Source organism: Erythrobacter oryzae (assembly GCF_030271515.1).
Classification (GTDB): domain Bacteria; phylum Pseudomonadota; class Alphaproteobacteria; order Sphingomonadales; family Sphingomonadaceae; genus Erythrobacter; species Erythrobacter oryzae.
In genome coordinates this window covers 220663-276575 of the sequence record NZ_JASCXI010000001.1, presented here as the reverse complement: position 1 = coordinate 276575, position 55913 = coordinate 220663, and the positions used below count along the sequence as shown (strand labels likewise).

Sequence of the window (55913 nt, the reverse complement as noted above, 5' to 3'; positions counted from 1 at the left end):
TGAGGAACGTCGCGGCCGTGGCCGTGGTCGCCGCCGTCAGGGCAAGGGTGAAAAGGGCGGCGACGGCAAGGGCCGCAGCCGTGCCAAGCAGGTCGACGAAGTGCGCGCCAAGCGCATGGCGCTGCGCCGCCGCTACAAGATCCAGGACGTCATCCAGCGCCGCCAGGTGCTGCTGGTGCAAGTGGTCAAGGAAGAGCGCGGCAACAAGGGCGCGGCGCTGACCACCTACCTCAGCCTCGCGGGCCGCTACACCGTGCTGATGCCGAACTCGTCGCATGGCGGCGGGATCAGCCGCAAGATCAGCTCGACCAGCGATCGCAAGCGGCTGAAGGAGATGGTCTCGGACCTCAAGCTCCCCAAGACCATGGGCCTGATCGTCCGCACCGCCGGCATGAGCCGCACCAAGCCCGAGATCAAGCGCGACTTCGACTACCTCGCCCGCGTGTGGGACGAGATCCGCGAGAACACCCTCGCCTCGGTCGCACCCGCGCTGATCCACTCGGACAGCGACCTCATCAAGCGCGCGATCCGCGACATCTACAACAAGGAAATCGAGGAAGTCGTCGTCGAGGGCGAGGAAGGCTACAAGTCGGCCAAGGCCTTCATGAAGCTCCTCATGCCCAGCCACGCGCGGCGGGTGAAGGCCTATTCGGACCCCGTGCCCCTGTTCCAGCGCTATGGCGCCGAGGACCAGCTGCGCGCGATGTATGATCCGATGGTGCAGCTCAAGAGCGGCGGCTATCTCATCATCAACCCGACCGAGGCGCTGGTGTCGATCGACATCAACTCCGGCCGCTCCACCAAGGAGCACGGGATCGAGGCGACCGCGCTCCACACCAACCTCGAAGCCGCGCGCGAAATCGCCCGCCAGCTGCGCCTGCGCGACATGGCCGGCCTCGTCGTCATCGACTTCATCGACATGGAGTACCCCTCCAACGTCCGCAAGGTCGAAAAGGCGATGAAGGACGCGCTAAAGAACGACCGCGCGCGCATCCAGGTCGGCCGCATCAGCTCCTTCGGCCTGATGGAAATGAGCCGCCAGCGCCTGCGCACCGGGGTGCTCGAAGCGACCACCCGCGCCTGCCCGCATTGCGACGGCACGGGCCTTGTGCGCACCGCCTCGTCGGCGGGGCTCTCGGCGCTGCGCCTGATCGAGGACGAGGCGGCGCGCGGCAAGGGCACGCTGATCCGCCTGGGCGCCAGCACCGAGGCGGCGATCTACCTCCTCAACGAAAAGCGCGCCGACCTCGTCGAGATCGAGCAGCGCTACGGCGTCAGCGTCGAAGTCGTGCCCGAGGGTGAGCAGGAAGGCGCCAAGATGAGCGTCTCGAGCTCCGGCCCGCGCCCCTCGCAGGCGCCGAAGTTCGAACCGATCATCGACGATGACGACGACGATCTGCCCGAGGAAGAGGAAGATTTCGCCGAGGACGAGGCTGATGAGCGCGAAGAGCGCCCGGCCCGCCGCGAGCGCGCCGACAACGACGATGAAGGCGCGGGTCGCAAGAAGAAGCGCCGCCGTCGGCGCGGCGGCCGCAACCGCAACCGCGAGCGCGAGGACGGCGAAGCCGGTGACGAGCGTGACGAGCGTGACGAGGACGGTGGCGACGAGGCCGGTGATGACGCCGGTGACGCCGCCAATGAGACGGATCGCGGCGAAGGCTCGGTCGGCGAAGATGGCGAAGCGCGTCCCAAGAAGCGCCGCCGCCGCGGCGGTCGCGGTCGCAAGCGCCGCGAGGGCGATGCGCCCGAAGGTGGCGACGAGGCTCAGGGCGATGACGGCGATGCCGTGAGCGGCGATGAAGCCGAGGCCGAGGCTCCCGCCGAAGCCGAGGCTCCGGTCGCCGAAGCGGAAGCCGAAGCGCCCGCCGAGGAAGCCCCCGCCGAAAAGCCCAAGCGCGTCCGCGCGCCGCGCAAGAAGAAGGTGGAAGAGCCGGTCGCGGAAGAAGTCCCCGCCGAACTCGCACCCGAACTCGCCGCCGAGGCCTCCGATGCGGCTGCTGCCGAAGAGGAAGCCCCGGCCGAAAAGCCCAAGCGCAAGCGCGCTCCGCGCAAAGCCAAGGTGGCCGACGCCGAGCCCGCTGAAACCGCCGAGGTGAGCGAACCGGCTCCGGCTGAGGAAGCCCCCGCGGCCGATGCGTCGACCGAGGCCGAAACCAAGCCGCGCCGCGGCTGGTGGCAGCGGACCTTCGGCGAGTAAGGTTCGGAACGAACATGAAAGAAGGGCGGGACAGAGCGATCTGTCCCGCCCTTTTCTTTTTCTGTCAGCCCGGGCCCACCCCTAACCCCTCCCGCAAGCGGGAGGGGGACTGGTGGCGCCAACCTCGCCTCCCGCTTGCGGGAGGGGTCGGGGGTGGGCCTCCTCGGCCGCCCGACTAACCGACCTTCCGCGCCACACCCCACTCCATCCACCCGGCAAAGCGCGGGGCTTTGGGCGCGTAGCCCTCCCCCAGCGGCTCGACCGCGAAACCCGCGCCCGCCAGCGCCCCCGCGATCGGCCGGGTCAGGTGGCACCCGCCCGCAAGCCGCTTCCAGACCGGCTCGATCCGGCCCTGCCACGCGCGGACCCCGGGGTCGGGGGCAAGGCCGTGCTCGAGGAACAGCAGCTCGCCGCCCGGGCGCAGGATGCGGCGCATCTCGCGCATCACCTGCGCGGGGTTATCGACCGAGCACAGCGTGAAGGTGCACACCACGCAGTCGAAGCGCGCGTCCTCGAAAGGGATCGCCTCACCCCGCCCCGCGCGCAGGTCCGCCGCCCAGCCCTTCTCCCGCGCCGCCGCGCGCGCGCCGTCGAGCAGGCCTTCGTGCGGGTCGATCCCGGCGTAGGAGGTGATCGCGGCGGCTTCGTAGAATTCGTGGTTGATCCCGCCCCCGCAGCCCAGTTCGAACACGTCGCCCCGCGCCCGTGGCACCACCGCCGCGCGGCGCTTCATGATCTGGCCTTGCGAGCAGGCGCAGGTGATGAGGCGCGGCATGATCTTCGCCTCGTACCAGCTTGCCAGTCCCATTCCCGCTCTCCCCTCTTTCCCGCTGGCGCAATGCGTGGCACGTTGCGGCGCAATTGCCAAACCGGCTTTCTGGGAGGGATGCCGCCATGACCACGACCAACCCCGGGACCAACCCCGGCGCCGCCCCCTCGGGCACCCGCTTCCGCTTTCATCCGAGCCTGTGGCTGTGTGCGGCGATGCTGTTCGCCTTCCCGCTGCTCGGCATGGCGATGAGCAATGAGGTCAAGTGGGGCCTCGAGGATTTCGCCGCGATGGCGCTGCTGCTCGCGCTGCTGTGCGGCGCGATCGAGGCCGCGATCCACTTCCTCGACGCGCCGCGCTGGCGGATCGGCGGGATCATGCTGGCGGTGCTGCTGTTCCTGACGGTCTGGGCGCACCTTGCGGTCGGGATCTTCTAGGCGGGCACCTCGTCCCCGCGGAAATCGAACACGCGCCCCGATTGCGCGGGGCCGAGGCGTGACAGCACACCCAGCAGGTTCGCCGCCGCCACCTCGGGCGCGGTCAACTGCCCCTCGGCCAGCCCCGACTGGAACGGGGCTGACAGCGCGGAATCGACCGTGCCGGGATGCAGGCCGACGATCACGCTCTCGGGATGGGTGCGCGCCATCTCCAGCGCGAAGTTGCGGATCAGCATATTCAGCGCCGCCTTGGACGCCCGATAGGAATGCCACCCGCCGAGCCGGTTGTCGCTGATCGAGCCCACACGGGCCGACAATGCGGCAAAGGTGAAGGCCTGCCCGCGCGGCATCAGCGGCAGCATGTGCTTGGCAATCATCGCGGGGCCGATGGTGTTGAGCGCGAAGACCTGCGCCATCGTGCCGGCCTCGAGCCGCTTGTAGGATCGCTCGGGCCCCGTGCCGTCGGCAAGCGTCAGCACACCGGTCGCGACGATCACCCATTCGGGCGGCTGAGCGCGCATCATCGCGGCGGCAGCGGCAATGCTCGCCTCGTCCTCCAGATCGAAGGAAAAGCCATGGAAGGCAGCACCTTGCGGCGCGCTGCCACTCCGCGATCCGGCATAGATCCGCTCGCACCCCGCCGCCGCGAGTCCCTCGCACAGCGCCCGCCCGATCCCCCCGCTCGCGCCGAAAACGCAGGCCGTGGCGGGCACATGAATTGGGGTCTGTCCTACATCGTCCATGGGGCATAAAGTGCGCCCATGGCCTTGTGGTTCCGCCCTTTTTCGCAGCCCTCTCGCGCCCCTGCGGCGGGCCCTGCGGGGCGGGAGAGATTTTCGCCCCTGGACAGTGTCTCATGTGTCTCCAACACCGCGGTGCTGAGCCGCGCTCAACCCCTGTGCGAAAGCCTGCAACAACTGACAGTCACCCCCCGCTTGCGCAGCGCCGGGATGGCGTTAAGTAGGGGGCGCAAAGCGTAACCGGGATCACGTAATGGCGACCTTCACTCTCCCCAAGAACTCCAAAGTCAACGGCCCTGGCAAGGTGCACAAGGCCACCGGCGGCTCCCGCGTGAAGTCGTTCAAGATCTACCGCTACGATCCCGACAGCGGCCAGAACCCGCGTTACGACAAGTTCGAGATCAACCTCGACGAATGCGGCCCGATGGTCCTCGACGCCCTGTTCAAGATCAAGAACGAGATCGACCCGACGCTGACCTTCCGCCGCTCGTGCCGCGAGGGGATCTGCGGGTCGTGCTCGATGAACATGAACGGCAAGAACGGCCTCGCCTGCACCACCGCGATCGAAGACCTGAAGGGCGAGATCCGCATCACCCCGCTGCCGCACATGGACGTGATCAAGGACCTGGTGCCGGACTTCACCCATTTCTACGCCCAGTATGCGAGCATCCGCCCCTGGCTCCAGACCGTCTCGCCCACGCCGAGCGGCAAGGAGCGCCTCCAGTCGCCCGAACAGCGCGAGAAGCTCGACGGGCTCTACGAGTGCATCCTGTGCGCCTGCTGCTCGACCTCGTGCCCGTCCTATTGGTGGAACAGCGACAAGTTCCTCGGCCCCGCGATCCTCTTGCAGGCCTATCGCTGGCTCGCCGACAGCCGCGACGAGATGACGGGCGAGCGGCTCGATGACCTCGAGGACCCGTTCCGTCTCTACCGCTGCCACACCATCATGAACTGCGCGAACGTGTGCCCCAAGGGCCTCAGCCCCGCCAAGGCGATCGCGGAGACCAAGAAGATGATGGCAGAGCGCGCGATCTGATCGTGAGCTTCAAGGACGACGTCTTCGAGCACGGGCCGGACCCGGACAATCCCGGCTGGCACCACTGGAACCTCAAGGACGAAACGCTGTTCAACGGCGCGGTGATGGGCAAGCTCATCACCCGCGTCGACGATGACGGGAAGGCGCGCCTGCGCATGTTCCCCGAGCGCAAGCACCTGAACCTTCAGGGAATCATCCACGGCGCGGTGACGCTGGCGCTGATCGACATCGCGCTCTTCGTGACGATGCACCGGATCGGCACCGGCAATGCGGGCCCCTCGGTGACGCTCGAGCTCTCGAGCCAGTTCGTCGGCGGCGGCGATGGCAGCCGCCCGCTCGATGCCGTGACCGAGATCGTGCGCGAGACCGGCAAGCTGGTCTTCATCCGCGGGATGGTGGTGCAGGACGATGATGTGGTCGCGAGCTTCTCGGGGATAGTGCGCAAGATGCAGCCGCGGGGCTGACGCTATGCCCGGCCTCCTCGCCCGCTATGACGCGCTGATCGCCAGCGGCGAATTGCGCGCCGACTCCGACCAGCGCGTCGCGGCCGAGCGGCTAGCGCGGTTGCAGGACGAACTGGAGGCGCCGCCGCCCCCGCCCGGCCTGTTCGGCAAGCTGTTTGGAAAGCCGCCCGCGCCCGAGCCGCGCGGGGTCTATCTGTGGGGCGGCGTCGGGCGCGGCAAGTCGATGCTGATGGACCTCTTCGTCGAGACCCTCGGCATCGAGCGCAAGCGGCGCGTCCACTTCCACGCCTTCATGCTCGAGCTCGACCGGCACCTCACCGAAGCGCGCAAGGCCGAGCAGCGTGACCCGCTGCTGCACGTCGCGCAGGCGATGGCGCAGGAGGTGCGCTGCCTCGCCTTCGACGAGATGGTGGTGAACAACACCGCCGATGCGGCCATCATGGGCCGCTTCTTCACCGCGCTCATGGAGGCCGGAACGGTGGTCGTCACCACCTCCAACCGGCCCCCGCGCGATCTTTACAAGGACGGCCTCAACCGCTCGCTGTTCCTGCCCTTCATCGACCTTGTAACGCGCGAGATGGACGTCCTCAGCCTCAACGGGCCGGTCGACTACCGCCTCGACCGCATCGGCGGGCTCGCCATGTGGCATTCCCCGATCGGCGAGGCTGCGACCGAACAGGTGCGCGAGGCCTTCTTCCGCCTCACCGACTTTGCGCCAGAGGACGCCGCCAATGTGCCGACCGGCGCGCTCGACCTCGGCGGCGGGCGGACGCTGCACGTGCCCAAGAGCCTCAAGGGCGTCGGCGTGTTCAGCTTCAAGAAGCTGTGCGCCGAGAACCGCGGCGCGGCGGACTACCTCGCAATTGCGCGGGCGTTCCACACCGTGATCCTCGTCGGCATCCCGAGGATGGGGCCGGAGAACCGCAACGAGGCGATCCGCTTCACCAAGCTGATCGACGCGCTCTACGAGCACCGCGTGAAGCTGTTCGTCACCGCCGCCGCGCTGCCTGAGGAGCTCTATCAGGCGGGCGACGGCGCCTTCGAATTCGAGCGCACAGTGAGCCGCCTCAACGAAATGCAGAGCGAGGACTACATGGCGTTAGGCCACGGGGTGGAAGATTAGAGCGTTTTCCTACACGCTCCGGCGGCGCTATGATCGGCGGCGTTCTTTGGCATTGTGAGGGCTGCAGGCAGCGGGTGGGAGCGCATGAAACGCGCCGTACAGTGTGAACTTCGCTTTTGCCGCGCAAGATTATGATAATGCGCGGCAATTCCTGTAGGATTGCGCAATTTGCAATGTGAACTTTGTGAACTTCGAATATCGTAATTCGATAAAGATCGGCGCGCAGCGCTCTAACCGCTCACCCCCAGCTGGTTCAGCGACTTCTCCAGCATCAGGAGCTGCCACAGGGTCCGCGAATGGTCGGCGCGGGCTGCGATATGCGCCTCGGCCAGCGCGGAGATGGCTTCGGGGCGGAAGAACCCCGTCTGGGCGAGGCTGCCGCGCGCGATCCCCCGCGAAGCGTCAGCGAGCGGCCCCCTCAGCCACTCGGCGATGGGCGTCACAAAACCCTGCTTGGGGCGGTAAAGGATATCGTGCGGCAGGTAGCGCTCGAGGCTCTTCTTGAGCAGGTGCTTGCCGGTCGATCCCCGCACCCGCAGCCCCTCGGGCAGACGCGCGGCGAATTCGACGAGGCGGTGGTCGAGCAAAGGCTCGCGCGCTTCAAGGCTCACCGCCATGCTGGTGCGGTCGACCTTGGTGAGGATGTCGCCGGGCATCCAGAACATGAGGTCGGCATATTGCGCCCGGTCGAGGCCCGAGCGGCCCGGCGCGCTGCGCATCAGCGCAATCAGCTCGTCCTCGGCACGGAAGCCGTCGAGGCTGGCGGCGAAGGCGTCGGAATAGAGCGCCCGGCGCGCCTCGGGCAGGGTCACCGAGAGGCCGCGGGCATAGCCCTCCTCCCCGCTCTCGGCGAGCGCGAGCAGGGTTGCCTTGGCGCGCAAGGGGCGCGGTGCCCAGTCGGCCTTGGGCCAGGCGCGGCCGAGGGCTCCAAAGAGCGGGGCACGCAGGCCCGCAGGCAGAATGCCGCGGGCGCGTTCCTCGTGATGGTGGAACACCTGACGGCGGTATCCCGCGAAGGCCTCGTCCGCCCCGTCGCCCGAGAGCGCCACCGTCACCCGCTCCCGCGCCAGCTGGCACACGCGCCATGTGGGGAGCGCCGAGGCGTCGGCGAAGGGCTCGTCGAACATCGCGGCAAGGGCATCGATGGCGGCGAAATCATCGGTGGCGACGATCCGTTCGGCATGGTCCGCGCCGAGTTTGGCCGCGACCTGACGGGCGTAGGAGGTCTCGTCATAGGCCGCGACATCGAAGCCGATCGAGCAGGTCTGCACCGGCTGGCTGCTCGCCTCGGCCATCAGCGCCACCACGCCCGAGCTGTCGACCCCGCCCGAGAGGAAGGCGCCCAGCGGCACGTCGGCGACCATGCGCGAGCGCACGCCCTCGCGCAGCAGGTGGACGAGCTGGGCGGAGAGATCGGCTTCGCTTCCGCGCTCGCGCTCGGTGAAGGATATGTCCCACCAGCGCTGCGGACGACCGGGGGCCTTGCCCTGCTCCAGCAGCCAGAAGTGGCCGGCGGGCAGCTTCTCGACGCCTGCCAGCAGGGAGTGCGTGTCGGGCACATAGCCCCAGGCCATATAGGCCTCGATGGCTTGCGGGTTGACGCGGCGGCGCAGCAGCGGATGAGCGAGGAGCCCCTTCAGCTCCGAGGCGAAGGCGATGCTCCCGTCCGAAAGGTGGGCGAGGAACAGCGGCTTCACCCCGAACCGGTCGCGGGCGAGGAACAGGCGGCGGGTGGCAAGGTCGAAGATCGCGAAGGCGAACATCCCGTCGAGGCGTTGGAGGCAATCGGGGCCCCACTTCTGCCACGCCGCAAGGATCACCTCGGTGTCGCCATTGGTGCGGAAGGCGAAGCCGGCCTGCTCCAGCTCGCGGCGCAGTTCGCGGAAGTTGTAGATCTCGCCGTTGAAGACGATCACCGCCCGGCCATCGGCGGCGTGCATCGGCTGGGGGGAGCCCGCGACGTCGATGATCGAGAGGCGGCGGTGGCCGAGGCCGACGCCGTGGTCGGTCCACACCCCCGCTCCGTCTGGGCCCCGATGCGCGAGCGCGTCGCACATCCGCACGACCCGCGCGGGGTCGACCGGCTTGGGCGTCTCGGCATGGAAGATCCCGGCAATCCCGCACATCGTCTTGGGGGCCTAGAGCAGGAGCGAGAGCGCGGCAACGCCCGCCAGCGCGATGATCGCGGCAGCAGCGCTTCCCGGCGCAAAGCTGTGGGCTTCGAGGCGGCGGACCCAGCCCCAGTTCTCGATCGCGGCGAGCGGCCAGCCATAGTCCTCCGGCTCGCGCTCGACGAAGCGCCACGCCGCACCGAGCAGGACCGCAATGATGATGGCGAAGAACACCCAGCCATAGACGATGTGGTCGAACCCGGTCGCCTTCTCGGCCCCGACATATTGCGCGACGTAGATGGTCGCAAAGGCCCGCACTCCGTTGGCGAGCACGGGCACGATGACGCAGGCGGCCATGAAGGCCGCACGGGTGCGCCAGCGGGTGAAGCGGGTCGCGCACACCAGCACGCCCAGCGTCACCATCGCGATCAGGAATTTGACGCCCGAACATGCCTCGGCGACCACGAACAGCCCGGCGGGGGTGTCGATATAGATGCCCTCGATCCGCGCCGGAATACCGCTCGCATGGGTGAGCGCGATGGCGATCTCGGCGGTGATGCTCTGGAGCGGCGGGATGATCTCGTCGCCGAAGGGCACGAGGAAGGCGGCAAAGGCGATGGGGAGCGCGAGGACGATTGCCACGCGCAGGCCGAGGATGGTGATCGCGGCGGCTTGCAAGGCGCCCACCGCACCGGCCTGCGCGACAAGGTTGATCCCCAGCCCTTCGCCCGCCCGCCACAGGGTGAGGCCTGCGGCGACGCCGATAAGTCCGGGCAGGAAAGGCTGCGGGGCGAGGCGCGCCAGCGCCTCCTCCTTCAGCGCCACCAGCCAGGCGATGATGAGGGGCACGAGCAGCAGGTGATTATAGGTGTCGATGTTCCACCACTGGTGCGCCATCGCGCTCCAAGCGCCGAGGCAGGCGAGCACCAGCGCGAGCGCCGCGGCCGCCAGTGTGGCGAGCGGCGCGCGCCACGCGGCGGGCAGGCGCTTTGGTTCGCGCGGGACGGGGAATGCGGCGGCCTCAGGCGGCATGGCGGCGGCCCTCCCCGCGCCCGCCGATGAGCTCGCCAAGCGGAGCGAGCATCGCCTCCCATCCGTGGTGGAGCAGCACGAAGTCGCGCGCGGCGGCGCCGATGCGGCTCGCCGCGGCAGGATTGGCGAGAAGGTCGGTGATATGCGCGGCCATGACCTCGGGGTCGGGCGGCGCAATCAGCCAGTGTTCGCCGTTCTCCGCCGCGATCCCGGTCGCGGCCTCGGTGGTGAGCACCACCGGCCGCGCCATTGCCATTGCCTCGAGCACCTTGTTCTGCACCCCGCGCGCGATCAGCAGCGGGGCGAGCACGGCGTCGGCGGCGGCGATGAAGGGGCGCACGTCGGGCACCGCGCCCCACACCCGCACCCCCGGCGCGCCGTCCTCGGCCATCAACGCACGGGTGGGATTGCGCCCGACGACATGAAAGCTCGCCCCCGGATGGCGCGCGCGCAGACGCGGCAGCAGCGCCTCGATCACCCACAGCGCAGCCTGCTCGTTGGGGCGATAGTCCATCTGGCCGGTGAAGACGAAATGGGGCCCCGCCGTCGCGGCGAGTTCGGGGTGGGGGCTAGCGAGCGCCGGGTCGAAGAAGGCCGCGTCGATGCCGTTGCCGATCACCCGCACGTTGACCGCATCGGGCGCGTCGAGGCGGCTGCGGTAGAGCGCCACTTCGGCCTCGGAGATCAGGATGGCCGCGTCCGCCTGCCGCCCGAGCCGCTCTTCTTCGCGCGCCAGCAACCGCGCCTCACGCGCGTAGAGCCACTTGCGCTCGCCCGCCGCCGCGTAGGCTTCGAACTTCGCGCTGTCGACATCGCACAGGTCGATCACCACTGGCCCGGCGAAGTCATCGGGCACATATTGCCCCATCTGTCCCGAGAAGACGACGATCGCCTCGATCCCCTCGCGCACGATGGTCTCGCGCACCCAGCGGGCGAGCTTGGCGGAATGGAAGGCAGTAAGGCTCACCGGCTTGCCCGAAAGCACCGCCTCCACCCCGGCGAGCGGCAGCGGCTTGGTGCGCGGAGCCACACACCGCGAAGCCGCGACAGCGGCGAGCGCCCCCTCGGCCGCATCATCGCCCTCGCCGAAGCAGCCGACATGGACGGGCCCCAGCCTCGCCAGCGCCTTCAGCAGATGGTGCGAGCGGATGCGGTCGCCGCGGTCGGGCGGGAACGGCACGCGGTGGGCGAGGAACAGGATGCCGGGCATCGGAGCCTCTAGGCCAACCCGCGCGCGATCCACGGCCCCAGGGTGTTGGCGACGGGCAGCGGCAGCTTCTTCCACAGCTCGATCTTGCGGCTGTAGCTCGCGTCGGTGGGGTCGATGTTGCGCGGCGGAGAGCCCGGCGCGGTCCACGCGGTATAGGTCAGCCGCTGCGGCTCGAAGCCCCAATTCTTCTTGAAGGCGAAGGGCCCGCTGCCGGTCTTGGAGCGCCCGAAATCGAAGCGGGTCATGCCCTGCCGGCGGGCATGGAGCATCAGCTCGTAATACATTACCTCGTTGGCCCGCGCCGCGCGGGCTTCGAACACGCCGCCGCCCCAGAAAGGCAGCACCGCGCCGTCGTGATAGAAGCTGAGCACGCTCGCCAGTGGCTTATCGCCCTGCCACACAGTGAGGACGTCGCTGCTCGCCGGAAAGGCCTCGAGCATCGCCGCAAACAACCGCTTCGGAAAGACCGGCGTGCCGAGATTGCGCACGCTCGCGCTGTAGCAGGCGTAGTGCGCGGCGAGATCGCCCGACCCCCGCCCCACGCTGATGCGGTGCCCGAAACCCAGACCCTTGCGCACCTCGGCGCGGGCCTTGCGCGGGATGGCGAGGAGTTCGGCCTCGTCATCGGCGGCAAGGGCGCGCTCGAAGCAGCAATGCTTGTCGGACCAGCTGTCCCAGCCCTCGGGCACCGGACCGCCGCGCAGTTCTATCCCTGCAAACCCGGCGCGAAGGGCGTAGCTCTGAGCGCCCTCGGCCAGCGCCTGCGTGGCCTCTTCGCCGCAGGCGAGGATGCCGCCCGCCACGCCGAAGCCGCTCGATACCAGCGCCTTGCCGAACAGCGCCGAGCGCACCTCGGTGAGTGGCAGCCAGCCCGTGACGGTGCCCATCCGCTCGGCCACCAGCCCGGCGGCGCGCTGGCCTGTGCCAGCCTCCACAGCCTTGAGCCACGCCGGGCGGTGGAACAGGGTGCCGCCGTTCTCGGCGACGAAGGCCTCGATCCTCCGCACCTCACCCGGGTCGCGGAAGTCGAGCGCATGCACGCTGGTCGCGGCCCTCACCGGCGCGTTCACTCGGCCGCCTCCACCTCGGCCTCGGTCCCGAGTTCGAGCACCGGCGGCAGCATTTCCAGATCGATCGCCCGCGCCGCCTCGCGGTGGGCGATCATGTCCATCCGGCCCCAGCGGAATTCGTGCACGAGCCCGCGCAGCTTGCCCGCCATCTGCGCAAGGCCGGTGTAATGCCGGAAGCGCGAGCGCAGCGGCGCATGGCCTACGCGCGGCTGGTCGGGATCGACCTCCCACGGGTGGAAATAGAACACCGCCGGACGCTGGTCGCGGCGGTTGACCTGGCGGATCGCCCAGCGCGAGAAGGCATAGGGCAGCACCCGGAAGAAGCCCCCTCCGCCTGCCGCGACGCGCCGCCCGCCGAGGATGGCGGTGGTCACCGGGATCTCGATCATCGAAGACCACGGCAGCGGGCGGAATGCGAAGCGCGGCGCCTCGGGCCAGCCATAGTGATCGTGCGTGATCGGCGCGACGCTGGAGGAATAGGCGTAGCCCTGCTCGGACAGTTCGGCGAAAGCCCAGGGGGTGCGGTGGTCGATCGAGAAACTCGGCGCGCGGTAGCCGGTCACCGGCACCCCGCCCGCGTCCTCGAGGATGGCGCGCGCCTTGCGGATGTCCTCGGCGAATTCCTTGCGGGTGAAGGTGAACACCCGCGCATGATCATAGCCGTGGCTGGCGATCTCGTGCCCGGCCTCGACGATGCGGCGGATCATCGCCGGGTGCCGCTTGGCGACCCAGCCCAGCGTGAAGAAGGTCGCGCGCACATCGGCCTCGGCGAAGAGGTCGATCACGCGGTAGACATTGTCCTCGACGCGGGTCTTGAGCGAATCCCACTCGCCGCGCGCGATCACGTTCTCGAAGGCGCCGACCTGGAACCAGTCCTCGACATCGACCGACAGGCCGTTGACGACCGAAGGGCCGGAGGGAGGGGGAAAAGGGGCGTTCATGGGCTTACGCAGCCCTGCGCGACGGATCTTCCTCAAGCCATTCGATCAGCATCGTGAGCACATGGCGGAAGGATTGCTCCTGCTCCTCGAGCCGCGCCTCGATCCGGTCGAGCGCGGCGGCAAGACGCGCCTCGGCAGCGCGGGCTTCCTCGGGCGGGAGCGCGAGGCCCTCGCCGCCCCCGACGCCGGAATGCGCCATGCCGGCGGCCTGCAATTCGCTGATCGCCGCTTCGAGCTCGGCGGTGCGCGCGTCGCGCTCGGCAAGCAGGGCCGCGACTTCGGTCGCCGGGAGGCTGCCCGCTGCGGGCGTGACGGGGGCTGCGACGGGAGCGGCAGCGGCGGGCTCGGCCACCGGCGCGCTGCGCAGATCGCTTGCCCCGCGTGCCCCGCGGCTCTGGTCCGCGGCCATCTCGGCGATCACGTCGCCCAGCATCGCGAGGCTGAGCGTGTCACGCTCCTCGATCGCGCCGAGCAGCAGCAGGCGGTTCATCACCTGGTTGACGCGGCGCGGAATCCCGCCGGTCTCGCGGTAGAGCGCATCGAGCAGCCCCGCCTCGAAATCGGGGCGCCCCTGCCATCCGACATGGCCCAAGCGGTGGCGCACGTAATGCTCGACCTCGCCCGCATCGAGCGCCTCGAGGTGGTGCGAGGCGATGATCCGCTGGCGCAGCTGTTCGAGCCCCGGATGCTGCGCGAGCGTCGCGCGGAATTCGGGCTGGCCGAGCAGCAGCGATTGCAGCAGCGGGTGCGAGCCCAGCTGGAAGTTGGAGAGCATGCGCAGCTCCTCCAGCGCGGTCAGCTCGAGGTTCTGGCATTCGTCGACCACCAGCAGGCACCGCCGCCCGGCGCGGGCCTCGTCCTGCAGGAAGCGCTCGATCGTGCCCAATGCGGTTGCCTTGTCATGGCCCTCGACCGCGAGGCCGAAGGCCTGCGCGATGACGTGGACGATCTCGGCCCCGTCGAGCGCCGAGGTGACGACCTGCGCCACCGTCAGCGCGGCCGGATCGATCCGCTCCATCAGGTGTGCGACCAGCGTCGACTTGCCCGCGCCGACCTCGCCGGTGATGACGATAAAGCCCTCGCCCTGGCTAAGGCCGTAGCCCAAGTAGCTCATCGCCTTCTTGTGGCTGACGCTCTCGAAGTAGAACTGCGGGTCGGGGGTCAGCTGGAAAGGACGTCCGCTGAAGCCATAGAAATTCTCGTACATGGGCTAAGCGAGCTCCCTCAGAAATCGTAGCGCAGGCCGACCAGCGCGGTGGCGAAGGCGAAGTCCTGCGCGGTGAATTCGCTGTCGACATAATCCACCGCGATCGCCGCGCGGCCCGTCAGGCGCTGCGTGATCGACTGGTTGTAGGCGGCCGAAATGCCCGCCGCGGTGGCATCATTGCCGCCCGCGCCGTCGAACCAGTTGGCATAGGCGTTGGTGGCGATGTTGGCGTTCTCGCCGATCTGGCGGGTGAGGCCGCCGATGACGTAGTAGCTCTCGTCCCTCAGGCCGTTGACCGGCGCGAGTGCGGTTCCGGCTGCGGCGATGAAGGTGCGCCGGTCGTAGCCTGCGCCGAGCGAGGCGGTGGTGCGGCCCATCTGGCGCTGGTAGGACGCCGCGACCCCGCGCCCGCGGAAGGCGGCCGAGCGCACCGAGCCCAAGGAGCCGACGATCGCCTGTCCCTGCGTGCCGCTCACCAGCCCGCCGAAGTCGCCGGTGACGGGATTGCGGATCGCCTCGAAGTCGCTGTCGAGCCGGGCAAGACCGTTGTTGATCACCCCGCCAAAGCCGCTCACCCCGTCATAGGCCGCGAGCGCGAAGACGCTGCGCTCGTTGGGGGTATAGGTGAAGGTGCCGTAATAGGTCGTCGAATCGTAGCGGCGGCCGACCGCGGCTTGCAACGAGGTGCGCGAGGACGGGCGCCACAGCACGCCGACGTCCCACAGCAGGCCATCGACATCGAAGGCAATGCGGCGCGGGCTGGTCGGATCGGTGATGAAGCGGCCGTTTGCGTCGCGCTGGGCAACGCCATTGGCATCGCGCACCGCGTCGCGGCTGGAGATTTCGACATCCTCGTAACCCGCGCCCGCAACAATCGCGAGGCTCTGGGTCACCGGCACGGTGACGTCGCCGCGCACGTAGAGATCGCGCACGCGCTGGTCGAGATTGCCGATGTCTTCCTGAAAGCCCCCCGCGGTGACCGCGAGGCCCACCGGCAGCGGCTCGCCCGGGCGCGTCGCGGCGCGCAGCTGGCCCATGTAGGTGATCGAATCGTCGAAGGTGTCGACGACGTTGCCGCCTTGCGTCACCAGCGCATTGTCGACCTCGAAGCGGTTGTAGCCGACCCGCGCCACGCCCTCGACCCCGACATCGCCGACACGGGTGCGCAGGCTCGGCCCGGCATAGGCGGAGTAGATCCGGCTCTCGGCATCCTCGCGCACGAGCGGGTTGGCGGTGACCGCCCCGCCGCCATCGGCGCGCGTGCGCGAGGCGAGCGCGCCTGCTTCGAGACTGAGCCTGCCGGGGATCACCCCGAGCGTGCCGCGCGCGATACCGCTGATCGTGTCGGTATCGACCGCATCGTCGCCATAGGCGATGTTGCGCTCGTAACGCAACGAGACCGCAGCGCCGCTGTTGCGGCCTTGCACATTGATGTCGACCCCGGCGGCGACCTGGGTGAAGGTCACCACGTCATTGCCGGGGCTGAGTTCGGCCGAGACGACCTGGCTGACTTCGATATAGGGCTGGACCACGCGGCTGCTGCGCTGCTGCGCGCCGCCGCCCTGTCCTTGCCCCTGCCCTGCGCCCTGCCCTTGGGCCTGAGCGAAAGCGGGTGCGGCGGCAGCGGCGACAAGGCCGGCGGACAGCAGGAACTTGGTGAGGGTGCGGGCACGCATGGTCATTTCCCCTTCGCGCCATAGTAGGAGCCGAAGCGCCGCCCCGAGGGGCTGTAGCGCGCGGCGTTGAGCAGGAGCTTGATGTCGCCGCAGGCCGAAAGCAGCTGCTGCGCATCCTCGAGCGCGGCGCGGCTGGTCTCGTCGGCACGCACCACCAGCAGCGCCTGCCCGACATGCTTGGCGAGTTCGGCAGCGGGCGAGGCAGCGAGCGCGGGCGGCGTGTCGAAGATCAGGATGCGGTCGGGCGCGCCCTCGGTCAGCCGGTTCAGCACCTCGGCGGTGCGATTGCTGGCGAGATATTCGGCATCGCGCGCACTCGCCTGACCCGCGGGCAGCACGAACAGGCCCTCGATATCGGTGCGGATCACGAGGCTTTCGGGCAGGATCGCCGGATCGGCGAGCGCGTCCATGAGCCCTTCCTCGGCGTCGATCCTGAGGCGCTCGGTGATGCTGGGCTTGACCACGTCGGCATCGACCAGCAGCACCTCGAGGCCGCGCTCGGCGGCGAGCGCGATGGCGAGGTTGGTGGCGCAATAGGTCTTGCCCTCGCCGGTGTGCGGCGAGCAGACGAGGATGCGGCGCGCGCGCGGCCCATTGCCATTGGAACCGCCGGTGCGGGCATCGGCGAGCAGCTCGCGCTTGACGATCCGGAACTCCTCGAGGAGGCCCGTCACCGGGTCCTCGGGCACGATCAGCCCGCCGTCACGCAGATGCTCGCGGTCGATCCGCGCAATCGGGCCGTTGAAGGCAACTGCGCGCAGCGGCGGGGGGGGAGCGGCGGGTTCGGGTGCCGGAGCGGGAGCGGGCGCCGGAGCGGGCACGGCTTGGCGGGGCTCAGCTTGCGGCGCAGGCGCGGGTTCGGGAGCGCGCGCGGGCGCGGGTGCCGGACGACGCAGCGCCTGCGGCAACGGCGGCACCGGCGCGACCGGCGGCAGCTTCAGCCCGCCTTCACGCGGATCGAGCCCGAAGGCCGCGTCCGCGCGTTCGAACAGCGATGCCGGCCTTGCGCCCTCGCGGTTGATCTTGCCCTGATCGGTCATCTCTTCGGTCCCGTCCTCAGGCCACGCCGCCGACCGAGACGAACTCGATCGCGAGCAAAATCACGAAGATCGCGCCAAGGCCTGCGCTGGCCCCGGCAAATTGCTTCAACCGCTTGGCCTCGATCGCGCGCGCGGCTTCCGAGACCGTCAGCGAGATTGAACCGATCACGGGCAGATCGAAGGACCGTTCCAGCTTCTGCGGGGTGGCAAAGCTCGATTTGAGCTGGCCCAGCGCATAGGCCGCAGCCACGCCCGCGCCGATCCCGGCGACCAGCACGCCCAGCAGCAGCAGCGGGCGGTTGGGCGCGGCGGGGCCTTGCGGCACGCCGGGCTGCTGGATGATGTCGAAGCGGAACTGGCTCGCCTTGTCCTCGACCTTACCGCGCGTCTTCAGCGCCTCGCGGTCCTGGAGGAGCTTCTCGTAGTTCTGGCGCAGCACGTCGTAGTCACGGCTGATGCGGTTGGCTTCGGCCGCGACCGCGGGCTCGCTCGCCTGGCTCGCCATGAGTGCGGCGGCATTGCTCTGGAGCGCGGCGCGGCGGGCCTGAAGCGCTTCCACGCTCGCCTGCCGTTCGCTCTTCAAGGCGACCAGCGAGGCGTAGGCCGGATTGGGCGCGCCGCCCGCGTCGTCGCCTGCTGCCGCCGCCTGCCGCGCAAGGATCGCCACCTGTTTGGTGGTGGAAACGACATCGGGGTGACTATCGGTCAGCCCGCGCGCGCGCAGTTCGGCGAGCTGGGTCTGGGCGACTTGCAGCGCGGCACGCGGCCCCGTCGCATCGCGCCCGCCCGCAATGGTGCGCGGGGTGGAGGAAATCTGGCCCGAGATCGCCGCCAGCCCGCTCTGCGCGGCAGCCAGATCGGCCTCGACATTGCGCAGTTCGGCGCGCGCGTCCTGCACCTTCTTCGACAGGCTGTCCGAGCCGCCGACGAGATCGGGATATTGCGATTCGAACGCCAGACGGCGCTGTTCGGCCTGTTCGAGCTCGGCCTTGCGTTCCTGCAGCTGGCGATCGAGATCGCCGATCGCGGTGCTGATCCCGGTGCGGCTGCCGATGACATATTCCTCGCGCAGGATGTCGAGCAGCTTCTGCACCACATCGCGCGCCAGCACCGCGTTCTCGGCGTCGGAGAATTCGCTGCGGCCGATTTCGGCGGTGATCTGGAACAGGTTGTCCTGCTCGGAGGTCACCTTGACCTTCTTCTCGAGCGCCGCGACCGCCCCGTCGAGCGCCCCGCGCTCGGTGATGCCCTCGCCCAGACGCGTGGTGGTGATGACCTTCTCGAGGTTCTTGGCGCTCGAGAGGGTCTGGCGCACCCGCATGATCTCTTCCTTGCCGTCACCGGCAATGCCGAGCTGCTTGGAGAGCACGTCCTCGACATCGACATAGACGCGCGCTTTGCTCTCGTAGGCATTGGGGATCATGCTCACCACCAACCACCCGAGCAGGCACACGGCCCACGCCACGCCCAGCGCGATCCAGCGCCGGTGCCAGACCGACCAGAGCGCCGCGCGCAGTTCGTCGAAGATCTCGCTCATCCTCCCAAGCGCCCCTTAGAACCGGCTCTCGGGGATGATGATGGTGTCGCCGGGCTTGAGCATGACGTTGGCGCTCGAGTCGCCCTTGCGGATGAGGTCCGCGAGGCGCAGGCGGTATTCGACCTGGGTGCCGCGGGCGCGGTCGAGGCGGATCAGCTTGGCGCGGTTGCCCGCAGCAAATTCGTTGAGCCCGCCGACCGCGATCATCGCGTCGAGGGCGGTCATGTTGGCGCGGTAGGGCAGCGAAGCGGGCTGCGGCGTCGCACCGATGATCCGCACCTGCTGGGTGAAGTTGCCCTCGGGGGTGTTGACGATCACCGAGACGATCGGCTGCTCGATATATTTCGACAGCTCGCCGGCGATGTAGTCCTGCAGCTGGGTGGCGGTCTTGCCCACGGCCGGGATATCCTGCACCAGCGGGATGGTCAGACGCCCGTCGGGACGCACGCGCACCTTGTCGGCGCTGAGTTCGGGGTTGCGCCAGACGTGGATCGTGATCTCGTCGAGCGGGCCGATGGTGTATTCCTCGCTCGGCACCACGCTGCCATCGCCATAGGAGGCGGGCGGAAGCTCGCGACCGGTGCTCGCGCAGGCGGCGAGCAGGCTTGCCAGGAAGCCGAGAGCCAGAAGGCGCTTGAGGTCGGAGAACTGGAACATGCGTCGTGGATCCTTGGGCCTTGCCCGGACGCATCGCCGCTGTGCAGGAGCGACCTGCGACACGACACGCCCGGATTACGGGGGTTCTTGTCGCCGGAAATGGTGAAGATAAGATTAGTTATACAGCGCCGAAAAGGCCCCCATCCCGGATCGGGACAGCGCCCCGGCGAGGCTTAACGCGGAGGGTTAACGGCGTGTCTGACGGCCTCAGACGAGCATCTCGGCGGCGGGGCCATGGCCGAGAAAAGCGCTCGGCGAAGCGGTCGCGCCATAGGCTCCGGCGCAGAACACCGCGACCAGATCGCCGACCTCGGCGCGCGGCATCATGGCGTTGTCGGCGAGCCGGTCGAGCGGGGTGCACAGGCAGCCGACGATGTTGACTTCCTCTTCGGCTGGCGCGTCGTAACGCGTTGCAATCGCTGACGGATAGTTGCGGCGCACGACCGTCCCGAAATTGCCCGAGGCGGCCAGCTGGTGGTGCAGGCCCCCGTCGGTGACGAGGAAGGTCACGCCGTGGCTTTCCTTACGGTCGACGATACGGGTGAGATAGACCCCCGCCTCGCCGACGAGGTAGCGGCCCAGTTCCATGCACAGCTCTGTCTCGGCGAGCACCGGCGGCAGGTCCGCGAGCCTTTCGGCCAGCGCGGCGCCGACCTTGGGCAGGTCCACGGGCGTGTCGCCGGGGAAGTAGGGGATGCCGAGCCCGCCGCCCATGTTGAGCTTGGGCAAGGGAGTGCCGATGGCTTCGGCCAGCTCTGTCGCCAGCGCGAGGACATTGGTCTGCGCCTCGATGATCGCCTCGGCGCCAAGGGTCTGGCTGCCGGTGAAGATGTGCAAGCCCCGCCACTCGGCCCCTTCGGCGATCAGATGCCGGGCCAGTGCGGGCACCCGCTCGGCATCGACCCCGAACTGCTTGGCCCCGCCGCCCATCTTCATGCCCGATCCGGTCATCACGAAAGAGGGGTTCACGCGCACCGCCAAGCGCGGCGCGACGCCGAGGCGCTGGCCGATGGCAAGCGCGCGGGCGACCTCGCCCTCGCTCTCGCAATTGAGCGTGACGCCTGCGGTGATGGCGGCCTCGAGTTCCTCGTCGCGCTTGCCGGGGCCGGCAAAGCTGATGCGGCGCGGGTCGATCCCCGCCGCGACGCACAGCTGCAATTCGCCCGCTGAGGCGATGTCGAAACCGTCCACCAAAGGCGCCATGTGAGCGATCACGGCAGGGTGTGGGTTGGCCTTGACTGCGAAATTGACGCCCACCCGCGCAGGTAGCGCGGCGCGCACTTCGGCCATTCGCCGGTCGAGCAGCGCCTTGGAGTAAACAAAAAGCGGCGTGCGCCCCGCCTCGGCCACCCACTCGCTCGCGCGGTGTCCGGCGATGGCGAGTTCGCCGTCGAGGCAATCGAAGCCGGGAGGGATCGGGCCGACGGGCTTCATTCTGCGAATTCCTTATTGAGCTCGGCCTGAAGCGCGGTGCGGTCGATCTTGCCATTGGGATTGAGCGGCATAGCCTCGCGCCAGTGGATCATCTGTGGCTGCATGAAATTGGGCAAGTCACGCTGGAGGCGCTTCACCAGCTCCTCGCGCGCAGCTTCGTCGCCGCGGACCACCAGATGCACCGCTTGCCCGAGGCGCGCATGGGGCACGCCCAGCGCCACCGCCTCGACCGCGAAGCCGGAGGCGAGCGCCGCCTCCTCGATCTCCTGCGGGGAGATGCGGTTGCCCGCGCTCTTGATCATCGCATCGCGCCGCCCGGCGAAATAGAGCAACCCGTCCGCGTCGCGCCTCACGCGGTCGCCCGACCAGACCGCCATCCCGCCATAGGTCGACGCGGCGGGCGCGGGCCTGAAGCGCTCGGCCGTGCGCTCCGGGTCTTGCCAGTAGCCCTGCGCCACCAGCGGGCCGCAATGGACGAGCTCGCCCTCTTCGCCATCGGCAGCAACCTCGCCCGCGTCGTTCACCACTAGGATCTCGGCGAACGGGATCGCCTTGCCCATCGAGGTAGGGTGGGTGTCGACCAGCGCCGGGTCGAGATAGGTCGAGCGGAAGGCTTCGGTGAGGCCGTACATCGGGAACAGCCGTGCCTGCGGGAACATCCCCCGAAGCGATCGCACCAGTTCCACCGTCAGCGCCCCGCCGCTGTTGGTCAGCCGCCGCAAGGGCGCACGGGCTTCCTCGGGCCAATCGGCCTCGGTCAGCTGCACCCACAGGGGCGGCACCGCGGCGAGCGTCGTCACGCCATGCTTCGCGCAGGCTTTCGCCACGTCCTTGGGGAAGAGGAAATCGAGCGGCACCACGCTCCCGCCCGCAAACCATGTCGAGAGAAGCTGGTTCTGCCCGTAATCGAAGGACAGCGGCAGGACAGCCAGCGTCACGTCGTCGATGCCGAGGCCGAGATAATGCGCCACGCTCACCGCGCCGAGCCACATATTGGCATGGCTCAGCATCACCCCCTTGGGGCGCCCGGTGGAACCGCTAGTGTAGAGGATCGCGGCCAGTTCATCCCGATCGGCCTCGGAAGCTCCCAGTTCCAGCCCCGCCGCCTCCGCGGCCGCCAGCGCCTCGACCTCGCCCAGCGCCGTGCAGCCCCCGGGCAGATCGCCCTGCTCCAGCGAAGCAAGCCGCGAGGGCGTTCCCATCAGCAGCACAGCGCCGCTGTCGGCAAGGATATGCGCGACCTGCGCACGCTTGAGCAGCGGGTTGATCGGCACGTGCACCAATCCGGCGCGCGCCGCCGCCAGCGGCAGCAGGCAAGTGAGCTCGCCTTTTGCCGCCCAGCTCGCCACCCGCGCGCCCCTCGCGGGCACCTCACGCGCCAGCCATCCGGCGAGCATCGCAACACGCTGTCTTAACTCCTCGTGGTTAAGGGTGCGGTCCCGAAGCACCAGCGCCGGGCTCTCCCCGCGACCCGCCGCCCCCGCCAGTTCGGCGAGGTGGTCGAGCGGACGCGGGACAGGATCGGGCGGGCACGGCATGAAGGATACGGACTTTCAGTGATCGAAGCGCGGTATCACGATAGCGTTAACGTCTTGCAAGCGCTGTCTGGCGTGCAGGCTGCTGCGCCCTTCGACCGCGCCGAATGGTTCGCGTTGCTGGCCGACACGGGGCTCGTCCCGCTGGTCGCCATCGCGAGCGACGCAGGGAGCAGCGCCGCCCTCGCCCTGACCGAAAGCGGCGGGCGAATCACACCCCTGCGCAACTGGTACTCTTTCACCTGGCGCGAATTGGCTCCGGCGGGCGAAGCGGGTGATCGCCTGCTCGGAGCCATCGCGCGTCAGCTCAAAAGCAGGAGCTGGCGCGTCACGCTCGAGCCCGTGCCCGAGGAAGACGGCTCGGCGACCCGGCTTGCGCGCGCCTTCCGCGCCGCGGGGTGGCAGGTCGCGGTCGAGCCCTGCGACATCAACCACGTGCTCCCCGTACGCGGCCGCAGCTTCGCCGAATACTGGGAGACCCGCCCCGGCCCCTTGCGCACGACGCTCAAGCGCAAGGCGAAGAAGGTCGAGGTCGAAGTGCTCACCCGCTTCGACCCACAGGTCTGGGCCGACTACGAGGCGATCTACGCCGCCAGCTGGAAGCCCGCCGAGGATCAGCCCGCCATGCTGCGCGCCTTTGCCGAAGCGGAAGGCGCGGCGGGCCGCCTCAGGCTCGGCATCGCGCGCGCTGATGGCGTCGCGGTCGCAGCGCAGGCCTGGACGGTCGAGAACGGCACGGCCTACATCCACAAGCTCGCCCATCTCGAAAGCCACAAGCACCTCTCGGCCGGCACCACGCTCACCGCCGAGCTGTTTGCCCACGTGATCGACATCGACCGCGTGGCGCTGGTCGATTTCGGCACCGGCGACCAGAGCTACAAGGCCGACTGGATGGAGGAGGTGCGCCAGCGCTACCGCATCGATTGCCTCGATCCGCGTGTCCCCCGGGCATGGCCCCCGCTCGCCAAGCGACTGCTGCGCCGCGCGGCGTGAACCTGCAAAACTTGCACCAGTGGCCCCGCATGGCTAAGCCCCGCCGCCAAGGCCCCGAGGACAGGGGCCGCGCAGGGACTTTTGCATAGCCGATGACCGTTTCGCACAACCTCGATGGCGCCGCGCTCGACCTTGAACTCAAGGGATTGATCGCCGATGTGCTGGGCCTCGATCCTGACCAGGCGCAGGCCTTCGGGCCCGATTCCGGCCTGTTCGGCCACCTCCCCGAACTGGATTCGATGGCGGTCGCCGGGCTCCTGACCGAGATGGAAGACCGGCTCGGCATCGTCATCGAAGATGATGACGTGGACGGCGAGATGCTCGAGACCTACGGGGCCTTGCGCGCCTTTGCCGAGGCCAAGCTCGGCGGCCGCTGAGCCCTCCGCCTTCGCGTGTTCACCTGGACCCCGCCCGCCACTGACGGCACCCCGGCGCGGGAAGAACTGCTGGTCGCCTTCGACCGCGGGCGCGATTTGCGCCTGCTGGTGTGCCCCGCATGGTTCGACGAGGCGAACAAGCTGCGGCGCTTCACCATCGAAGTGATGCGGCGGCTCGACCGCGCAGGCGTGGACTGCCTGCTGCCCGACCTGCCGGGGTGCAACGAGAGCCTCGCCCCGCTCACCGACCAGACGCTCGAAGGCTGGCGCGCGGCCATGACCGCCGCTGCCGAGGCCCTGCGCGCGACCCATGTGCTGGCGATCCGCGCCGGGGCGCTGATCGCGCCCCCCGCCCTGCCCGGCTGGCACTATGCCGCGCTGTCCGGGCCCAAACTGCTGCGCGGCATGATCCGCGCCCGCACCATTGCCGCGCGCGAGGCGGGGATCACCGAGACCACCGACGCGCTGATGGCCGAAGGCCGCGCGGCGGGCCTCACGCTCGGCGGCTGGGCGATCGGCCCGGCGCTGTTCGCCGCGCTCGAGACCGCCGAACCCGTGCTCGCCCCGGGCCAGTCCGACCTCGCCCAGAGCGCCATCGGCGGCCCCGGCCTGTGGCTGCGCGCCGAGCCGGACGAGGACGCGAGCCAAGCCGACCGCCTCGCAGCGCGCATCGTTCAGAGCCTTGCCGGAGCCCCCGCATGAGCCGGCTGCCGGGCACCTTCGTCTGCGACGGCGCGATGCTCGCCTGCACGCTCGACGACGCGCCCGGCACCACCGGGCTGCTGATCGTGAGCGGGGGCAACGAGATCCGCTCGGGCGCATTCGGCGGGCAGGCCGACATGGCCGCACGCATCGCCGCGGCAGGCTTCCCGGTCTTCCGCTTCGACCGCCGCGGGGTGGGCGACAGCGAGGGCGAGAACCGCGGTTTCCGCCACTCCGCCGAGGATATTGCAGCCGCCCTCGCCGCCTTCCGGGGACAAGCCGCCGCAGTCACCCGCGTGATCGCTTTCGGCAACTGCGACGCGGCCTCGGCGCTGATGCTGGCGGGCGGCGCGGGTTGCGCGGGGCTGGTGCTCTCCAACCCCTGGACCATCGAGGACAGCGACGTGGTCGACAGCACTCCGCCCCCCGAAGCGGTGCGGGCGCGCTATCTCGAGAAATTGAAGAACCCGCGCGAGATCATGCGCTTGGCGACGGGAGGCGTGAACCTCGCCAAACTCGCGCGCGGGGTGGTCCATGCGCTGAAGCCGCCCCCGCCGCCGTCGGGCCTTGCAGCAGAAATGGCCGCAGGCCTTGCGGGCTTCGCCGGCGATGTCCGCATCCTCCTCGCCACCGCCGACCGCACCGCGCAGGTCTTCGAAGCCGCGTGGGACAGCAGCGACCCCCGCATCCGCCGCTGCGAGGGCGCGGGCCACGCCTATGTCGAGCCCGAACACCGCGGCTGGCTGGAAGCGGAACTATTGGAAGCGCTGCGGGCGGCCTAACGCTCGAACAGGCTCACCAGTTCGACATGGGTCGACCAGCGGAACTGGCCGACCGGGCGCAGCTTCGAGAGGCCGAACCCCGCCCCCGCCAGCACCGCCGCATCGCGCGCCCAGCTCGAAGGGTTGCAGCTGACATAGACGACGCGCGACAGCGTGCTCGCCGCGATCTCGGCGATCTGCGCGCGGGCACCGGCACGCGGCGGATCGAGCAGCACGGCGTCGAAGCGGTTCAATTCAGCCGGCTGGAGCGGATTGCGGAACAGGTCGCGGTGGAGCGCCAGCACCTGTCCGCCCGCCCGCGCGCCCGCCGCCTTGCAGGCAAGATGCGCGGCCTGCTCGGCCTCGACGGCGAGCACCTTGCGGCCCTCACGGAGTGCGAATGCGAAGGTGCCGAGCCCCGCGAACAGGTCCGCCACTATCAGCGAACCTTTGAGCCACACGGCGGCATCGGCGGCCATGCGATGTTCGGCATCGTGCGTGGCCTGAAGGAAGGCCCCTGCCGGCAGGCCGACCGGCACCCCACCGAGCGTCACCGTCACCGGCTCGGGCTCCCATACCGTCTCGGGGCCGTAGCCTTGATCGAAGGAGAGCCGCGCAAGTCCCTGATCGCGCGCGAAATCGAGCGCCGCCTCGGTCGGGCCGAGACCCTCCAAGGGAAAGTTCGAGAAGCTCGCCTCGACCCCCTGATCGGCGAGCGTCAGGTCGATCCCGACCATCGCCTTGGGGCCATGCGCGGCGACGAATTTGCGTAGCGGCCCGATCAGCGCGGCCAACGCGGGATGCAGGACAGGGCACTCGGCGAGATCGACCACGCGGTGCGATCCGCCCTCACGATAGCCCAGCACCGCGCCGCGCGCGACGCGAAGCCCGTGCAGCCCCGCGCGGCGGCGGGTGTGCGGGGGCGAGAGGTGGACGGGGAGAATGTCGGCAGGCTCCAGCCCCTGCCCGCGCGCGGCATTGACCACGCGCTCGGTGACGAAAGCGGCGAGCGCCGCATCGTCCGCGTGCTGCAACTGGCACCCGCCGCAGGTCTCGAAGTGGCGGCAAGGCGGGGTCTGATGGTGCGGGCCCGGAGTGATCGCCCTGCCCTCGTCCACCAGGTCCCCCGGCACCGCGCCCGCGACATGGCGCCCGGAGGCGGTGACGCCGTCGCCCTTGGCGGCGAGGCGGATGATCTCTTCGGAGGTGCTCACAAGGCCGCCGCTAGCGCCTCGGAGACCCTTTCGGCAAGCTGCGATGGTGTGAAAGCCGCGCCTGCCCGCCGCGCCGCCTCGCCGTGGAGCCACACGGCCTCGCAGGCGGCGATGAAGGGATCGCGCCCGGTCGCCATCCGGCTCGCCGCGATCCCGGCGAGGACGTCGCCCGTCCCCGCCACCGAAAGCCAGCTCGAGGCCGGGAGCGCGAGCGCGAGCCTGCCATCGGGCGCGGCGACGCAGGTGTCGGGGCCCTTGGCGAGCACCACCATGCCGCTGACCTTGGCGAGCGCCAAAGCGCGGTCGCGGCGGCTTTCGGCGATGATGCCGAATTTGCGGCACAGGGTTTCGAGTTCGCCGTCGTGAGGGGTGGCGAGGATCGGCCGCTCCTGGATCAACATGGTGGGGGTGAGGAGCATCAGCGCGTCGGCGTCGATGACCAGCCCACACGATCCCTGCAAGGCTGCCGCCAGCGCCTCCTCTGCCGCCTCGCCGCGCCCGAGGCCGGGCCCGACCAATACGGCGGCGATGCGAGGGTCGGCGAGCGCGTCGGGCAAGGGCGCGGTGTCGGTCACCACCTCGGGCGGGGTGCGCAGGTCGGCGGCGGGGGCAAGGAGCTTCACATAGCCCGCCCCCGCCCGCTGCGCCGCACTCGCAGCGAGCAGGCTCGCCCCCGGCATGGCGCCCGCGATGATGGCGAGGAGACCGCGGCGATACTTGTGGCTGTCGCCGGCGGGAGCGGCGAGGCGCGGCCTCCCGACCAGCTGCGCGGCCCCCTCGACCCGCCCGATCCCGATCGGCACAAGCCGCATCTGACCCATCAGAGCGCGGCCCGGCAGGCTCCAGTGCGCGAATTTCCATGCTCCGAGCGCCAGCGTCAGGTCGTAGGCCGGAAGCTTTTCGCCGAGCACCGCGCCCGTATCGCTTGCCACCCCCGAGGGCATATCCACCGCCACCTTGATGCGCGCCTGAGCGGCAAGGTCGCGCAGCAGCAGCGCGTGCGCGGGCACGAGCGGGCGGCCGAGGCCCGATCCGAACAGGCAGTCGACGAAGATATCGCCCCCTGAGCCGCCCGATGTGCCGACCGGCCCGTCCCATCGCGCCTTCGCCGCGCGCGCGGCGTCGGTGGCGGGGGCGAGCGGGGCGATGACGCTCACCGCATTGCCCGCCTCGCGCAGCCGCCGGGCGATGACATAGCCGTCCCCGCCGTTGTTCCCGGGGCCGCACAGCACGGTGACCGAGCGCCGCGCGGCGATCCGGCGGATCCACTCGGCCGCGCCCCCTGCTGCGGTCTCCATCAGGTCGCCGACCGAAGTCCCCGCGTCAAACAGCGCCTGCTCGGCAGAGCGCATCTGTGCGGTGGTGAGGACCTGTGCGAGGGTCACGAGGTGGGCGCCGGGCCGGGCTCGCGGGGCAAGCGGTAGCGGTCCGACCCGATGGCGAATTGCCACACGCCCGAGCCCTGTTCGAGCACCACCGGATCGGCCCCGTCGAGCGCGTCGGGCGCGCCGTTCGCGGGATCGATCATCAGCCGCCGGAACCCGCCATCGGGATGGTGGAGGATGATCTGCGGGCTGCCCGCGACCCGCTCGAGCGTGCAGACATCGGCAAAGTCCGCGCCCTTGCCGATGGCACAGGCGATGGTCTGGCCCTGAGGCCCGGGGCTTTGCGCCCCGCACCCGGCCAGCATCGCAAATGCCAGCGCCGCGCTAGATGTCCGCGAAGACATGGGTCTCCGACTTCGCGCCCGGGTGGGTGAGCGCCCCGTAGCGCGCCTTGCCGACGACCTGACTGTAACGCCACAGCGCGCCCGATTGGTAGTCGTTGCTGCGCGGCTGCCACTTCGCGCGGCGCTCGGCGAGCACCTCTTCGGCGACCTCGAGATCGATCGTGCCAGCGACCGCGTCGATGCTGATGATGTCGCCATCCTCGACGAGCGCGATGGGGCCGCAATCAGCCGCTTCGGGGCCGACATGGCCGATGCAGAAGCCGCGCGTCGCGCCGGAGAAACGCCCGTCGGTGATGAGCGCGACCTTCTCGCCCATGCCCTGCCCGTAGAGCGCGGCGGTGGTCGAGAGCATCTCGCGCATGCCCGGCCCGCCGCGCGGGCCTTCGTAGCGGATGACGATCACGCAGCCCTCGGCAATGTCGCGGCTTTCGACCGCGGCGAAGGCGTCTTCCTCGCAATCGAACACCCGCGCGGGGCCGGAGAATTGCAGGCGCGCCATCCCGGCAACCTTCACGATCGCGCCATCGGGAGCGAGCGAACCTTTAAGCCCCACAACACCGCCCGTGGGGGTGATCGGGGTCTTCACGTCATAGAAAATCTTCTGGTCGGGGTTCCAGGTGATCTCTTCAAGGTTCTCGCCGATGGTCTTGCCGGTGACGGTGACCGGATTGGGATCGATGAACCCGCCGTCGAGCAGGGTCTTCATCGCCATGTAGACGCCGCCCGCCTCGTGCATGTCCTTGGCGACATACTTCCCGCCGGGCTTCAGGTCCGCGATGTAAGGCGTTGATTTGAAGACCTCGGCAACATCGAACAGGTCGAAGTCGATTCCCGCCTCGCTTGCCATTGCGGGGAGGTGGAGCGCGGCGTTGGTCGAGCCGCCGGTGGCTGCCACGACGCGCGCGGCGTTCATAAAGGCCTCGCGGGTGCAGATGTCGCGCGGGCGCAGGTTGCGGGCGACGAGCTCCATCACCTGCCGGCCCGCTGCGACCGCGATATCGTCACGCGATCTGTAAGGAGCGGGCGCCATGTTGCTGTTCGGCAGGGACAATCCGATCGCCTCGCCGACGCAGGCCATGGTGTTGGCGGTGAACTGCCCGCCGCAGGCGCCGTGGCCGGGGCACGCGACCTTTTCCAATGCGATCAGCTCGGTCAGCGGGCAATTGCCGGCGGCGAACTGGCCGACCGCCTCGAACACGTCGACCACTGTCACGTCATTGCCGCGGTGGGTGCCGGGGAGGATCGAGCCGCCATAGACGAAGATGCTCGGCACGTTGAGCCGCAGCATCGCCATCATCATGCCCGGCAGGCTCTTGTCGCAGCCAGCGAACCCGACAAGCGCGTCATAACAATGCCCTCGGACCGATACTTCAATCGAATCCGCAATGATCTCGCGGCTGATGAGCGAGGATTTCATCCCCTGGTGGCCCATCGCGATGCCGTCGGTGACGGTGATGGTGTTGAACCGCCGGGGGGTGCCGCCGCCCGCGATCACGCCCTCGCGGCAGATATCGGCCTGGGCGTTGAGGGTGGTGTTGCAGGGGGCCGAATCGTTCCCGGCGCTCACCACGCCGACGAAGGGCGCAGCGATCTCTTCCTCGGTCATGCCCATCGCGTAGTAGTACGAGCGATGCGGCGCGCGCTCGGGCCCGACCGAGACGTGACGGCTGGGGAGCTTCGACTTGTCAAACTTCTGCGACATAAGATTTCCCGCTTGCGGCGATTTGCGACACGCCCCCTGCCTCTAGCGAAGCGCGGACGCAACCCTTTGCGCAATTTTAGCCAAGAGCGCGGCCCAGCGGGCGTGGGCCTCGGGGGTATTCGTGAGGTCTTGCCGCAGTTCGATGCCGAGGTAAGGCCGGCCCGGCGCTTCCGCGTGGCGGTTCATGGTGTAATTGAGATCGCGCCCCGAATAGGGGAGGTTGTCGCCGACATTCAGCCCCTCGGCGGCCAGCAGCGGGATAGCGATGCGCGCGGCGCGATCGTCGGCGTTGTAGAGCACCCCCACCTCCCACGGCCGCGCGGCCTCGGAGGTGGCGAGGCGCGGGGTGAAGGAGTGGAGCGAGAGGATCAGGCGCGGTCGGGCCGCCTCCAGCCACTGCTCCAGCGCGGTGTGGTAGGGGCGGTGGAAACGGGCGAGCCTTGCCTCGCGGTCCGCGCCGAAATTGCCGGGGATCGGATGCCCGTCGCTCTCCGGCGGGACGAGGCCGGGGGCGGTCTCCTCGCGGTTGAGATCGCACACCAGACGGCTGACGGCGGCGATGTGGGCGGGGATGGTGTATTCGCGGGCGAGGAATTCGGCGATCGCCTCGGTGCCGATGTCGAGGGCGATGTGTTCGTGGAGCAGGTGTTCCGGGATGCCGAGGTCGATGTCGGCGGGGACGGCGTTGGAGGCGTGGTCGGCCACCAGCACGATCCCGCCGGGGGTGGGGGTGCCGAGTTGGCGGAAGACCTCGCTCACCGCAGCCGCCCTGCCATGGTCCACCACGCGGCGGGCATGGCCGCCGCCGCCGCATCGCGGGCCTCGGACGTATCATAGAGCGCAAAGCAGGTCGCGCCCGATCCGGACATGCGGGCGAGCCATGGGTTGGTATTGCGGAGGGCCGCCAGCACCTCCGCTATGACGGGGCAGAGCGAAATGGCGGGAGCTTCCAGGTCGTTGCGCCCTTCCCTTGCGATCTTGGATGCGGGTCCTTGCGGCAGGGCACCCCTGTCCTCGCCATCCCACGCCTTGAACACCGGGCCGGTGGAGAGCGGCACGCGCGGGTTGACCAGCAGCACGGGGGTTCCGGCGAGGTCGTCCTCGACGTCAAGCTGCTCGGTTCCTGTGCCGAGGCCGATATGGGTGCGGCTGAGCACGCAGGCGGGCACATCCGCGCCGAGCTTAGCCGCGCGCGCCTGCCAGTCCTCGGGCAGCCCGTGGAGCGCCTCGACGATCCGGAACACCGCCCCCGCATCCGCCGACCCTCCGCCAAGACCAGCCGCTACCGGCAAGTTCTTCTCAAGCGTCACCGCGAGGCCTTGCGGGCGCGGGAGGGCGTTCAGCGCACGGGCGACGAGGTTGTCGAAGGGATTGTCGAGCACCCCTGCAAACTCGCCCAGCGTGGCGACGCTGTCCTGCGCGGCCGGTGTGGCCGTCAGCACATCGCCCGCATCGACGAAGGCGAACAGGGTCTCGAGCGCGTGATACCCGTCCTCCCGCCGCCTGCGGACATGCAGCGCGAGGTTGATCTTGGCGTAGGCGGTTTCGCGCATCACGTGTCCCGGTCGATCCGTGGGCCGATCTGCCAATCGGCGGCGACTATTTCGTGCACCGCGCCGGTCGCTTCCTCGACCGCATACCAGCCAAGCAACACGCTGCCGCAACCTTGCGGCTCGCGGCAGTAGGCATTGACGCGCAGGACATAGTAGCCGGGATTGTTGTCATCCTTGCCGCCATCGCAGCTTGCCATCTGCTCTGCGCGGTAGGTCTTGTTGGCGGCGAGAACCGCCATGACGCGCTCGCACGCCTGATCGTCGGACGCGACCGCTTGCTGCGCCTCTGTGTGAGAGCAACCTCCCGGCAGGTTCGCTCCGAGGAGCAGGAATACCACTCTCGCGGCGGAGGCTGGCGGCAATCTCAATCCTCAATCCTTCGTCATTGCGAGGAGCCGCAGGCGACGCGGCAATCCAGTTTCAGGTGCTGCGCCAAGTCGAGACGCCCGATGCTGGATTGCTTCGCTGCGCTCGCAATGACGAAGAAAGTGAGAGCAGGTCACATATTCGGATAGTTCGGCCCGCCGCCACCCTCTGGCGTCACCCAATTGATGTTCTGGTTGGGGTCCTTGATGTCGCAGGTCTTGCAGTGGACGCAGTTCTGCGAGTTGATCTGGAACTTGGGCTCGCCGGTCTTCTCGTCGGTCAGCCATTCGTAGACCCCCGCCGGGCAATAGCGCGCCGAGGGGCCGCCGAAGACGCCGAGTTCGCTCACCTTCTGCAGCTCGAGGTCCTTCACCTGCAGGTGGCAGGGCTGGTCCTCGGCGTGGTTGGTGTAGCTGTAGGCGACGTTGGTCAGGCGGTCGAAGGTGATCACGCCGTCGGGCTTGGGGTAGGCGATCTTGGGATAGAGATCGGCGCGGCCGGTGTAGGTGTAGTCCGGCTTGTGCTTCATGCTGATCGGCAGACCGATCTTCAATGTGCGCATCCACATGTCGATCCCCGCGAGCGCGGTGCCGATATCGCCGCCGTACTTGGCGACCGCGGGCTGAGCGTTCTGGACGAGCTTCAGCTCGGTCGCGATCCAGCTGGAGCGGACCGCCGCGTCGTAGTCCGATAGTTCGGTGTTGGCGTTACCCGCCGCAATCGCCGCCGCGATGCTCTCGGCCGCCAGCATCCCGCTCTTCATCGCGGTGTGGCTGCCCTTGATGCGCGGCACATTGACGAAGCCCGCCGCGCAGCCGATCAGCGCCCCGCCCGGGAAGGCGAGCTTGGGGACCGACTGCCAGCCGCCCTCGTTGATCGCGCGCGCGCCGTAGGACACCCGCTTGCCGCCTTCGAGATATTCGCGGATCGCCGGGTGGTTCTTCCAGCGCTGGAATTCCTGATAGGGCGACACCCAGGGGTTCTTGTAATCGAGCGCAGTCACGAAGCCCAAGGCCACCTGACCATTGGCCTGGTGGTAGAGGAAGCCCCCGCCCCAGCTGTCGCTCTCGGTGAGAGGCCAGCCCTGCGTATGGATCACGCGGCCCGGCTTGTGTTTCTTGGGATCGATGTCCCACAGCTCCTTGATGCCGAGGCCGTAGACCTGCGGCTGGCAGTTCGCCTCGAGGTCGAACTTCGCCTTCATGCGCTTGGTCAGGTTCCCGCGCGCGCCTTCGGCGAACAGGGTGTACTTGGCGTGGATCTCCATGCCGGGCTGGTAATCGCCCTTGTGCGAGCCATCCGCCGCCACGCCCATGTCCTGCGTGATCACGCCCGCGACCGCGCCGCTTTCATCGAACATCACCTCGGCGGCGGGGAAGCCCGGGAACACCATGACTCCCAGCCCCTCGGCCTGTTCGGCGAGCCAGCGGGTCATGTTGCCGAGGCTACCGGTATAGCAGCCGTGGTTGCTCATCAGCGGCGGCATGATCGCGTGGGGGAGCGAGGTCTTGCCGGTCTTCGAGAGAACCCAGTGCCAGTTGTCGGTCACCGGGGTTTCCGCCATCGGACAGCCCATCTCGCGCCACTCGGGGAAGAGCTCGCTCAGCGCCTTGGGATCGACCACCGCGCCTGACAGGATATGCGCGCCGATTTCCGAACCCTTCTCGAGCACGATCACTTCGAGCTCGGCGTTGATCTGCTTCAGCCTGATCGCCGCGGAGAGCCCCGCCGGGCCGCCGCCGACGATCACCACGTCGCAGGGCATTGATTCACGTTCGCTCATCGCGGTTTCCTGATCCTTGTTGGTTTTGACCGCGCGGCGGCCACAGTCTGGCGATATGCCTTGTCCGTCCACTTGCTAAGCGCTCGGCAGACAGTCAAGAGCCGCATTGGATAGCATGACCCCCCGATGAGCCCGCCCGCCCCTTCGCTTGCGCAAGAATTCGAGAGCGCACTGGCCTGGTGGCAGCTGGCCGGGGTCGACTGCAACTTTGCCGATGACGCTACGACGTGGCTGGCCGATCCGCAGGCGGCCGCTGCAGCTGGTGCGGCGCAGCGCGCTCCTGCCAAGCCTGCCAGTGCCAAGGCCCCGGTTTCCGAGCGCCAAGATATTGTTGCGCACCCCGAAGCACCCGCACGCGTGACCTCCCCGCGCCGCGACTGGCTGGGCGAATCGCCCCCTGCCGACCTTGCCGCCTTCCGCCAATGGTGGATGGAGACTCCGGGACTCTCGCCCTCGCACGGCTTCCCCCGCGTGCCGCCGCGCGGAGAGCAGGCCGCGGCGCTGATGGTGCTTGTGTCCCAGCCCGAGGCCGACGACCGCGAGCGGCTGCTCGATGGCCCGCAAGGCCGCCTGCTCGCCAATATCCTCGCCGCGATGGGCCTCGATGAAAGCGCGGTCTACATCGCCGCCGCGCTCCCCGCCCATGCGCCGATGGCCGATCTCCCGATGCTGGCAGCGGGCGGCATGGATGCGGTGACGGCGCACCATGTGAAGCTGGTCGCGCCCGCGCGCCTCATCGCCTTCGGCAGCGCGCTGGGGCCGATGCTCGGCGCGCGCCCGGAACAGGCTTTACGTGAAATCAACTATATCGCGGGCAATGTCCCGGTTCTGTCGAGCGAAGCGCTCGATGCCCTGATGGACATGCCCCGGCTCAAGGCCCGGTTCTGGCGGAGATGGATGGAATGGTCGGCAGCACACTGAAGCGCTCGGGAGCAGCGCTGGCGGCGATGGTGCTGGCGACGGCCGGCATCCACGCCCCGGCCGCCGCGCAGGCGGGCGATCTGGTGGCGCGCTGGAATGGCGCGACTCCGGAAGACCGCGCGCTGACGCCAGTGCTCTCTGCCGAGGAACGCGGCATCTATCGCCAGATCTTCGCCGCGATCGATGCCGAGCAATGGACCGAGGTCGAAAGCCTCGTTGCCCGGCTGCCCGGCGGCGTGCTGACCCAGGCAGCGCTTGCCGAGTACTACACCCACGCCAAGAGCCCCAAGGTCTCGGCCGAACAGATCGCGCAGTGGTTTGCCGCGGGCACCGATCTGCCGCAGGCCGAACAGCTCGCCAAGATGGGCGCCAAGCGCGGGCTGACCGTGCTGCCCGCGCTGCCCGGCGCGCAAGGGTTCCAGCGCCAGCCCTATGCGCCCAAGCGCATGCTTCCGCGCCCGGTGAGCGACGGCACCATGCCCGCCGTGACCGCGAGCGCGATCATGGCGGCGATCAAGGCTGACAACCCCGCCGAGGCCCAGCGCCTGCTCGCCGAAGCCGACCCTATGCTCTCGGGCGATGCACGCGCCGAGTGGCGCCAGCGCGTGGCCTGGAGCTACTACATCGAGAACCAGGACAGCGCCGCGCTCGAACTCGCGCGCACCGTGGTCGAAGGCACGGGAGAATGGGTGCCCGAAGGCGCGTGGGTCGAGGGGCTCGCCGCCTGGCGCATGGGCTATTGCCAGCTGGCGGGCGAGGCCTTTGCGCGCGTCTCCGAACGCGCTTCCAATGTCGAACTCGCCGCCGCGGGGCACTACTGGGCGAGCCGCGCTGCCGTCCGCTGCCGCGAGCCGGCGCAGGCGCAGGCGCATCTCAGCGCCGCCGCGCAGATGGACGAGACACTCTACGGCATGCTCGCCGCCGACCAGCTCGGGGTGGAACTGCCGCAGCACGCCCCGCCGGCCCCGCTCAGCCGCGAAGACTGGAGCGAGCTCAGGCAGCGCCCCAATGTCCGCGTCGCCGCCGCGCTGGTCGAGATCGGCCGCCCCGCGCTCGCCGACGAAGTGCTGCGTTACGAGGCGAAGATCGGACCGGCCTACCAGTATGACGCCCTCGCCCGCCTTGCGCGCGAGCTTGGCCTGCCCTCGACCCAGCTGTTCATGGCGCAGAACGCGCCCTACGGGATGAGCAGCGAACCGAGCTTGCGCTTCCCGGTCGCCTATTGGCAGCCGGTGGGCGGCTGGCAGGTCGATCCGGCACTGGCCTTTGCCCATGCCTTGCAGGAATCGAATTTTCGGGCCGCCGCCGTCAGCCCCGCCAATGCCCGCGGCCTCATGCAGATCATGCCCGGCACCGCGCGCGACCATTCGGGCCGCCTCAGCCTTGGCGCCTCCTACGAGGACTTGAACGACCCGCAGGTCAACCTCGCCTATGGCCAGCGCCATCTCGAAATGCTGCGCGACAGCCCGGCCACAGGCGGCGCACTCCCCAAGATCATGGCCGCCTACAACGCCGGCCTCACCCCGGTCGGGCGCTGGAATTCCGAGATCAACGACCAGAACGATCCGCTGCTGTGGATGGAATCGATCCCCTATTGGGAGACCCGCAGCTATGTCGCGATCGTGATGCGCAATTACTGGATGTACGAGCGCGCCGCGGGCGTGCAGTCGGCCAGTCGCCGCGCGCTGGCGCAAGGACGCTGGCCCGAGTTTCCGCAAGCTGCTACCACCCGCTCCGCAAGCCGGGAGCGGTAGAGGAGCAAGCAGCGCGTGGCGATTGACGAAACAAGGCTTTTCAAGCCGATAAATATCGCTGTTCTCACGGTTTCTGACACGCGCACGCCGGAGACGGATACCTCGGGCGATATTCTCGCAGCCCGCGTGACGGGTGCGGGGCACAACATCGCCGCGCGGCTGATCGTCAAGGACGACGCTGCATTACTGGCTGCGCAATTCGAGGCCTGGATCGACGATCCCGCGATCGACGCGGTGGTCTCCACCGGCGGCACGGGCCTGACGGGCCGCGACGTGACCCCCGAGGCACTGGCCATGGTCAAGGGCGCGCGCGAGATCCCGGGCTTTGGCGAGCTGTTCCGCTGGCTCAGTTTCAAGACCATCGGCACCAGCACCGTGCAGTCGCGCGCGCTCGCGGTGGTGGCGCGAGGGACCTATATCTTCGCCCTCCCCGGATCGAACGGCGCGGTCAAGGACGGGTGGGACGGCATCCTCGCCGAGCAGCTCGACAGCCGCAACCGCCCCTGCAATTTTGTGGAACTGATGCCGCGCCTCAAAGAGGTCTGACGGCCTCGTGCGGACTTGCGGAACACTCAGATGTTCCGTAAATGTTCCACGTGAAACATTCGGCAGTCAGAGGGCGCGGGGCGCAATCGGGGCAGGTTCCCACCCGCTTCGGGCTTGCCGAGCGTGAAGTCGATGGCGACTGGCGCGACTATGTCGCCACGCTCGATGGCCCGCCCGTCAAACTGCGCACCACCGTCACCGAGGAGCGCCCCAAGTCGATCCTCACCTTCAACCAATCGCCCGACGTCCCCTTCGACCGCTCGATCAACGCCTATCGCGGGTGCGAGCATGGCTGCGTCTATTGCTTCGCCCGCCCGACCCACGCCTATCACGACCTCTCGCCCGGGCTCGATTTCGAGACGAAGCTCTTCGCCAAGCCCGATGCGGCCGCCTTGCTGCGCGCGACGCTGGCCAAGAAGGGCTATGCCCCCAAGCCGATCGCGCTCGGCACCAACACCGACCCCTATCAGCCGATCGAGCGCGATTACCGCATCACCCGCCAGATCCTCGAGGTCTGTCTCGAGACGCGCCACCCCGTCACCATCACCACCAAGTCGGACCGGGTGCTGCAAGACGCCGACCTGCTGCAAGCGATGGCGCGCGAAAAGCTGGTGGCGGTGTCGGTCTCGGTGACGACGCTCGATCCGGCGCTTTCCGCAAAACTCGAGCCGCGTTGCGCTGCACCGTCCAAACGATTGATCGCACTTGGAAAGCTTGTTGAACTGGGGGTGCCCGTGCACTGCTCGCTCTCGCCCGTGATCCCGGCGATCACCGACGAGTTCATGGAGGGCATCATCGCCCGCGCGGGCGAGCTTGGGGTGCGCAGCGTCGGCTGGATCCCCCTGCGTCTCCCCCACGAAGTCGCCCCGCTGTTCCGCGAATGGCTGGCCGTCCACTATCCCGAGCGCGCGGGCAAAGTCATGAGCATTGTCAGACAAATGCGCGGCGGACGTGACAATGATCCGAACTTCCACAGCCGCATGAACCCGCAAGGCGTGTGGGCCGACCTGTTCCGTGCGCGCTTCCGGCTCGCGTGCCGCAAGGCGGGGATCGGGAAGGCCCGCTTCGAACTCGATTGCACCCGCTTCCGCCCGCCACAAAGGGATGGCCAATTGTCCCTGCTGTGATACGACTGGGCGCACCACGCGATCACTCAGGGGGACTCATGCGCTGGACCGTTCTTGCTGCCGCCGCCGCTCTGGCTTTCACCACCACCGGCGCGCAGGCGCAGAGCATCCAGCACTTCACCCGCGCCGATTTCGAGCGCGCGCTGGTCGAAGCCGGGGCCACGATCACCACCCAGGACCCCAAGGCCGAGCGGATCGATTTCGAGTTCGACGGCGGCGTGGTCGCCGATGCGCTGCTGCTCGCCTGCGAGGACAATGCCGCCAAGACCAAGTGCCTCGGCTCCTCGATGCTCGCAACCTTCGAGGCCGAAGACCGCACCCGCGAGCAGATCATCGAGGCGATCAACACCTACAACTACAAGGAAAATTTCGGCCGCGCCTATCTTGATGAGGACGGCACGATCTCGGTCAGAATGTACATCATCGCCGACGGCGGCATCACCCGCGCGAACTATGCGAGCCAGATCGGCCTGTGGTTCGCGTCGGTCTCGGACTTCTTCGGCTACCTCTACGGCGAGTGATCGGCTAGCCGAACCCTTCCCCCGCCTCGCCCGGAGCAAAGCGCACCAACCGGCTGTCGACCAGCGCGGCGGTGCGGTTGACCACTGCGCGTTGATACTCCGGATCCTTGATCATCGCGAAGAAGGCTCCGGCATTGGGGTATTGCGCGATGAAGGCGTCGTGCCAGCGCTCGCCTTCGGGGCCGGTCGCGACCGTCTCGAACCGCCCGCGCCACAGGATCTGCCCGCCGAGCTTGCGGAAGATCGGGCCGGAGGTGACGCCATATTCCTCGTAGGCGCGCCGCCCGCTCCAGCCCTTGCCCGCGTGCTCGTGGCCTTCGGGATACTCGGCAAGGTCGCGATAGAGCAGCAGGTTGAGCATGTTGATCGGCGTGTCGCGCGGCAGATCCTTGAAGGCCTGGAAGTTCGCCGCCGAGGGGTCGATATAGGTTTCACAGGTCACGTCCGATCCTCCCTCAAATCACATTGCATATAGACCGTATCGAGCAGCCGCCCGAATTTCTTGCCGACATTGCGCATCCGCCCGGCATGGACGAAGCCGCATTTGGCGTGGAGCGCGACCGAGGCAGGCTCGCCCCCGCCGATCACGGCGAGCATCTGTTGAAACCCCGCCGCGCGCGCGGCCGCGATCAGCGCGGGGAGCAGAACGCTCCCCACACCGGCTCCGCGCGCCTCGTGCGAGACATAGATGCTGTCCTCGCAGGTGTGCGCATAGGCCGCCCTGTCTCGGAAGCCGGCGGCGTAGGCATAGGCGATGACTCCGCCCTCCTGCTCGGCGACGAGGAAGGGAAGCGCCCGTGCGGCGAAATCGGCGAGCTTCTCCGCCCACACGCTCGCATCGGGCGCGGCGGTGTCGAAGGTCGCGGTGCCGTGCGCCACGTGCCATTCGTAAATCGCGGCGATGGCCTGCGCGTCACCCTGCTGCGCAGGCCGGATCGTCACATCAGGCAAGCGTGTAGTCCTTGAACCTGTCGCGCAGGTCCTTCTTGCTGATCTTGCCGGTCGCGGTGTGGGGGATGTCGTCGACGAACTCGACCGCGTCGGGCATCCACCACTTGGCGATCTGGGGCTTCAAATGCTCGAGGATGTCGTTGGCGCAGCACTCGGCCCCGGCCTTCTTCACCACGAACAGCACCGGGCGCTCGTCCCACTTGGGGTGGGGGATGCCGATGCACGCGGCCTCCGCCACCGCAGGATGCCCGCAGGCGGCGTTCTCGAGCTCGACCGAGCTGATCCACTCGCCGCCCGACTTGATCACATCCTTGGTGCGGTCGGTCAGCTGGAGCGTGCCGTCGGGGTGGATGATGCCGACGTCGCCGGTGTCGAACCACCCGTCATTGCCGACCGCATCCTTCTCGGCCTTGAAGTAGCGCTTGATGATCCACGGCCCCCGGATCTGAAGCGCGCCACTGGTCTTGCCGTCGCGCGGCAGTTCGGTGGACATATCCGAGAGGTCGACGGTGCGCAGCTGCACGCCGAAGATCGGGCGGCCCTGCATCGCGGTCTTCTCGATCTTCTCTTCCAGAGTGAGCGTGTCCCAGTCCCAGGTCGGCCCGCCGACCGTGCCGATGGGCGAGGTCTCGGTCATCCCCCAGGCGTGCTGGACGCGGGTGCCGTTCTTCATCAGCCGCTCGATCATGAACTTGGGCGCCGCCGATCCGCCGATGGTGGCGGCCTTCAGCGGCGGCAGGTCGAGGCCATTGGCGTCGCAATACTGGAAATGCGCGAGCCACACGGTCGGCACGCCCGCAGAATCGGTGACGCCCTCGCGGATCATCAGATCGTGGAGCACCGCCGGGTCGTTCACCGCCGAGAACACGAACTTGATCCCCGCCATCGCCCCCGCATAGGGCAGGCCCCAGCTCGCCGCGTGGAACATCGGCACCACGGGCAACATCACCGAGGCGCTCGAGAAGTTGAACGCGGCCGATTGCAGCCCCGCCATGGCGTGCATCACGGTCGAGCGGTGCTCGTATTGCACGCCCTTGGGATTGCCGGTGGTGCCCGAGGTGTAGCAGATCATGCAAGGGTCGGTCTCGGGGCCGGTGAACCATTCGAAATCGCCGTCCTCGGCGCCGATCCATTCCTCGAAAGCGGTCGTGTGCTCGCCGCTATCGTAGCAGATATAATGCTCGACCGTGGTCCAGCGCGCCTTCATCCGGTCGACGATCGGCTGGAACGCCGCGTCATAGCACAGCACCCGGTCCTCGGCGTGGTTGACGATGTATTCGAGCTGGTCGTCGAACAGGCGCGGGTTCACCGTGTGGAGCACCCCGCCCATCCCTGCGACGCCATACCAACTGACGAGGTGGCGCGCGTGGTTCATCGCGAGGCTCGCGACCTTGTCGCCCGGCTTCAGCCCCAGGCGCTGCAAGGCCTGCGCCATCTTCAGCGCATCGGCCCGGATGCCCGCCCAGTCGGTGCGGGTGATGCTGCCATCGGCCCAGCGGCTGACGATCTCGCGCCCGCCCGCCTCGCGCGCGGCGTGATCGATCACCGCGGTCACCCGCATCGTCCAGTCCTGCATTGCTCCGAGGCGCGTGGTCGCCATGGTCCGTCTCTCTCCTGTCTGTGGTTGGCCCGTGCCGTGCATGGCACAGTGTATCATCAGCGTTCATGCCGCGCGTGTGCCCGCTTGGCAATCGCTTCGCCCAATAGCGGGCACGGCCTGCCTTGCGCGATGCAACAATCGACACTTTGCAGACCTTGCCTCTCACCCGCCGGAACGGCCGCGCCCCCGCGCGCGGTCCGGGGCTCCTCTCCGGGTGCCGGCGGACCCCTGAATCATGAGGTAACAGGATAATGAAAAGAACGACATTCTGGATGGTCGGCGCAGCTGCGGCTGCCCTTGCCGTGCCGGCGCACGCCGACGGGCCCTATATCGGGATCGAGGGCGGCGTCAGCCTGAAGGACAAGGTGACGGTCGATGTCGACACGCCGCCGGCCGAAGGCGACTTCACCCGCGCGGCCACGGCTCGCACCAAGGTCGGGATCGATGGCGACGTGATCCTCGGCTACGACTTCGGCCCCTTCCGGCTCGAGGCCGAGGGCGGCTACAAGAACGCCAAGTACCGCAGCCTGACGATCGAGAACACCGGCATCCTGCCCACCGGCGTCACCGTTCCGGTCGGCACCGTGGTCCAGAACGAGCGCGATCTCGAAATCTGGAGCGGGATGGTCAATGCCCTGGTCGAGATCGGCAAAGATGACGGCTTCCAGATCTACGGCGGCGGCGGTCTGGGCCTCGCACGGGTGGAACTTCCGGTCGAGGTGGCCGGCGTCGGCACGGTGATCGACGACAAGGATACGGACTTCGCCTGGCAGCTGATCGGCGGCCTGCGCTTCCCGGTCACCCGCAATGTCGATCTCGGGGTCAAGTACCGCTATTTCAACGTCGACGATTTCCGCCTGACGGCGGCCAACGGCAATGGTCTCAACGGGGACTATTCGGCGCATTCGGTGCTGGCGAGCCTGATCGTCAACTTCGGCGGCCGCGAGGAGCAAGCACCCCCGCCGCCGCCTCCCCCGCCGCCCCCGCCTCCGCCGCCTCCCCCGCCGCCGCCTCCGCCCCCTCCGCCGCCCCCGCCGCCGCCGCAGGTGCAGTGCAATACCGGGCCCTTCATCGTGTTCTTCGACTTCGATCGTTCGGACATCAGCCCCGAGGCCTCGAGCATCCTCAACAATGCCGCAAGCGCCTATGCCAATTGCGGCTCGGCGCGGGTGATGCTGGCCGGGCACACCGACACGTCGGGCAGCGCGCAGTACAACCAGGGTCTCGCCCAGCGCCGCAATGCGGCGGTGCAGAGCTACCTGGCCGGGCGCGGGGTGCCCTCGGGCATGATCACGGGTCAGGCCTTCGGCGAAAGCCAGCCGCGCGTGCCCACCGCCGACGGGGTGCGCGAGCCGCAGAACCGCCGGGTCGAGATCACTTACGGCCCGGGTTCGGGGATGTAAGGCAAGGAGCCATCAGGCTTTACCCGAGGAAGGGGCCGGAGCGATCCGGCCCCTTTTTCTATGCCACCAGCCTGAGATTGCCGCGCTTCTTCAAGGGCGCAAGGCTGACCTTGGCGATCCCCGCGACGCTCGCAAGCCGCTCGGCCAGCTCGCCCGTCAGCACGAAGTTGCGCCCGAGGCACATCCGCGCCTGCCCGCCATCGGCCAGCATCAGGTTCACCACCACCTCGCCCGCGCCGATCGGCCGGTCGCCGCGCGCAAGGTCGAGCTCGATCTTTAGCTCAAGAAGGGCATCGAGACTCGTGATCTCGGCGGAGAGTTCCATCGCGGTCGTCCCGCTCACCGCGGCGAGCGGCCGCGCGCCGCGCACGGTGAGGCGGGGCGGCTCATCGGGGTTGGGCGAATCGAGTTCGACCGTCAGCAGCAGGCACTCGCCCGCCGCCGCCCAGCGCTCGAAATCGGGCACCAGAGCTTCCTCGAAACAGGCCGCCGAGAACTGGCCCGACGAGTCCGAGAAGTCCGCGCGCACAAAGGTGCCGCCCTTGCGGGTGCGCGCCTTGGTGATGCCTTCGACCAGCGCCGCCATCACCGCCGTCCCGCGCCCGCCCGGCGGCGCGCCGGCTTCCATCAGGCTCTGATAGGTGCGCGCGCCATTGGCGCTGGCGGCCTCGCGATATTGCGCCACGGGGTGCGCCGAGAAGTAAAAGCCGAAATTCTCGCGCTCCTTGGCCATCTTCTCAGGGCGGCTCCACGGTGCGCAGGGTTGCAGGCGCAGTTCTTCCGCCGGGCCGGCATCGCCGCCGAACAGCCCGGCCTGCCCGCTGCTGCGTTCGCGGATCGCGGCATCGGCGACCGCCATCAGGTGCTCGGCATTGGCGAAGAGCAGCCCGCGGTCGGGCTCCAAGCCGTCGAAGGCACCCGCGCAGATCAGACCTTCCAATTGGCGGCGGTTCATCGTGCCCTGCGGCACCCGCTCGAACAGGTCCTTGAGGCTGGCGAAGGGCCCGTTCGCCTGCCGCTCGGCGACAATCGCCTCCATCGCCTTCTCGCCGACATTGCGGATCCCTGCGAGGGCATAGCGCACAGCATAGCCCGTATCGGTCTGCTCGACAGTAAATTCGGCCTCCGAGGCGTTGATGCAGGGCGGCAGCACCTCGACCCCGCCCTGCCCGTTGGGATAGCGGCGCGCATCGTCGACGAAGACGTTCAGCTTCTCCGACTGGTGCATATCGAAGCACATCGAGGCGGCGTAGAATTCCTCCGGGTAGTGCGCCTTCATCCATGCGGTCTGGTAGGCGAGCAGCGCATAGGCGGCGGCGTGCGACTTGTTGAAGCCATAGCCTGCGAACTTGTCGATCAAGTCGAACAGCTCGTTGGCGCGCTTGGGTTCGATGTCGGAGTTGGCCTTGCACCCTTCGACAAAGCGCCCGCGCTGGGCGTCCATCTCGGCCTGCACCTTCTTGCCCATCGCGCGGCGCAGCAGGTCCGCGTCGCCGAGCGAGTAGCCGGCGAGCACCTGCGCGGCCTGCATCACCTGTTCCTGGTAGACGAAGATCCCGTAGGTCTCGGCGAGGATGCCTTCCAGTTTGGGGTGCGGGTATTCGATGGCTACCACCCCCGCCTTGCGCTGGCCGAACAGCGGGATGTTGTCCATCGGGCCGGGGCGATAGAGCGAAACGAGCGCGATGATGTCGCCGAAGTTGGTGGGCTTCACCGCCTTGAGCGTGCGGCGCATGCCTTCGGATTCCAGCTGGAACACCCCCACGGTGTTGCCCGCCTGCATGAGGTGGTAGACCTGCGCGTCGTCGAGCGGCAGCGCGCCGAGGTCGATGGCGATCCCGCGCTTTTCCAAGAGGTCGACCGCCTTCCGCAGCACGGAAAGCGTCTTCAGCCCGAGGAAGTCGAACTTCACCAGCCCCGAGCTTTCGACATATTTCATGTCGAACTGCGTCACCGGCATGTCCGAGCGCGGATCGCGGTAGAGCGGCACCAGCTGCGCCAGCGGCCGGTCGCCGATCACCACGCCCGCCGCGTGGGTCGAGGAATTGCGCGGGAGGCCTTCGAGCTGCATCGCAAGATCGACGAGGCGCTTCACCTCCTTGTCGTTGTCGTATTCGCGCTTGAAGTCCGCCGCGCCGTTCAAGGAGCGCGGCAGCGTCCAGGGGTCGGTCGGATGGTTGGGCACCATCTTGCACAGGCGGTCGACCTGCCCGTAGCTCATCTGCAGGATGCGCCCGCAATCGCGCAGCACCGCGCGGGCCTTCAACTTGCCGAAGGTGATGATCTGCGCGACGTGGTCGCTGCCGTATTTTTGCTGGACGTATCGGATCACCTCGCCGCGCCGCGTTTCGCAGAAGTCGATATCGAAGTCGGGCATCGACACGCGTTCGGGGTTGAGGAAGCGCTCGAACAGCAGGCCCAGCTTGATCGGATCGAGATCGGTGATGGTCAGCGCCCAGGCCACCGCCGAGCCCGCCCCCGAGCCGCGCCCCGGCCCCACCGGAATGCCCTGTTCCTTGGCCCACTTGATAAAGTCGGCAACGATCAGGAAGTAGCCGGGGAAGCCCATCTTCACGATCACGTCGATCTCGAATTCGAGCCGGTCGGCGTAGACCTTGCGCTCCTCGTCGGTGAGATCGGGGTAGGCGGCGAGGCGCGCCTCCAGACCCTTGCGCGAGTCCTCCGCCAGCATCTTCGCCTCGCCCGCCAGATCGCCCGCAAGGCTCGGCAGGATCGGCTTGCGATAGGGCGGCGCGAAGGCGCAGCGCTGGGCGATGACGAGGGTGTTGGCGGTGGCCTCGGGGAGGTCGGCGAAGGCCTCCTCCATCATGCTGGCGTGCTTGACGAAGGCCTGCGGGTTGGAGCGCGGGCGCTCGTCGGCATCGATCTGGGTCGAATTTGCGATGCACAGCATGGCGTCATGCGCCTTGTGCATATGGGGCTCGGCGAAGTTGGCAGGGTTGGTGGCGACCAGAGGGAGATCGCGGGCGTAGGCCAAGTCGACCAACGCATCCTCGGCGCGCTCGCAGACGGGATCGCCCGCGCGGGCGAGTTCGATGTAGAGCCGGCCGGGGAACAGCGCTTCCAGCTTCTCGATCAGCCGCAAACCCGCATCCTGCTGCCCCTCGGCAAGCAGCCGCGTGAGCCCCCCCTCGCCCGCACCCGTCAGCGCGATCAGGCCATCGGTTCGGCCCTCGAGATCGGCCAGCGTGACGTGCGGATCGCGCTCCAACGGGCGATCGAGGTGCGCGGCCGAGACGAGATGGCACAGGTTGTCGTAGCCCGTATCACCTTGCGCAAAGAGCGGCAGGTAATCGACCGTCCCCCTGTCATCGCCCCGTGCGACGCCCAGCAGCGTGCCGATGATCGGCTGCACGCCTTCGCCCTTACACGCGGCGGCGAAGGCCATGATCCCGTAGAGGCCGTTGCGATCACAGATCGCGATCGCCGGAAAGCCCAGCTCTTTCGCCAGCTTGGCGATGTCCTTCGGGTCGATCGCCCCCTCGAGCATCGAATAGGACGAGAGCAAACGCAAGGGGACGAAGGGGGCGAAAGGCATGATCCCAAGCTAGAATATGCGGCGGATTTCGCAACGTGGCACGGCGGCAAATTCTCCACAGATCCCCGCGGCAGCGTCAGGCGGCGATCTAGATCACGCCATAGGTGAAAGCGCCGCCGACCAGCAGCGTCAGCGCCACGTGCTTCGTATGCGGCGAGGTCGAAAAGCCCTTTCGGATCAGGATGATGATTGCGGCGACCCACCATGCCAGCCAGCTGACGCTGCACAGCCGGACCGCCGTCCCTCCGTCGATCGCTCTTGTGAGCAAAAGCAGCCCCGCCGCAATCGCGACGACGACCGGCGCCCAAAGCGGCGCGCGCAGCGCAAGGGGGAAGCCATCGCCGTTCATGCTCGGGCGATTACAGCAGCGCCTCGATGTCCTTGGCGATCGCCTCGGGCTTGTCGGTGGGCGCATAGCGCTTCACCACCTTGCCATCGCGGCCGATCAGGAACTTCGTGAAATTCCACTTGATCGCGGTGGTGCCCATGAGGCCCTTCTTCTCCGACTTCATCCAGTCGAACAGCGGCGAGGCATCCGCGCCGTTGACGTCGATCTTGGCCATCAGCGGGAAGGTGACGCCGAAATTGATCTTGCAGAACTGCTCGATCTCGTCGGCATTGCCGGGCTCCTGCGCGCCGAACTGGTTGCAGGGGAAACCCAGCACCTCGAAGCCGCGGTCCTTGTAGGTCTGGTAGAGCTTTTCGAGCCCGTCATACTGGTAGGTGAAGCCGCATTTGCTCGCGGTGTTGACCACCAGCAGCACGGTCCCAAGCTTCTCCTTCAGCGCCAGCTCGGCCCCGCGGTTGGTGGTGACGGTGAAATCGGCAATCGTCGTCATGCAAGGCCCTTCTCTTGTGCGAGTGTAAGGACTTCGCTCACCCCGAGCGACTGCCCGCCCGAAACCGCGACCACCAGCCGGGCGCGCTGCGCGCTGTCCATTGCGGCGACTGCTGCGACGATGTCACGCAAGGGGCCGGTCTTCAGCTCGGTGAAATTGTATTGTAGCTCCGAACCCTCGTCGTCGCGCTCGTGGAGCGTCGCTTCGGCATTCCAGTCAAGTTCGGCCATGTGGTCCCCCTTCGCCGTCCCCACGCTGGTTCGCACGAGCGCGGCGACAGATCAACTGCCCACCGGCCCAAAGCGGGAATGCAAGGGCGCGCCTGTCAGATCAGCACGCCTTCCTTCAGCCGCACCACCCGGTCCATCTTCGCCGCCAGCCGCTCGTTGTGGGTGGCGACCAGCGCTGCGCTGCCCTCGCCCCGCACCAGCGCGAGGAACTGGGCGAGCACGGTGTCGGCGGTGTGCTCGTCGAGATTGCCGGTCGGCTCGTCCGCCAGCACCAGCGTCGGCCGGTTGGCGAGCGCGCGGGCGACGGCGACGCGCTGCTGCTCGCCGCCCGACAGCTGGCTCGGGCGGTGGGTCAGGCGGTGGCCGAGCCCGAGGCTGGTCAGCAGGCTCTCGGCCCGCGCCTCGGCCTCGGCGCGGGGGGTGCCGAGGATCATCTGCGGCATCACCACATTCTCGCGCGCGTCGAAATCGGGCAGGAGGTGGTGGAACTGGTAGACGAAGCCCAGATGCTCCCGCCTGAGCTTCGTGCGCGCGTCGCCCGCGAGCGCCTCGGCGGCCGTGCCCGCGATGCTGATCCCGCCCTCGAACCCGCCTTCCAGCAGGCCCACGGCTTGCAGCAGCGTCGACTTGCCCGAGCCCGAGGGGCCGAGCAGCGCGACGATCTCGCCGGGCTGAATCGCGAGGTCGACCCCGCGCAGCACCTCGATCCGCTCCCCCCCCTGCTCGAAGGCGCGCTTGAGACCCGTAAGGGCGACGATGGGGGCGGCATCACTCATAGCGCAGCACCTGCACCGGATCGGTGTTGGCCGCCTTCAGCGCCGGATAGAGCGTCGCAAGGAAGCTCATCCCGAGCGCCAGCACCACGATCCCGAAGACCTCCCACGGATCGGTCCGCGACGGGAGCGTCGAGAGGAAGCGCACCTCCGGGTCCCAGATCTGCTGGCCGGTGACGAAGGCGATTCCCGCCACGATCGGCTCGCGGAAGAACAGGATGACCGAACCCAGCAGCAGCCCCGTCCCCGTCCCGATCACCCCGATGGTGGTGCCGGTGGTGACGAAGATCTTGAGCAGGCTCCGCCGCGTCGCGCCCATCGTGCGCATGATCGCGATGTCGCGGGTCTTGGCGCGCACCAGCATCACGAGGCTCGAGAGGATGTTGAACGAGGCGACCACGACCATGAAGGACAGCGCGAAGAACATCGCCACGCGCTCGACCTGCAGGGCCTCGAACAGCGCCGAGTTCATCGACTTCCAGTCCGCGATCACGATCCGGCCCGACAGCTTCTCGCGTGCGGGGGCGAGGATCGTGCCGACCTTGTCGGGATTGTCGACCCTCACCTCGATCTGGGCCACCGAATCGCCCATCAAGAGCAGGTTCTGCGCCTCGGCGATGGGCATCATGATGAACTTCTCGTCGAAGGTCGAAATCCCGACCTCGAAGATTGCGCCGACCTCGTAGGGCACCTGGCGCGGCGTCGTGCCGAAGGGGGTCGAACGGCCCGCGGGGTTGATGATGGTGATGACGTCGCCCACCCGCATGCCGAGGTTCTGCGCCAGCCGGCTGCCGACCGCGACGCGCGCGAAGCCCTCGGGCTCGGGCGGCTGCGAGAGCGTCGCGATGTCGCCCAGCAGCACCTTGTCGCGGTAGCCGGCGAGCTCCTTGTCGGCCTGACCGCGCAGCAGGATGCCGTCGACATTGCCGTTGAAGCTGACGAGCAGCGGCTTTTCGATCATCGGGGTTGCGCCGACCACGCCCGGGGTGCTCTCGAGCGTCGCCAGCACGCTCTGCCAGTCCTCGATCCGCCCGCCCACCGACTGCACCACCGCATGGCCGTTCAGTCCGGTGATCTTGTCGAGCAGCTCGCTGCGGAAACCGTTCATGACGCTCATGACGACCACCAGCAGCGCGACCGAGAGCGAGACCACGCCGACCGAGATCGCCGCGACGAGCGCAATGAACGCCTCCCCCCGGCCGGGCCAGAGGTAGCGCTTGGCGATCATCCATTCGAAGGGGGAGAGCATGGGAGGTGAGAGGTGCCCGTTGTTGGCTGAACGCTGCCTGTAGTGCGGCAGGCACGACCCTGCAATGCTGAGTCCTTGTTGTCCTACCGCTTCGCTACTTGAGGACAGGCGTGTCACACACCTGTCGCCAAAAAGGCGGCAGGCGGAGGCTGGTCGGCCTTGTAATTGATCCGTCACATCGCCATTGGGGCGTTGCGCCAACCCGGGTGTGCACGCGAACAGGTCTGGTGATGCCGATGAGCCTCCTGAATGTAACCCATCCCTTCCTCGATGCCGATGGCGACAAGCTGCGCGAGGAATGCGGCATCTTCGGCGTGATCCGCGCCAGCGATGCGACCGCGACGACCGCGCTGGGCCTTCACGCGCTCCAGCATCGCGGGCAGGAAGCCGCCGGGATCGTCAGCTTCGACGGCAGCGAATTCTATGCCCGCCGCGGCCTCGGCCATGTCGCCGAGAATTTCTCCTCTTCTGACGCGATCGCCGCGCTCCCCGGCCACATGGCGGCGGGGCATGTGCGCTATTCGACCACCGGCGGGTCGGGCCTGCGCAACGTCCAGCCGCTCTATGCCGACCTTGCCAGCGGCGGCTTTGCGGTCGCGCACAACGGCAACATCTCCAACGCGATGGCGCTGCGGACCGACCTTGTGAACAAGGGCTCGATCTTCCAGTCGACCTCCGACACCGAGGTGATCATCCACCTCGTCGCCACCTCGCGCTATCCCACCATCGCCGACCGGCTGGTCGATGCGCTGCGGCTGGTCGAGGGCGCCTATGCGCTGATCGTGATGACGCCCGAGGGCATGATCGCCTGCCGCGACCCGCTCGGCATCCGCCCGCTGGTGATGGGCCGGATGGGTGACGCGATCCTGTTCGCCTCCGAAACCGTCGCCTTCGACGTGGTCGGCGCCGAGCTGATCCGCGAGATCGAGCCGGGCGAGCTGGTGCTGGTCGATTTCGCCGGAGAGATCCGCTCGGTGCGCCCCTTCGGCAGCCCGGCCCCGCGCCCCTGCATCTTCGAGCACGTCTATTTCAGCCGGCCGGATTCGGTCTTCGCCGGCCGCAGCGTGTATGAGGCGCGCAAGGCCATCGGCATGGAATTGGCCCTCGAAGCCCCGTGCGAGGCCGACCTCGTCGTCCCCGTCCCCGACAGCGGGGTGCCCGCCGCGATCGGCTTTGCGCAAGCCTCTGGCCTACCCTTCGAGCTCGGCATCATCCGCTCGCATTATGTCGGGCGCACCTTCATCCAGCCGGGCGACGGCCAGCGCCACTCCTCGGTGAAGCGCAAGCACAACGCCAACCGCGCGCTGGTCGAAGGCAAGCGCATCGTGCTGATCGACGATTCGATCGTGCGCGGCACCACGTCGCTGAAGATCGTCGAGATGATGCGCGAGGCCGGGGCCAAGGAAATCCACTTCCGCGTCGCCAGCCCGCCGACCGCGCATTCCTGCTTCTACGGCGTCGACACGCCCGAGCGCTCCAAGCTGCTCGCCGCGCGCATGGAGCTGGAGCCGATGCGCGAGTTCATCAAGGCCGACAGCCTCGCCTTCATCTCGATCGACGGGCTCTACCGCGCGGTCGGCAAGCAGGGGCGCGACAAGGCCTGCCCGCAGTTCTGCGACGCCTGCTTCACCGGCGAATATCCGACCTCGCTGACCGACCTTGCCCTCGCCGAGGCCAAGAGCGCCCAGCTCCCCTTTGCTGACCCCAAGGCTGCCTGACATCCCATGACCGACACCACCAATGCCAAGCCGCTCGCCGGCCAGACCGCGCTCGTCACCGGAGCGAGCCGCGGGATCGGCGCCGCCACCGCCAAGGCGCTGGCCGCCGCGGGCGCGCACGTCATTCTGGTGGCGCGCAAGGTCAAGGCGCTGGAGGAAGTGGAGGACGCGATCCATGCGGCGGGCGGCACCTCGACCATCGCGCCGCTCGACCTGACCGAGCCCGATGCCGTCTCGCGCCTCGCCAGCGCCATCGCCGGGCGCTGGGACACGCTCGATATCATGGTGCTGGCCGCCGGTTACCTCCCCGAGCTGACCCCGGCCTCGCAGATGGAGCCCAAGCAATTCAACCAGGCGCTGCTCACCAACCTGGTCGCCAACCAGGCGCTGATCGCGGGCTTCGATCCGCTGCTGCGCCGCGCGAAGGCGGGCAAGATCATCGGCCTCACCAGCTCGGTCGCGGCCAATCCGCGGCCCTATTGGGGGGCCTACAGTTCGACCAAGGCGGCCTTCGAGAACCTGCTCGAAACCTATGCCGCCGAGGTCGAGCGCCTCAGCCCCCTTCGCGTCGCGATCATCGATCCGGGCGCGACCCGCACCGAGATGCGCGCGCGCGCCTATCCGGGCGAGGACGCTTCCAAACTGAAGGGCCCCGAGGTGGTGGCCGAGCGGCTCACTGCGCTGGCGGCCGATGGCTTCGAGGGCCTGCACCGCGAACGCATCGGCTGAGCCCGCGCCTTTCCCGGCGCCGGCGGAATTACCCCTAATCCGGCATTTACCATTGTTCGAAAGCTTCGCTTAGGGAACGCGGGTGCAAGCTCCCCCGCGGACCAAACCGCCCCGAGAGACCGCAAGCTTCGACACAAGGCCCACGGCAATGCCGCCCACGACCGATCCCTATCACGCCGCCTCGCAGGAAGATCGCTGCAGTCCGCGCACCAGGCTGACAATCCCCGCCACGCTGCGGGCCTCGGGTGGCCGCGCCTTCCAGAGCGTGGTGCACGACCTCTCGATCTCGGGCTTCTCGGCCGCCTCGATCAACCGCATGCACGAAGGCCAGATGTGCTGGCTGACGCTGCCCGGCCTCGAATCGCTTCAGGCCGAGGTGGTGTGGTGGGACAACTGCATCGTCGGCTGCGCCTTCAGCGAGCTGCTGAGCCCGATCGTCCACGACAACATCCTGCAACGCTACACCAGCGCCGCCGGGGTCTACCGCTCGTCGATCTGACCCGCCGGGGGCCTATTCGGCCGTCAGCGCGATCTTCGCCACCACCTCGCGCGCGTCGGCACGGCCGCCGGGCGAGGTCGCGGTCGGCCAGTTGCTGACGATGGCGACGACGAGGTTCTTGGCGGGAACCAGCGTGATCGCCTGCCCGAAGATGCCTTGCGCGCCGTAGCTGCCCATCGGGTAGGCCCACCACTGGTAGCCATACCCGAAGCCAGGCGCCTGCGGGCCGAACTCGACCTGCGCCTTGCCGGCCTCGGCGAACCAGCCCTCGGGCACCACGCCCTTGCCGCCCTCGAGCGCGAACTGGCCCATGCGCGCGTAATCCGCGAGGCGGATCGACAGGCAGCACCCGCCGATATTCCCGCCGCGCGGGTCGACCATCCAGAACAGGTCGCCCTCGAACCCCGCCGGATCGACGATCTTCGCCTTGGCATATTCGGCGAGCGGCTTGCCCACCGCGTTCTCGACCAGCACGCCGATGAGGTTGGTCTCGCCGGTCTTGTAGACCCATTTCGTGCCCGGCTCCGCCTCGCGCGGGAGCGCCTTCATCTGCGCGACGATCGCCTCCGCGCCATATTCGACCACGAAGCGGTTCATCTGCGCGACGTCGGACTTGGGATCGGTATAGTCCTCGTTCCACCTGACCCCGCTGGTCATGGTGGCGAGCTGCCGGACGGTGACACCCTCGTAGGCGCTGACCGCCAGGCCGGGGATATACTTGGTCACGGGATCATCGAGGCTCTTGATGAAGCCGTCCTTGATCGCCGCGCCCAGCAGGGTCGAGGTAAAACTCTTGGCGACCGAGAAGCTGGTCCAGCGATCGGTGGGGCCGAGGCCGAGGCCATAGGCCTCGTAGCGGATCTTGCCGTCCTTCAGCACCATGATCCCGGCGGCGTTGGTCTCGGCCATCAGCTTGGCAAGATCGGCCTGCAATTCGGCGCTGAGCGGCGCGCCCTTGGGGAGCGCGCGGGGGCTGGCGGCGGCGGGAACTTCGTGGCCGGCAAACCATTGCTCCATCGCGCGGAAACGCTCGGCGCGCTGGGCGTCCGACCAGAACAGCACCTGCAAGTCCGACTGGTCGCGCGCGGGCGGCTGGGTGAGGCGCGCGGTCGGCGCGGGAGGCCCCTGCTCCTCGGCGCCGACGCCTGTGCCCGCCAGCAGCAGCGCCAGCGCCACGCCCGAAACCGTCGTCCTGATCATGCCCATCCTGTCACCCTCTCGCTTTGTTGTCGGGAGGGTGCATAGGCGGGCAGAGGCATCGGGGGCAAGCCCTGCCGCTCAGCCCTGCTTGATGGTCTTCAATGCCGCCAGCGCCCGCTCGCGCGCCTGCTTGTGAGGCACGATCTTGCGCGGATAGCCCGCGGGCCGCCGCCCGAATTCCTCGGGATCGTGCACGTAGGGTTCGTCCAGCCCCTTCAGTTCGGGCACATAGGTGCGGATGTAGCGGGCGGAGTCGAATTTCTCCGACTGGCTGAGCGGCGCCATGATCCGGCTGAACATGTTGCTGTCGACCCCCGTCCCCGCGGTCCACTGCCAGTTGGTGGCGTTCGAAGCGTAGTCGGCATCGCAGAGCGTATCCCAGAACCACTTCTCGCCCTCGCGCCAATCGATCAGAAGGTGCTTGATGAGGAAGCTCGCGGTGATCATGCGCACGCGGTTGTGCATCCACCCGGTCTGCCACAGCTGGCGCATCCCGGCATCGACGATCGGGTAGCCGGTGCGGCCCTGCTGCCATGCCTTGAGGTCGCGCGCGGCGGCGGGATCATTGGCGGGGTCGCGCCAGGGGAAGCGGTCGAAATCCTCGCGATAATTCTGCGTCGCATAGGCGGGGAATTGCAGGATCGCGTTCTGCGAATAGTCACGCCAGATCAGTTCGCCCTCGAAGGTTTCCCAGCCCTTGGAGCGCTTGTGCTTGAAGCGGTGCCAGATTTGCACGGGCGAGATTTCGCCGAAGTGCAGATGCGGCGAGAGGCGCGAGACCTTGTCGACGCTGGGGACATTGCGCTTGTCGTCGTAGTCGTCGACGTCCGCTTCCCATGCGGCGAGGCGGGCATGGGCCGCTTCCTCGCCCACTTCCCAGAAATCGCGCATCCCGCCCGCCCAGTCGGGCTTGGCGGGTAGGAGGTTCCATGCGGCAAGGTCATCCGAGGCAGGCCAGCTGGCGGGCGCTTCGAGGCGTTCGGGCGCGGGGACTTCCGAGCGCGGCGGGAATTCGGCGCGGACGGCGCGGCTGAAGGGGGTGTAGATCTTGTACTGCCCGCCCGTGCCGGTTGTGATCGAGCCGGGGGGCATTAGGTAATTGCCGTGGTGCAATTGCAGGTCGAGGCTCTTGGCCAGCTTGCGCTCGGCATTGAGCCACCACGGCTCGTAATGGCAATTGGCGTGGATGGCGGTCGCGCCGGTTTCCTCGGCCAGCTTGGTCAGCTCGGCCACCGCCTCCCCGCGCCGCAGGATCAGCTTGCTGCCCCTGGCTTCTAGGCTTTTCGCCAAACTCGCCAGCGAATGATGCAGCCACCAGCGCGAGGCCCCGCCATATGCGTGGTGCTTGGGGCTCTCATCGTCGAGCACATAGACGGCCACCACAGGCCCGGCCTTGGCGGCATGGTAGAGCGCGGGGTTATCGGCGAGGCGCAGATCGCGCCGCAGCCAGACGATTTGGGTCATTGGGTTCTCTGAATTTCCGTTTTCCCACCAACGCCGTCATCCTGAACTTGTTTCAGGATCCATCCCGCAAATTCGAGCGGAGGCGTTTGGGGAGAAATGGACCCTGAAACAAGTTCAGGGTGACGACGGGGGTAGAGGCTCGCACTTAACATCCGGCAGCGCGAGGCTGAACCTGTCCTCCACCCGCGGGTCGGTGAAGCGCGCGTCCCGCAGAACCACCGAGCCATCTGCCGCGCGGGTGAGAAAGGGCGCGCGCGACCAGAACAGGAAGGCGTCGGCTTGCGAGCCGAGCTTGCCCTCGAAATATTCCAGCTTCCAGTTACATGGCTGACCGGGGGTGAGGGCCTCGCTCGCCAGCCCGCCAAAGGCGGACCAGTCGCCGAGGCGATATCGCTGGGTGTAGCTCGAATAGATTGTCTGCCGCTTCCAGAATTGGAGAGGGACCGGGCTCGCAATGACGGCATGCCCATGCTCGAGGAATTCGAATTTGGTCCGTTGTGCGGCTCGATTGGCTTCCTCGGAAGCGCGCGCAGATATCGCCCAATTCAACCCGATGTAGGCCAGCCCAACCGCAATCCCCACCTGAGCAGGCCGCGCCCACTTCGCACCCCCCACCTTCTCCCGCCGCCGCGAAACCCACACCGCCGCGATCAGCATCGCCCACAGCCACGGGTCGATGATGAACAGCGTGTCGCCGTAGAACCATTGGCTCGAAAAGGGCTCCAGCAGCCGGATGCCGTAGACGTTGAGCCAGTCGAAGAAGGGGTGGCTGAGGCAGCCGACAAAGGCCATCGCATAGAGCCACCCGAAGCGCACCGGCAGCCGCCCCTCGGGCCGGGTGCCGCGCTTGGTCTGCCAGCGGTCCCAGCCCCACAGCAGCCCTGCCAGTATCAGCGGCAGCAGCACCAGCGCGGGCGGGCCGTGGGTGATACCGCGGCGGAACGCGAGGTGCTCGGTGCCGTGCAGCCAGAAGAAGCACGCCGCGTCCACGTCCGGCAGGTTTGCGCCGATGATGAGGGCGGGCATGGCGAGGCCGGTGGTCTTCTTGAGCCCCGCCTGCCCCATCACCGCGCCGACCAGGCTATGTGTCAGATTGTCCATCGCATTCGAGGCTAGCGCGCCGCCTGCAATCTAGCGAGTGGAAATGCGCCGTTCCCTCGCCTATCGCAGCGCCCGACAACGGGAGAGAACCACGATGACCGACGCGCCTTTCATCCGCCCCGACATGAAGGCCTTCCTCGACATGATGGCGCAGGTGAACGGGCCCAAGATCGTCGACATGACGCTGGAGGAGGCGCGCGCCTCCTATCAGGCGCTGCACAACCTCGCCGACCGGCCCGCGCGCCAGCTTCCGGTAATCCGCGATCTCGCCTGCCCCGGCCCGGCGGGCGACATTGCGCTGCGCCTCTATGACGCCCGCGAAAACCGCGAGGG

The 55913-nt window shown here is 68.3% G+C and carries 53 protein-coding genes (2 of these 53 only partly in view); 19 read left to right on the top strand and 34 right to left on the bottom strand.

Annotated elements, in window-relative coordinates; genetic code table 11:
* A protein-coding gene (locus PFX90_RS01380) for an Rne/Rng family ribonuclease (RefSeq protein ID WP_285709678.1) crosses the window boundary here: on the top strand, positions 1-2197 show its 3' portion. The gene continues 542 nt to the left of window position 1, outside the view; only the last 2197 of its 2739 coding nucleotides appear in the window; its start codon lies off the left edge, out of view; it ends in the stop codon at positions 2195-2197.
* Between the two features lie 175 nt (positions 2198-2372).
* On the opposite strand, the gene PFX90_RS01375 is transcribed toward PFX90_RS01380, so the two are convergent.
* Positions 2373-3005 (bottom strand): class I SAM-dependent methyltransferase, encoded by a 633-nt coding sequence (locus PFX90_RS01375; RefSeq protein WP_285709675.1) that lies wholly within the window; start codon positions 3003-3005, stop codon positions 2373-2375.
* Positions 3006-3091: 86 nt separating this feature from the next.
* On the opposite strand from PFX90_RS01375, the gene PFX90_RS01370 reads away from it, so the two are divergent.
* The gene (locus PFX90_RS01370; protein ID WP_285709673.1) at positions 3092-3403 is read left to right on the top strand and encodes a hypothetical protein; all 312 of its coding nucleotides are present in this window, start codon (positions 3092-3094) and stop codon (positions 3401-3403) included.
* Here PFX90_RS01370 and PFX90_RS01365 read toward each other — a convergent pair.
* Positions 3400-4146 carry an SDR family NAD(P)-dependent oxidoreductase gene (locus tag PFX90_RS01365; protein ID WP_285709671.1) on the bottom strand — a complete coding sequence of 249 codons (747 nt, stop codon included), beginning with the start codon at positions 4144-4146 and terminating at the stop codon, positions 3400-3402. The genes PFX90_RS01370 and PFX90_RS01365 overlap by 4 nt on opposite strands.
* A 250-nt stretch (positions 4147-4396) precedes the next feature.
* Here PFX90_RS01365 and PFX90_RS01360 point away from each other — a divergent pair, with 250 nt between their 5' ends.
* From PFX90_RS01360 to zapE, 3 genes are read left to right on the top strand one after another with little or no spacing between them, the layout of a single operon-like run.
* Positions 4397-5179: a succinate dehydrogenase iron-sulfur subunit gene (locus PFX90_RS01360; protein ID WP_285709668.1), complete on the top strand. Its 783-nt coding sequence runs from the start codon at positions 4397-4399 to the stop codon at positions 5177-5179.
* 2 nt (positions 5180-5181) lie between these two features.
* Positions 5182-5643: a PaaI family thioesterase gene (locus PFX90_RS01355; protein WP_285709666.1), complete on the top strand. Its 462-nt coding sequence runs from the start codon at positions 5182-5184 to the stop codon at positions 5641-5643.
* A 4-nt stretch (positions 5644-5647) separates the two neighbouring features.
* Positions 5648-6766 (top strand): cell division protein ZapE, encoded by a 1119-nt coding sequence (gene zapE, locus PFX90_RS01350; protein ID WP_285709664.1) that lies wholly within the window; start codon positions 5648-5650, stop codon positions 6764-6766.
* Positions 6767-6996: 230 nt separating this feature from the next.
* Here zapE and PFX90_RS01345 read toward each other — a convergent pair whose 3' ends face one another.
* The 12 genes from PFX90_RS01345 to PFX90_RS01290 form a co-directional block, all read right to left on the bottom strand.
* Entirely contained in the window at positions 6997-8892 is a 1896-nt protein-coding gene (locus PFX90_RS01345; protein WP_285709662.1) for an XrtA/PEP-CTERM system amidotransferase, read from the bottom strand.
* A 12-nt stretch (positions 8893-8904) separates the two neighbouring features.
* Entirely contained in the window at positions 8905-9909 is a 1005-nt protein-coding gene (gene xrtA, locus PFX90_RS01340) for an exosortase A (protein WP_285709659.1), read from the bottom strand.
* The gene (locus PFX90_RS01335; RefSeq protein ID WP_285709658.1) at positions 9899-11119 is read right to left on the bottom strand and encodes a TIGR03087 family PEP-CTERM/XrtA system glycosyltransferase; all 1221 of its coding nucleotides are present in this window, start codon (positions 11117-11119) and stop codon (positions 9899-9901) included. Before PFX90_RS01335 ends, xrtA begins: the two co-directional genes overlap by 11 nt.
* Positions 11120-11127: 8 nt before the next feature.
* Complete coding sequence (locus PFX90_RS01330; RefSeq protein WP_285709656.1) at positions 11128-12189, bottom strand: FemAB family XrtA/PEP-CTERM system-associated protein; 1062 nt, start codon at positions 12187-12189, stop codon at positions 11128-11130.
* Positions 12186-13130, bottom strand: coding sequence for an XrtA system polysaccharide deacetylase (locus PFX90_RS01325; RefSeq protein ID WP_285709654.1), 945 nt, complete (start codon positions 13128-13130; stop codon positions 12186-12188). Before PFX90_RS01325 ends, PFX90_RS01330 begins: the two co-directional genes overlap by 4 nt.
* 4 nt (positions 13131-13134) lie before the next feature.
* Positions 13135-14337 (bottom strand): XrtA/PEP-CTERM system-associated ATPase, encoded by a 1203-nt coding sequence (locus PFX90_RS01320; RefSeq protein ID WP_285709651.1) that lies wholly within the window; start codon positions 14335-14337, stop codon positions 13135-13137.
* A 17-nt stretch (positions 14338-14354) separates the two neighbouring features.
* A complete protein-coding gene (locus PFX90_RS01315) occupies positions 14355-16013 on the bottom strand; it encodes a porin family protein (RefSeq protein ID WP_285709649.1) in 1659 nt (552 codons plus the stop codon).
* Positions 16014-16015: 2 nt separating this feature from the next.
* Entirely contained in the window at positions 16016-17053 is a 1038-nt protein-coding gene (locus PFX90_RS01310; RefSeq protein WP_285709646.1) for a nucleotide-binding protein, read from the bottom strand.
* 16 nt (positions 17054-17069) lie between these two features.
* A complete protein-coding gene (locus PFX90_RS01305; protein WP_285709644.1) occupies positions 17070-18590 on the bottom strand; it encodes an XrtA system polysaccharide chain length determinant in 1521 nt (506 codons plus the stop codon).
* Between the two features lie 15 nt (positions 18591-18605).
* On the bottom strand, positions 18606-19247 hold the full coding sequence (locus tag PFX90_RS01300) for an XrtA/PEP-CTERM system exopolysaccharide export protein (protein ID WP_285709642.1): 642 nt from the start codon (positions 19245-19247) through the stop codon (positions 18606-18608).
* Positions 19248-19454: 207 nt separating this feature from the next.
* Positions 19455-20681, bottom strand: a complete 1227-nt coding sequence (locus PFX90_RS01295) for a pyridoxal-dependent decarboxylase, exosortase A system-associated (protein ID WP_285709640.1) — start codon at positions 20679-20681, stop codon at positions 19455-19457.
* Positions 20678-22219 carry an acyl-CoA ligase (AMP-forming), exosortase A system-associated gene (locus tag PFX90_RS01290; protein WP_285709638.1) on the bottom strand — a complete coding sequence of 514 codons (1542 nt, stop codon included), beginning with the start codon at positions 22217-22219 and terminating at the stop codon, positions 20678-20680. The genes PFX90_RS01295 and PFX90_RS01290 overlap by 4 nt, the downstream gene beginning before the upstream one ends.
* An 18-nt stretch (positions 22220-22237) precedes the next feature.
* Here PFX90_RS01290 and PFX90_RS01285 point away from each other — a divergent pair, with 18 nt between their 5' ends.
* The 4 genes from PFX90_RS01285 (at position 22238) to PFX90_RS01270 (ending at position 25070) form a co-directional block, all read left to right on the top strand.
* On the top strand, positions 22238-23209 hold the full coding sequence (locus PFX90_RS01285; protein ID WP_285709636.1) for a GNAT family N-acetyltransferase: 972 nt from the start codon (positions 22238-22240) through the stop codon (positions 23207-23209).
* Between the two features lie 92 nt (positions 23210-23301).
* Positions 23302-23586, top strand: coding sequence for an acyl carrier protein (locus tag PFX90_RS01280; protein WP_285709634.1), 285 nt, complete (start codon positions 23302-23304; stop codon positions 23584-23586).
* Positions 23587-23601: 15 nt separating this feature from the next.
* Entirely contained in the window at positions 23602-24288 is a 687-nt protein-coding gene (locus PFX90_RS01275; RefSeq protein ID WP_285709633.1) for an alpha/beta hydrolase family protein, read from the top strand.
* Positions 24285-25070 carry a hydrolase 1, exosortase A system-associated gene (locus PFX90_RS01270; RefSeq protein WP_285709631.1) on the top strand — a complete coding sequence of 262 codons (786 nt, stop codon included), beginning with the start codon at positions 24285-24287 and terminating at the stop codon, positions 25068-25070. The genes PFX90_RS01275 and PFX90_RS01270 overlap by 4 nt, the downstream gene beginning before the upstream one ends.
* Here PFX90_RS01270 and PFX90_RS01265 read toward each other — a convergent pair.
* From PFX90_RS01265 to PFX90_RS01230, 8 genes are all read right to left on the bottom strand, one after another.
* Entirely contained in the window at positions 25067-26263 is a 1197-nt protein-coding gene (locus tag PFX90_RS01265; protein WP_285709628.1) for a class I SAM-dependent RNA methyltransferase, read from the bottom strand. The genes PFX90_RS01270 and PFX90_RS01265 overlap by 4 nt on opposite strands.
* On the bottom strand, positions 26260-27648 hold the full coding sequence (locus tag PFX90_RS01260) for an NAD(P)H-hydrate dehydratase (RefSeq protein WP_285709627.1): 1389 nt from the start codon (positions 27646-27648) through the stop codon (positions 26260-26262). The genes PFX90_RS01265 and PFX90_RS01260 overlap by 4 nt, the downstream gene beginning before the upstream one ends.
* Complete coding sequence (locus PFX90_RS01255; RefSeq protein ID WP_285709624.1) at positions 27645-27992, bottom strand: hypothetical protein; 348 nt, start codon at positions 27990-27992, stop codon at positions 27645-27647. The genes PFX90_RS01260 and PFX90_RS01255 overlap by 4 nt, the downstream gene beginning before the upstream one ends.
* Positions 27973-29694, bottom strand: a complete 1722-nt coding sequence (ilvD, locus tag PFX90_RS01250; protein ID WP_285709623.1) for a dihydroxy-acid dehydratase — start codon at positions 29692-29694, stop codon at positions 27973-27975. Before ilvD ends, PFX90_RS01255 begins: the two co-directional genes overlap by 20 nt.
* 42 nt (positions 29695-29736) lie before the next feature.
* Positions 29737-30477, bottom strand: coding sequence for an N-formylglutamate amidohydrolase (locus PFX90_RS01245; protein ID WP_419180071.1), 741 nt, complete (start codon positions 30475-30477; stop codon positions 29737-29739).
* Positions 30450-31247 carry a 4-(cytidine 5'-diphospho)-2-C-methyl-D-erythritol kinase gene (locus tag PFX90_RS01240; RefSeq protein WP_285709621.1) on the bottom strand — a complete coding sequence of 266 codons (798 nt, stop codon included), beginning with the start codon at positions 31245-31247 and terminating at the stop codon, positions 30450-30452. Before PFX90_RS01240 ends, PFX90_RS01245 begins: the two co-directional genes overlap by 28 nt.
* Positions 31247-31486, bottom strand: coding sequence for a hypothetical protein (locus tag PFX90_RS01235; protein WP_285709618.1), 240 nt, complete (start codon positions 31484-31486; stop codon positions 31247-31249). Before PFX90_RS01235 ends, PFX90_RS01240 begins: the two co-directional genes overlap by 1 nt.
* A 260-nt stretch (positions 31487-31746) precedes the next feature.
* Positions 31747-33396 (bottom strand): electron transfer flavoprotein-ubiquinone oxidoreductase, encoded by a 1650-nt coding sequence (locus tag PFX90_RS01230; RefSeq protein ID WP_285709615.1) that lies wholly within the window; start codon positions 33394-33396, stop codon positions 31747-31749.
* Between the two features lie 126 nt (positions 33397-33522).
* Between PFX90_RS01230 and PFX90_RS01225 the strand changes: the two genes are divergently transcribed.
* The 5 genes from PFX90_RS01225 to PFX90_RS01205 are packed head-to-tail and all read left to right on the top strand — an operon-like array spanning position 33523 to position 38265.
* On the top strand, positions 33523-34317 hold the full coding sequence (locus PFX90_RS01225) for a uracil-DNA glycosylase family protein (protein ID WP_285709612.1): 795 nt from the start codon (positions 33523-33525) through the stop codon (positions 34315-34317).
* A complete protein-coding gene (locus tag PFX90_RS01220) occupies positions 34299-36071 on the top strand; it encodes a lytic transglycosylase domain-containing protein (RefSeq protein WP_285709609.1) in 1773 nt (590 codons plus the stop codon). The genes PFX90_RS01225 and PFX90_RS01220 overlap by 19 nt, the downstream gene beginning before the upstream one ends.
* Positions 36072-36086: 15 nt before the next feature.
* Positions 36087-36617 (top strand): molybdenum cofactor biosynthesis protein B, encoded by a 531-nt coding sequence (gene moaB / locus PFX90_RS01215; protein WP_285709608.1) that lies wholly within the window; start codon positions 36087-36089, stop codon positions 36615-36617.
* A 41-nt stretch (positions 36618-36658) separates the two neighbouring features.
* Complete coding sequence (locus PFX90_RS01210; RefSeq protein ID WP_285709606.1) at positions 36659-37744, top strand: PA0069 family radical SAM protein; 1086 nt, start codon at positions 36659-36661, stop codon at positions 37742-37744.
* 38 nt (positions 37745-37782) lie between these two features.
* Positions 37783-38265 carry a YbjN domain-containing protein gene (locus PFX90_RS01205; protein ID WP_285709603.1) on the top strand — a complete coding sequence of 161 codons (483 nt, stop codon included), beginning with the start codon at positions 37783-37785 and terminating at the stop codon, positions 38263-38265.
* Positions 38266-38269: 4 nt separating this feature from the next.
* On the opposite strand, the gene PFX90_RS01200 is transcribed toward PFX90_RS01205, so the two are convergent.
* From PFX90_RS01200 to PFX90_RS01190, 3 genes are read right to left on the bottom strand one after another with little or no spacing between them, the layout of a single operon-like run.
* Entirely contained in the window at positions 38270-38707 is a 438-nt protein-coding gene (locus PFX90_RS01200; RefSeq protein ID WP_285709601.1) for a DUF1330 domain-containing protein, read from the bottom strand.
* Positions 38704-39207 (bottom strand): GNAT family N-acetyltransferase, encoded by a 504-nt coding sequence (locus tag PFX90_RS01195; RefSeq protein ID WP_419180078.1) that lies wholly within the window; start codon positions 39205-39207, stop codon positions 38704-38706. Before PFX90_RS01195 ends, PFX90_RS01200 begins: the two co-directional genes overlap by 4 nt.
* A gap of 1 nt (position 39208) precedes the next feature.
* Positions 39209-40816 carry a long-chain fatty acid--CoA ligase gene (locus PFX90_RS01190; protein WP_285709598.1) on the bottom strand — a complete coding sequence of 536 codons (1608 nt, stop codon included), beginning with the start codon at positions 40814-40816 and terminating at the stop codon, positions 39209-39211.
* A gap of 251 nt (positions 40817-41067) precedes the next feature.
* Between PFX90_RS01190 and PFX90_RS01185 the strand changes: the two genes are divergently transcribed.
* Entirely contained in the window at positions 41068-42219 is a 1152-nt protein-coding gene (locus tag PFX90_RS01185) for an OmpA family protein (protein ID WP_285709596.1), read from the top strand.
* A gap of 58 nt (positions 42220-42277) precedes the next feature.
* Here the strand turns inward: PFX90_RS01185 and dnaE are convergent, their stop codons facing one another.
* The 6 genes from dnaE to PFX90_RS01155 form a co-directional block, all read right to left on the bottom strand.
* Positions 42278-45778 carry a DNA polymerase III subunit alpha gene (dnaE, locus tag PFX90_RS01180; RefSeq protein ID WP_285709591.1) on the bottom strand — a complete coding sequence of 1167 codons (3501 nt, stop codon included), beginning with the start codon at positions 45776-45778 and terminating at the stop codon, positions 42278-42280.
* An 88-nt stretch (positions 45779-45866) separates the two neighbouring features.
* Positions 45867-46127 carry a hypothetical protein gene (locus PFX90_RS01175; RefSeq protein WP_285709588.1) on the bottom strand — a complete coding sequence of 87 codons (261 nt, stop codon included), beginning with the start codon at positions 46125-46127 and terminating at the stop codon, positions 45867-45869.
* A 10-nt stretch (positions 46128-46137) separates the two neighbouring features.
* Positions 46138-46617, bottom strand: coding sequence for a glutathione peroxidase (locus PFX90_RS01170; RefSeq protein WP_285709586.1), 480 nt, complete (start codon positions 46615-46617; stop codon positions 46138-46140).
* Entirely contained in the window at positions 46614-46847 is a 234-nt protein-coding gene (locus PFX90_RS01165) for a hypothetical protein (protein ID WP_285709584.1), read from the bottom strand. Before PFX90_RS01165 ends, PFX90_RS01170 begins: the two co-directional genes overlap by 4 nt.
* A gap of 95 nt (positions 46848-46942) precedes the next feature.
* Positions 46943-47623, bottom strand: coding sequence for an ABC transporter ATP-binding protein (locus PFX90_RS01160; RefSeq protein WP_285709581.1), 681 nt, complete (start codon positions 47621-47623; stop codon positions 46943-46945).
* Positions 47616-48869, bottom strand: coding sequence for a lipoprotein-releasing ABC transporter permease subunit (locus PFX90_RS01155; RefSeq protein ID WP_285709579.1), 1254 nt, complete (start codon positions 48867-48869; stop codon positions 47616-47618). Before PFX90_RS01155 ends, PFX90_RS01160 begins: the two co-directional genes overlap by 8 nt.
* Positions 48870-49099: 230 nt before the next feature.
* Here PFX90_RS01155 and purF point away from each other — a divergent pair, with 230 nt between their 5' ends.
* The 3 genes from purF to PFX90_RS01140 all read left to right on the top strand — a co-directional run bounded on the left by purF (position 49100) and on the right by PFX90_RS01140 (position 51815).
* Positions 49100-50587, top strand: a complete 1488-nt coding sequence (purF, locus tag PFX90_RS01150; protein WP_285709576.1) for an amidophosphoribosyltransferase — start codon at positions 49100-49102, stop codon at positions 50585-50587.
* Between the two features lie 6 nt (positions 50588-50593).
* On the top strand, positions 50594-51316 hold the full coding sequence (locus PFX90_RS01145; protein ID WP_285709573.1) for an SDR family NAD(P)-dependent oxidoreductase: 723 nt from the start codon (positions 50594-50596) through the stop codon (positions 51314-51316).
* A gap of 148 nt (positions 51317-51464) precedes the next feature.
* Positions 51465-51815 carry a PilZ domain-containing protein gene (locus PFX90_RS01140; RefSeq protein WP_285709571.1) on the top strand — a complete coding sequence of 117 codons (351 nt, stop codon included), beginning with the start codon at positions 51465-51467 and terminating at the stop codon, positions 51813-51815.
* A gap of 12 nt (positions 51816-51827) precedes the next feature.
* On the opposite strand, the gene PFX90_RS01135 is transcribed toward PFX90_RS01140, so the two are convergent.
* The 3 genes from PFX90_RS01135 to PFX90_RS01125 all read right to left on the bottom strand — a co-directional run bounded on the left by PFX90_RS01135 (position 51828) and on the right by PFX90_RS01125 (position 55580).
* Positions 51828-53021 carry a serine hydrolase domain-containing protein gene (locus tag PFX90_RS01135; protein WP_285709569.1) on the bottom strand — a complete coding sequence of 398 codons (1194 nt, stop codon included), beginning with the start codon at positions 53019-53021 and terminating at the stop codon, positions 51828-51830.
* Positions 53022-53093: 72 nt separating this feature from the next.
* Positions 53094-54479, bottom strand: a complete 1386-nt coding sequence (locus tag PFX90_RS01130; protein WP_285709568.1) for a cryptochrome/photolyase family protein — start codon at positions 54477-54479, stop codon at positions 53094-53096.
* 114 nt (positions 54480-54593) lie between these two features.
* Entirely contained in the window at positions 54594-55580 is a 987-nt protein-coding gene (locus tag PFX90_RS01125; protein WP_285709565.1) for a metal-dependent hydrolase, read from the bottom strand.
* A 94-nt stretch (positions 55581-55674) separates the two neighbouring features.
* Here PFX90_RS01125 and PFX90_RS01120 point away from each other — a divergent pair, with 94 nt between their 5' ends.
* Positions 55675-55913: the 5' portion of an alpha/beta hydrolase gene (locus PFX90_RS01120; RefSeq protein ID WP_285709563.1), read on the top strand. The gene runs 712 nt beyond the window's last position; the window shows 239 of its 951 coding nt (coding positions 1-239); the start codon lies at positions 55675-55677; its stop codon lies off the right edge, out of view.

What these genes read in the sequence shown, in the direction of transcription:
- PFX90_RS01270 (WP_285709631.1), top strand. Translation starts at nt 24,285, where the DNA reads ATGAGCCGGCTGCCGGGCACCTTCGTCTGCGACGGCGCGATGCTCGCC.
- PFX90_RS01140 (WP_285709571.1), top strand. Translation starts at nt 51,465, where the DNA reads ATGCCGCCCACGACCGATCCCTATCACGCCGCCTCGCAGGAAGATCGC.
- PFX90_RS01220 (WP_285709609.1), top strand. Translation starts at nt 34,299, where the DNA reads ATGGTCGGCAGCACACTGAAGCGCTCGGGAGCAGCGCTGGCGGCGATG.
- PFX90_RS01235 (WP_285709618.1), bottom strand. Translation starts at nt 31,486, where the DNA reads ATGGCGGTTCTCGCCGCCAACAAGACCTACCGCGCAGAGCAGATGGCA.
- PFX90_RS01135 (WP_285709569.1), bottom strand. Translation starts at nt 53,021, where the DNA reads ATGGGCATGATCAGGACGACGGTTTCGGGCGTGGCGCTGGCGCTGCTG.
- PFX90_RS01365 (WP_285709671.1), bottom strand. Translation starts at nt 4,146, where the DNA reads ATGGACGATGTAGGACAGACCCCAATTCATGTGCCCGCCACGGCCTGC.
- purF (WP_285709576.1), top strand. Translation starts at nt 49,100, where the DNA reads ATGCCGATGAGCCTCCTGAATGTAACCCATCCCTTCCTCGATGCCGAT.
- PFX90_RS01315 (WP_285709649.1), bottom strand. Translation starts at nt 16,013, where the DNA reads ATGCGTGCCCGCACCCTCACCAAGTTCCTGCTGTCCGCCGGCCTTGTC.
- PFX90_RS01240 (WP_285709621.1), bottom strand. Translation starts at nt 31,247, where the DNA reads ATGCGCGAAACCGCCTACGCCAAGATCAACCTCGCGCTGCATGTCCGC.
- PFX90_RS01230 (WP_285709615.1), bottom strand. Translation starts at nt 33,396, where the DNA reads ATGAGCGAACGTGAATCAATGCCCTGCGACGTGGTGATCGTCGGCGGC.
- PFX90_RS01175 (WP_285709588.1), bottom strand. Translation starts at nt 46,127, where the DNA reads ATGAACGGCGATGGCTTCCCCCTTGCGCTGCGCGCGCCGCTTTGGGCG.
- PFX90_RS01375 (WP_285709675.1), bottom strand. Translation starts at nt 3,005, where the DNA reads ATGGGACTGGCAAGCTGGTACGAGGCGAAGATCATGCCGCGCCTCATC.
- PFX90_RS01310 (WP_285709646.1), bottom strand. Translation starts at nt 17,053, where the DNA reads ATGACCGATCAGGGCAAGATCAACCGCGAGGGCGCAAGGCCGGCATCG.
- PFX90_RS01325 (WP_285709654.1), bottom strand. Translation starts at nt 13,130, where the DNA reads ATGAACGCCCCTTTTCCCCCTCCCTCCGGCCCTTCGGTCGTCAACGGC.
- PFX90_RS01185 (WP_285709596.1), top strand. Translation starts at nt 41,068, where the DNA reads ATGAAAAGAACGACATTCTGGATGGTCGGCGCAGCTGCGGCTGCCCTT.
- PFX90_RS01205 (WP_285709603.1), top strand. Translation starts at nt 37,783, where the DNA reads ATGCGCTGGACCGTTCTTGCTGCCGCCGCCGCTCTGGCTTTCACCACC.
- PFX90_RS01295 (WP_285709640.1), bottom strand. Translation starts at nt 20,681, where the DNA reads ATGAAGCCCGTCGGCCCGATCCCTCCCGGCTTCGATTGCCTCGACGGC.
- ilvD (WP_285709623.1), bottom strand. Translation starts at nt 29,694, where the DNA reads ATGTCGCAGAAGTTTGACAAGTCGAAGCTCCCCAGCCGTCACGTCTCG.
- xrtA (WP_285709659.1), bottom strand. Translation starts at nt 9,909, where the DNA reads ATGCCGCCTGAGGCCGCCGCATTCCCCGTCCCGCGCGAACCAAAGCGC.
- PFX90_RS01290 (WP_285709638.1), bottom strand. Translation starts at nt 22,219, where the DNA reads ATGCCGTGCCCGCCCGATCCTGTCCCGCGTCCGCTCGACCACCTCGCC.
- PFX90_RS01280 (WP_285709634.1), top strand. Translation starts at nt 23,302, where the DNA reads ATGACCGTTTCGCACAACCTCGATGGCGCCGCGCTCGACCTTGAACTC.
- PFX90_RS01210 (WP_285709606.1), top strand. Translation starts at nt 36,659, where the DNA reads ATGTTCCACGTGAAACATTCGGCAGTCAGAGGGCGCGGGGCGCAATCG.
- PFX90_RS01305 (WP_285709644.1), bottom strand. Translation starts at nt 18,590, where the DNA reads ATGAGCGAGATCTTCGACGAACTGCGCGCGGCGCTCTGGTCGGTCTGG.
- PFX90_RS01335 (WP_285709658.1), bottom strand. Translation starts at nt 11,119, where the DNA reads ATGCCCGGCATCCTGTTCCTCGCCCACCGCGTGCCGTTCCCGCCCGAC.
- PFX90_RS01190 (WP_285709598.1), bottom strand. Translation starts at nt 40,816, where the DNA reads ATGGCGACCACGCGCCTCGGAGCAATGCAGGACTGGACGATGCGGGTG.
- PFX90_RS01300 (WP_285709642.1), bottom strand. Translation starts at nt 19,247, where the DNA reads ATGTTCCAGTTCTCCGACCTCAAGCGCCTTCTGGCTCTCGGCTTCCTG.
- PFX90_RS01160 (WP_285709581.1), bottom strand. Translation starts at nt 47,623, where the DNA reads ATGAGTGATGCCGCCCCCATCGTCGCCCTTACGGGTCTCAAGCGCGCC.
- PFX90_RS01130 (WP_285709568.1), bottom strand. Translation starts at nt 54,479, where the DNA reads ATGACCCAAATCGTCTGGCTGCGGCGCGATCTGCGCCTCGCCGATAAC.
- zapE (WP_285709664.1), top strand. Translation starts at nt 5,648, where the DNA reads ATGCCCGGCCTCCTCGCCCGCTATGACGCGCTGATCGCCAGCGGCGAA.
- PFX90_RS01345 (WP_285709662.1), bottom strand. Translation starts at nt 8,892, where the DNA reads ATGTGCGGGATTGCCGGGATCTTCCATGCCGAGACGCCCAAGCCGGTC.
- PFX90_RS01145 (WP_285709573.1), top strand. Translation starts at nt 50,594, where the DNA reads ATGACCGACACCACCAATGCCAAGCCGCTCGCCGGCCAGACCGCGCTC.
- PFX90_RS01165 (WP_285709584.1), bottom strand. Translation starts at nt 46,847, where the DNA reads ATGGCCGAACTTGACTGGAATGCCGAAGCGACGCTCCACGAGCGCGAC.
- dnaE (WP_285709591.1), bottom strand. Translation starts at nt 45,778, where the DNA reads ATGCCTTTCGCCCCCTTCGTCCCCTTGCGTTTGCTCTCGTCCTATTCG.
- PFX90_RS01155 (WP_285709579.1), bottom strand. Translation starts at nt 48,869, where the DNA reads ATGCTCTCCCCCTTCGAATGGATGATCGCCAAGCGCTACCTCTGGCCC.
- PFX90_RS01320 (WP_285709651.1), bottom strand. Translation starts at nt 14,337, where the DNA reads ATGTACGAGAATTTCTATGGCTTCAGCGGACGTCCTTTCCAGCTGACC.
- PFX90_RS01255 (WP_285709624.1), bottom strand. Translation starts at nt 27,992, where the DNA reads ATGTCTTCGCGGACATCTAGCGCGGCGCTGGCATTTGCGATGCTGGCC.
- PFX90_RS01370 (WP_285709673.1), top strand. Translation starts at nt 3,092, where the DNA reads ATGACCACGACCAACCCCGGGACCAACCCCGGCGCCGCCCCCTCGGGC.
- PFX90_RS01225 (WP_285709612.1), top strand. Translation starts at nt 33,523, where the DNA reads ATGAGCCCGCCCGCCCCTTCGCTTGCGCAAGAATTCGAGAGCGCACTG.
- PFX90_RS01125 (WP_285709565.1), bottom strand. Translation starts at nt 55,580, where the DNA reads ATGGACAATCTGACACATAGCCTGGTCGGCGCGGTGATGGGGCAGGCG.
- PFX90_RS01360 (WP_285709668.1), top strand. Translation starts at nt 4,397, where the DNA reads ATGGCGACCTTCACTCTCCCCAAGAACTCCAAAGTCAACGGCCCTGGC.
- PFX90_RS01170 (WP_285709586.1), bottom strand. Translation starts at nt 46,617, where the DNA reads ATGACGACGATTGCCGATTTCACCGTCACCACCAACCGCGGGGCCGAG.